This is a genomic window from Mesorhizobium sp. GW821-FHT04C10, from assembly GCF_059420305.1.
In genome coordinates, this window is sequence record NZ_JBWKTL010000001.1 from 6,780,536 (window position 1) to 6,838,206 (window position 57,671).

Genomic DNA, 57,671 nt, shown 5'->3' on the forward strand with positions numbered 1-57,671 from the left:
CATTCGCAACGGCGCCATGGTGTTCAGGAATGTCGGCTTTGTCTATCCGGGCTCCGAAAACGAAGTCCTGACCGGCCTGAATTTCTCGGTAAGGCCAGGCGAGCGGATCGGCATCATCGGCCGGATAGGCTCGGGAAAGACCACCATGGGCCGGCTGATCGGCCGGCTCTTCCTGCCGACATCAGGCGAGCTGCTGCTGGACGGGATCGACATCCGCCAATATCACCCATCGGAGGTTCGCGCCGCGGTCGGGATCGTCGCGCAAGCCAACGATCTGTTTTCGGGCACCATCAAGGAGAACCTCCTGATGGCTTGTCCGGAGGCGACCGACGAGCAGATTGTCGAAGCGGCCAAGGCTGCCGGCGTCGACGATTTCGTCTCCCGTCACCCGCGTGGCTACGACATGAATGTCGGCGAGCGCGGCACCAATCTTTCGGGCGGCCAGAGGCAGACGATGGCGATTGCCCGGCTGTTGCTGACCAAACCCAAAATCGTCTTCCTGGACGAGCCGTCGGGATCGATGGATCTGGCTTCCGAACGACAACTGATCAAGCAGCTCAAAGTGGCTTTCGACCGGAACACGACGCTGATCGTTTCGACGCACCGCTTCAGCATGCTCGAGCTGGCCGACCGGCTTATCGTCATCGAGCAAGGCAGGATCGTCGCCGACGGACCAAAGGACCAAGTGATACAGGCGCTGCAGAAAACGAACGCCTGAAAAACAAACTTATTTAACGTATTCAATGCGTTGGGGCATATGACATGCTTGCAAGGGAAGACCGGCCGCCGCTCTTCGCGTCGGCGTCCTTATTGATCGTGGGGGCACTGTTTGTGTCTTCCGTCGCCTGGGCGTCCTTTGCCGAGGTCGATGAAATCGCACGCGGCGAAGGCAAGGTCATACCGGCATCCAAAACCCAGATCATCCAGGCCAGCGAGCCGGGAGTTGTCCAGGAAATCGCCGTGAAGATCGGACAGGTCGTCAAGAAGAACGATCTGATCATTCGGCTCGACAACTCGCTCAACACGTCCAGCCTTGGCGAGCAACAGGCAAAGGCACGGGCACTTGAGACGCGCATTGCGCGGCTCAAGTTCGAACAGGGCGGCAATATCGAGGGCCAATTTCCCTGCCCTCCCGAAATCCAGAAGGTTGCCCCGGAAATCTGCGACAACGAGCAGAAGCTGCTCGTCGCGCGCCGGGACAATTTCCAGGTCAAGCTGTCCGTTCTCAAATCGCGGCTCGATCAGCGCGAGAATGAATTGGACGAAGCCAACGCCAATCTCGACCGCCTCACCAAGAACCTCGAAGTCAGCGACCGGGAAACGGCGCTGGTCGAATCCATGGTCAAGAAGGGGCTGATGGCGAGGACCGAGCAGATCCGCGTCGAGCGCGAGCAGACCGAACTGCATGGGCAGCTGAACCTCGCCGGTGAAACCATCAAGAAGGCCAAGGCGGCCATCACCGAAGCCCAGCTTCAAGTCAACGAGCTCGGCCTGCAGTTGCAACAGGAGGCGCTGAGCGACCTGACACAGGCGCTGGCCGACCTTTCGGTTGTCGATGAGACCATACGCGGAGCCACCGACAAGGTGGCGCGCACGGACATACGCTCCCCTGTCGACGGGATCGTCAACACGCTTGATGTCAACACGCTTGGTTCGTTCGTGCAGCCCGGCGCGGTCGTGGCCGGCATCGTTCCGACTTCCGAGACGCTGCTGGTCGAAGCGCGGGTTTCACCACGGGATGTTGCCTTCATCCGGCCGGACCAGGACGCGCTGATCAAGATAACCGCTTATGATTTCTCGATCTTCGGCGGCATTGAGGGCAAGGTCTCCAACATCACCGCCGACAGTCTGGTCGACCAGAAGACGGGCGAGCCTTACTATCAGGTACGCGTGGCAACAGAGAGGTCGACGCTGACCCGGGATGGCAAGACCTATTCGATCATCCCCGGCATGATCTGTTCGGTCGACATCAAGACCGGACGCAAAACCATCCTCACCTATCTGCTGAAGCCGATCAACAAGGCCCGAGAGGAGGCAATGAGTGAGCGATAGCGCTACCTCCCCTCTCGCTGGTCGCGAGCGGCTGCTTCCACCCATGGCGACAGAGGATTTCGGGCTGGAATTCCGGGTTGTGGCGCGTGGCGGTACGCGACGCGGCATTCGTCTGGAGCGGGCTTTCTGGACCTCGCTGAAGCAGATGGCCGAAAGCCGCAAATGCACCATCGGCATGCTCATCGACGAGATCGCGGAGAGCCATACCAACACAGGAAACCTGACATCGGCAATTCGTGTGGCCTGCATGCGCGGATTGGCCGACGAAAACCAGACCTTGCGAAGGCTCGCGTCGATCAAGACGATCAGCGCCATTCTGGTCAGTTGCCCGTCACCGGCTTTCGCGCTGTCTTCGTCCAAGAAGATCCTGACCTTCAACGCGCCGTTCCAGCAACTGGTCAGACGTCAATTGCCGGTGGCGCCAAATGAAGATGCGCGCAACGACCTGAAGCTTGCTCTGGACCTCAATGTCGCGGACATATTCGCACGGCTCGACGCCAATGGCGAAACGCCGGTCGCCACCGGTTTCGTCATCGGCGCGGGCGATCGCCGCTACCGTGGGCAGTTGAACGCGGTGCGGGCGCCGGTGCTCGAGCCGGAGCTGCTGATGGCCTTCGTTTTCGGCGGCTGATGCATGTCGCCCGAAAATGTCACGCTCCGGGAAGACGACAGGCGCGAAACCAAAACCTGAAGCGCCTCGCACGGATCCATTTCGACCCGACGCACTTCAGGGCGAAGATGCACCGTATCGAGTACTTTGCCCTTCCCAGAGCGCTTACGGCTGCAGGCCTTCGCCGGGTGCGACCGTCGCAAGGCCGCCTTTGACATCAGCGACTTGGGCCGCGCCGGCCCTGGCGCCGTGGATCCACGCGCGGTCGGTGCTGAACGAGTACAACGGTACATAGTCGGGGAGATCACTGTCGCGCGAGACAACGTTGCTCAGGCTGTCCAGGATGAACACACCGCTGCCGGTGCTGACAGACAGCACGGCATGGAAGAAACCGCGCTTGCGGTCCTGCAGCACGACGAGCGACATGCTCTGCGCCGGGATGCCGGCGCGCAACAGCGCCGCCATCTTGAGAATGGCGAAATCCTCGCAATCACCCGCCCGCCGCTCAAGAACTTCCGAAGGCTTGGCCCAGTAGTCGAGCTTGCCGTAAACCACGCTGTCCTTCTTGTAGGCGATCGCGTGGTTTATGCTTGAGTTGATGAAGGACAGCTTGTCGATGAACCGCTTGTCCTTGGCAACATTGACGATCGCGGTGAAGATGCTGTTCTTGCCGTCGCAAGCGCTGCCGGTGGAACAGTCGACGATCGCCCTGTAGACCGGTGCCCAACGCGCGGAGACCGGGAAATTGTGCATGGACAGCGCAACCGATCCGAACACGCCGGGAATTATCGACGCCGTCTGGATGGGATCGATCCCGACATTGCCCTGCATCGCCGAAGAGCCGTTTTCCCGGTCGATGGCGGCAGGCCCGTAGCTGCCGAAAACCGTGCCGATCCTGTAGGCCGAGGCGGGCTGCCAAGGCTTCGGCCGCAGCAGCGAAATACCACCGAGGGTGGGAGGCGTTTCGACCCTTGCCAGCAGCGAATCCACAGAACCGACGCTGCTCGAGAACGTACTCGCGGACGACGGCTGCGGCAGGCCCGTGATTCCGATTGCCAGCAGCAGCGCCTTGAGCCCGATTGCCCCCAGGGCAGATTTTTCTTTTTTCATAACGCCCACCTTTGACTGTGGACGCTATCAATCCCGTCTCAAATTATTGCAAAGGAAGGTGGATAAGTTTCCTGTACTTGATAAACCCCATTTTGTTTAAAATTTTATGCAAATTTATACTTGTCTTTACCAAGCAACCGAAGACGGCCCGCGCCAGATGGATCGCATGCCAGGCCATGTATATCAGGTTATATGTTTCGAGTTTACCACGCGTAAAAAATACTGAAGCTCGCATATCCGAATATATGAAACAGATTGCAGGATAGTTGCAAAGTAGAGGGGGCCACTGTCTCTATCCGGGAAATGCCGGAGGGGTTTTGGCCATGACGAACAGTAACGATTTGGACACAGTCTCGAATTCCTGGGACGAGCACTCTGAACATAATGGCTTGCCGTCGCAGGCGCAGATTCAGGTCGCGGAAGCGGCCCCGGCGCAAAAGGCAGCTCCGGCAGCCACTGAGCCGGTTCCAGTCGACGTCGGCAACGGAACGCCCGTCAAACCGGAAGCACCCGCGGAGGCCAAGGCCCCGGTGGCAGCGGCCCCGCACGAATATGTGGCCGACACCAGCAATATGGTGAAACTTCCAGCCAACGTTTCGATCGACAACATCAAGGTCGACGGCCACAATCTCGTGCTCGAACAGGCCGACGGTTCAGTGATCGTCATCAAGGACGGCGCCCTCAACGTGCCGACCTTCATCATAGGCGACGTCGAAGTGCCGCGCGTTGCCTTGATCGCGGCGTTGGAAGCAAGCCATGTCGATGTCGCCTTTGGCGCCGACGGGTCGATGTCGGCGGGTTCAGGGGGTTCGACCTCGAGCGCAGGCGGAGACTTCTCGGTTCCCCCAGGCGGTATCGGCGACGGGTTCGGCCTGTCGGCACTGTTGCCGCCGACGGATCTGGCGTTCGGCCAGCCGGACAACCGCGAGCTGTTCCCGTCTCTTCTCAAGCCCGATTCCACACCGTCGATCGGCAACCTGACGCCCGAGGCCGGTGGCGGCGACACCATCGTGTACGAAAAGGGCCTGACCTCGGCTCCCGACACCAGCGAGATCAATACCGGCACGTTCACCATCTCCTCCCCCGACGGTGTCGGCTCGCTGACGATCGCCGGCCAGGTGATTTCGGGTGCCGCGCTTGCCAACAGCGCATCGACGCCGGTCAGCATCACCACGCCGCTCGGCAGTACGCTGACCATCACCGGCTACGATGCCAGCACCGGCCAGGTGAGCTACAGCTACACGCTTGTCCACAGCGAGACCCATCCCGGCGCCGGCATCGATTCCATCTACGACAACATGACCGTGACGGTGACCGACACCGACGGCGACACCTCGGCTCCGGCCACGCTGTCAGTCCAGATCGTCGACGATGTGCCTGTTGCGCACAATGCGGATGCCGGCGCGCTGACCGAGGACGGTGCCACGACCACCGTCGGCGGCAATGTCACGACCGACTACAACAACACGTTCGGCGCCGACGGCCCAGCGGCTTCGGGCTCGGTGAGCTGGGGCACGGTGACGGCAACGCTGGGCGTCAACGCTATCAACCTGACCGACTACGGCACGCTGACACAGAACGCCAACGGCACCTGGAGCTTCGTGCTGGACAACAGCAAGCCCGCGACGCAGGCGCTGGAGAGCGGCGATACCATCAACGTCTCGCTCGGCTACACGCTGACCGATCATGACAGCGACGCCGACACCAAGACCATCACCTTCGAGATCAATGGCGCCCACGACAGCTCGACCGTCACGGTCACGCCGAGCGACGACGCCAATGCCAACGGCGCTTCCAATGTCGTTTACGAACACGGCCTGACCTCGGTTGCCGACACCAGCGAGACCGACGCCGGCACGTTCAAGGTCACGGCCACCGACGGCATCAAGGACGTGACCATCGGCACCGAGACCCACGCTTTGGGTGACTGGGTCGGCAAGACCATCAACACGGGTGAAGGCACGCTGACGATCACCGGCGTGACACCGGCGGGAGGCGGCACGGACGCCACCTTCGCCTACAGCTATACGCTCAATGCCGCGCAGACCCACCCCGCCGGCAACGGCAACAACACGCTGCCCGACAGCGTTGCGGTCGCCGTCGACGGCATCGGCGGCACCCATGGCGACGGCACCATCAGCATCGTCATCGTCGACGACGTGCCTGCTGCGCACAATGCGAATGCCGGCGCGCTGACCGAGGACGGTGCCACGACCACCGTCGGCGGCAATGTCACGACCGACTACAACAACACGTTCGGCGCCGACGGCCCAGCGGCTTCGGGCTCGGTGAGCTGGGGCACGGTGACGGCAACGCTGGGCGTCAACGCTATCAACCTGACCGACTACGGCACGCTGACACAGAACGCCAACGGCACCTGGAGCTTCGTGCTGGACAACAGCAAGCCCGCGACGCAGGCGCTGGAGAGCGGCGATACCATCAACGTCTCGCTCGGCTACACGCTGACCGATCATGACAGCGACGCCGACACCAAGACCATCACCTTCGAGATCAATGGCGCCCACGACAGCTCGACCGTCACGGTCACGCCGAGCGACGACGCCAATGCCAACGGCGCTTCCAATGTCGTTTACGAACACGGCCTGACCTCGGTTGCCGACACCAGCGAGACCGACGCCGGCACGTTCAAGGTCACGGCCACCGACGGCATCAAGGACGTGACCATCGGCACCGAGACCCACGCTTTGGGTGACTGGGTCGGCAAGACCATCAACACGGGTGAAGGCACGCTGACGATCACCGGCGTGACGCCGGCGGGAGGCGGCACGGACGCCACCTTCGCCTACAGCTACACGCTCAATGCCGCGCAGACCCACCCCGCCGGCAACGGCAACAACACGCTGCCCGACAGCGTTGCGGTCGCCGTCGACGGCATCGGCGGCACCCATGGCGACGGCACCATCAGCATCGTCATCGTCGACGACGTGCCTGCTGCGCACAATGCGAATGCCGGCGCGCTGACCGAGGACGGTGCCACGACCACCGTCGGCGGCAATGTCACGACCGACTACAACAACACGTTCGGCGCCGACGGCCCAGCGGCTTCGGGCTCGGTGAGCTGGGGCACGGTGACGGCAACGCTGGGCGTCAACACTATCAACCTGACCGACTACGGCACGCTGACGCAGAACGCCAACGGCACCTGGAGCTTCGTGCTGGACAACAGCAAGCCCGCGACGCAGGCGCTGGAGAGCGGCGATACCATCAACGTCTCGCTCGGCTATACGCTGACCGATCACGACAGCGACGCCGACACCAAGACCATCACCTTCGAGATCAATGGCGCCCACGACAGCTCGACCGTCACGGTCACGCCGAGCGACGACGCCAATGCCAACGGCGCTTCCAATGTCGTTTACGAACACGGCCTGACCTCGGTTGCCGACACCAGCGAGACCGACGCCGGCACGTTCAAGGTCACGGCCACCGACGGCATCAAGGACGTGACCATCGGCACCGAGACCCACGCTTTGGGTGACTGGGTCGGCAAGACCATCAACACGGGTGAAGGCACGCTGACGATCACCGGCGTGACACCGGCGGGAGGCGGCACGGACGCCACCTTCGCCTACAGCTATACGCTCAATGCCGCGCAGACCCACCCCGCCGGCAACGGCAACAACACGCTGCCCGACAGCGTTGCGGTCGCCGTCGACGGCATCGGCGGCACCCATGGCGACGGCACCATCAGCATCGTCATCGTCGACGATGTGCCTGCTGCGCACAATGCGAATGCCGGCGCGCTGACCGAGGACGGTGCCACGACCACCGTCGGCGGCAATGTCACGACCGACTACAACAACACGTTCGGCGCCGACGGCCCAGCGGCTTCGGGCTCGGTGAGCTGGGGCACGGTGACGGCAACGCTGGGCGTCAACGCTATCAACCTGACCGACTACGGCACGCTGACACAGAACGCCAACGGCACCTGGAGCTTCGTGCTGGACAACAGCAAGCCCGCGACGCAGGCGCTGGAGAGCGGCGATACCATCAACGTCTCGCTCGGCTACACGCTGACCGATCATGACAGCGACGCCGACACCAAGACCATCACCTTCGAGATCAATGGCGCCAATGACACACCCACGATCACCGGGGACACCACGGGTGTGGTCGTCGAGGCCGGCAATGCCGATCCCGGCACTGCGATCGCCGGCACGACCTCGACCGATCCGGGCGCGCTGACGGCCGGCACGCCGACAGTGACCGGCACGCTGACCTCGCACGACCCCGACACCGGCGCCACGGCCACCTGGAGCGGCAATGCCGCCGGCACCTATGGCAGCTTCGCCGTCAACCCGACCACCGGCGTGTGGACCTACACGCTGGACAACAGCAAGCCCGCAACCAACGCGCTGGCCGAAGGTGCCAGCGCAACCGAGACCTTCACCGTGACGGTGACGGACGACAAGGGCGCGACCTCCACCCAGGACGTGACCGTCACCATCACCGGCGCCAACGACAGCCCCGTCATCAGCTATGCGGCGGGCAATGCGGCCGGCGGCGTGACCGAAGACGGCACGCTGACCACCAGCGGCCAGCTGGCCTCGGCGGATCCCGACACCGGTCACACGGCCGCCTGGAGCGTCAGCCCCAACAGTCCGCAGGGCACCGGCACGGCTTACGGCAGCTTCAGCGTCAACAGCAGCGGCCAGTGGACCTACACCCTCAACAACGGCAGCGCCGCCGTGCAGGGGCTGGCGCAAGGCCAGACCGTGACCGAGACCTACACAGTGCGCGTCACCGACGACAAGGGCGCCTGGGATGACCAACAGGTCACCATCGTCATCAACGGCGCCAATGACACACCCACGATCACCGGGGACACCACGGGTGTGGTCGTCGAGGCCGGCAATGCCGATCCCGGCACTGCGATCGCCGGCACGACCTCGACCGATCCGGGCGCGCTGACGGCCGGCACGCCGACAGTGACCGGCACGCTGACCTCGCACGACCCCGACACCGGCGCCACGGCCACCTGGAGCGGCAATGCCGCCGGCACCTATGGCAGCTTCGCCGTCAACCCGACCACCGGCGTGTGGACCTACACGCTGGACAACAGCAAGCCCGCAACCAACGCGCTGGCCGAAGGTGCCAGCGCAACCGAGACCTTCACCGTGACGGTGACGGACGACAAGGGCGCGACCTCGACCCAGGACGTGACCGTCACCATCACCGGCGCCAACGACAGCCCCGTCATCAGCTATGCGGCGGGCAATGCGGCCGGCGGCGTGACCGAAGACGGCACGCTGACCACCAGCGGCCAGCTGGCCTCGGCGGATCCCGACACCGGTCACACGGCCGCCTGGAGCGTCAGCCCCAACAGTCCGCAGGGCACCGGCACGGCTTACGGCAGCTTCAGCGTCAACAGCAGCGGCCAGTGGACCTACACCCTCAACAACGGCAGCGCCGCCGTGCAGGGGCTGGCGCAAGGCCAGACCGTGACCGAGACCTACACAGTGCGCGTCACCGACGACAAGGGCGCCTGGGACGACCAACAGGTCACCGTCGTCATCAACGGCACCAATGACACACCCACGATCACCGGGGACACCACGGGTGTGGTCGTCGAGGCCGGCAATGCCGATCCCGGCACTGCGATCGCCGGCACGACCTCGACCGATCCGGGCGCGCTGACGGCCGGCACGCCGACAGTGACCGGCACGCTGACCTCGCACGACCCCGACACCGGCGCCACGGCCACCTGGAGCGGCAATGCCGCCGGCACCTATGGCAGCTTCGCCGTCAACCCGACCACCGGCGTGTGGACCTACACGCTGGACAACAGCAAGCCCGCAACCAACGCGCTGGCCGAAGGTGCCAGCGCAACCGAGACCTTCACCGTGACGGTGACGGACGACAAGGGCGCGACCTCCACCCAGGACGTGACCGTCATCATCACCGGCGCCAACGACAGCCCCGTCATCAGCTATGCGGCGGGCAATGCGGCCGGCGGCGTGACCGAAGACGGCACGCTGACCACCAGCGGCCAGCTGGCCTCGGCGGATCCCGACACCGGTCACACGGCCGCCTGGAGCGTCAGCCCCAACAGTCCGCAGGGCACCGGCACGGCTTACGGCAGCTTCAGCGTCAACAGCAGCGGCCAGTGGACCTACACCCTCAACAACGGCAGCGCCGCCGTGCAGGGGCTGGCGCAAGGCCAGACCGTGACCGAGACCTACACGGTGCGCGTCACCGACGACAAGGGCGCCTGGGACGACCAACAGGTCACCGTCGTCATCAACGGCACCAATGACACACCCACGATCACCGGGGACACCACGGGTGTGGTCGTCGAGGCCGGCAATGCCGATCCCGGCACTGCGATCGCCGGCACGACCTCGACCGATCCGGGCGCGCTGACGGCCGGCACGCCGACAGTGACCGGCACGCTGACCTCGCACGACCCCGACACCGGCGCCACGGCCACCTGGAGCGGCAATGCCGCCGGCACCTATGGCAGCTTCGCCGTCAACCCGACCACCGGCGTGTGGACCTACACGCTGGACAACAGCAAGCCCGCAACCAACGCGCTGGCCGAAGGTGCCAGCGCAACCGAGACCTTCACCGTGACGGTGACGGACGACAAGGGCGCGACCTCCACCCAGGACGTGACCGTCACCATCACCGGCGCCAACGACAGCCCCGTCATCAGCTATGCGGCGGGCAATGCGGCCGGCGGCGTGACCGAAGACGGCACGCTGACCACCAGCGGCCAGCTGGCCTCGGCGGATCCCGACACCGGTCACACGGCCGCCTGGAGCGTCAGCCCCAACAGTCCGCAGGGCACCGGCACGGCTTACGGCAGCTTCAGCGTCAACAGCAGCGGCCAGTGGACCTACACCCTCAACAACGGCAGCGCCGCCGTGCAGGGGCTGGCGCAAGGCCAGACCGTGACCGAGACCTACACGGTGCGCGTCACCGACGACAAGGGCGCCTGGGACGACCAACAGGTCACCGTCGTCATCAACGGCACCAATGACACACCCACGATCACCGGGGACACCACGGGTGTGGTCGTCGAGGCCGGCAATGCCGATCCCGGCACTGCGATCGCCGGCACGACCTCGACCGATCCGGGCGCGCTGACGGCCGGCACGCCGACAGTGACCGGCACGCTGACCTCGCACGACCCCGACACCGGCGCCACGGCCACCTGGAGCGGCAATGCCGCCGGCACCTATGGCAGCTTCGCCGTCAACCCGACCACCGGCGTGTGGACCTACACGCTGGACAACAGCAAGCCCGCAACCAACGCGCTGGCCGAAGGTGCCAGCGCAACCGAGACCTTCACCGTGACGGTGACGGACGACAAGGGCGCGACCTCCACCCAGGACGTGACCGTCATCATCACCGGCGCCAACGACAGCCCCGTCATCAGCTATGCGGCGGGCAATGCGGCCGGCGGCGTGACCGAAGACGGCACGCTGACCACCAGCGGCCAGCTGGCCTCGGCGGATCCCGACACCGGTCACACGGCCGCCTGGAGCGTCAGCCCCAACAGTCCGCAGGGCACCGGCACGGCTTATGGCAGCTTCAGCGTCAACAGCAGCGGCCAGTGGACCTACACCCTCAACAACGGCAGCGCCGCCGTGCAGGGGCTGGCGCAAGGCCAGACCGTGACCGAGACCTACACGGTGCGCGTCACCGACGACAAGGGCGCCTGGGACGACCAACAGGTCACCGTCGTCATCAACGGCGCCAATGACACACCCACGATCACGGTTGATACCGGCAATCCTGGTGGCGCCAACGACATGGTGTACGAAGCCGGCCTGCCCGCGGGCTCCAAGGTCGGTCCAACTACCATCGATGTCGACGGCACATTCAAGGTTTCAGATCCGGACGGCCTGAGCGATGTTGCCTCTGTCACCGTCAAGGGCACGACTATCCTCATCGCCAACCTGGGCAACAACAATGTAATCAACGGTGATCACGGCACACTCACGATCACGAGTTACAATGCGGCAACCGGGGTTGCGACCTATGTTTATCACCTGACCTCTGCAACCACCGATGTGCCCAATGTGACGGAAACCGACGTCTTCGGCCTAACGGTTACCGACAAGACCGGCGCCAATGCCCCGGCAGCGATCACCATTGAGATCGTCGACGACGTTCCGACTTTAGGCCCCGTGCAGAATCAGCAAACCAACGACGACCCTTCGCAGACGCCTGCGGTCGGCACGCTCCATTTTGTCGCCGGTGCCGATGGCGTCGGATCAGCCATGACGATCACGGCCGATACAACTGGTCTGACCTCGGCAGGACATCACCTTGTGACGGCGCAGGTCGGCAATGTCTTGACAGCCTATGCCGACAATGACGCCAGTGGCACCGTCAACGCAGGCGATACGGCGGTTTTCACCCTTACCGTCAATCCCACCGCCGGCACGTCAGGGCAGTATGTGTTCGACTTGCTCGCGCCGCTCGATGGCACGGTGACCAAGCTTTCGAACGCGTCGGACGGCGCGATCGGCAGCGGTCCAACGACCAACAAATACGTGGAGAATCCCACGACCCACCAGTTGGTCACCATGGTGACTGGTTGGGCGCCAACTGATGCCAACGGCACCTTTACCTCCGCACATGAAGCGGCCTGGTTGGCCGGCGGCGATCCGTCATTGACACAACGAAACGATGTCAACGGTTCGAATCAGGGCTGGGGTCTCGGCGGCAATAACTTCCTCCCGGGACAGTTCATGCGCTTCGACTTCGGAGCACTCAACGACTACGATGGCGCTGGTTCCTACGGGGCACCGTCGCCGCCCAGCGCCCTGGCCAACGCCACCTATGCCACGTTCTCATATAGCAAGGCACTCGGCTCAAGCGACAAGATCGAGTATGTTGCTCATTACGTCGGTGGAGGCACGGAAGCCTTCATTTCCGGGGCTGGTGCCACGTCGCAGACCATCAGTTCGTCGGACGGCAAACAGATCGCATGGATCGACGTGTATGACGTCTCCACGCCCGGAGGCTTTAAGCTCAACCTAAGCGCTCTCGGAGTGGTCTCCACCAGCGTCGACCATACCATCCCGTTTGGCCTGCAACTCGCTGACGGCGATGGGGATACGACAGCCACCGCGAATTTCTCAGTGCATGTGAAAGATGGACTGGCGCCTTTCGCTGTCGCCGCTCCGATCGTGCTCGATCTCAACCACGACGGGATCCACACCACCGATCTGACGCACTCCACCGTTTCATACGACTATAACGGCGATGGCGTCGCTTCGAAAACCGCATGGGTCGACCAGCATGACGGCATCCTGGCGATCGATCTCAACGGCGACGGCAAGGTGAGCAATGCGTCGGAGTTTGTGTTCACCAAGCAAGCCCCTGGTGCCACGACCGACCTTGCCGCACTCGAGCAGCTTTACGACACGAACCATGACGGCAAGCTGACCGCCGCCGATCACGACTTTGCGCAATTTGGTGTCTGGCAGGATGCCAACGGCAACGGCGTGTCGGATCCAGGCGAGTTCAAGTCTCTGGCCGCCTTGGGCATCGTCGAGATCGGTCTCGAGAGCAACAATCAGCACTCGGTTTCGGCGGACGGCTCGGTCTCGACCTATGGCGAAGCCACCTTCATCACCGCCGATGGCCAGACAGGTGCGGTTGGCGACATCGGCTTCGGCAATTTCGATAGTGCAGGCTCCGCAGGCACGTCGACCATGGTCGGCACTTCAGGCGCTGACACTTTCAAGATCGACAATCTGAACATCAAGGACCTGATCTCGGACTATCATAGCGGCGAAGGGGACAAGATCGACCTGAGCGCGTTGTTCGACAAGGCGCCAGTCGGCAACATCGCCGACTATGTGCATTACAACAATGCGACCGGTGCCGTGAGCGTCGACACCAGCGGCTCGGGCAACACTGCCAACTTCGTCGATGTCGCCGTTCTGCAGAACGCGCCAGCCGCCGGCACGATCAACATCCTCTACGACGACACGCAGCATCAGCAGCACACGGCCACGATTTAGCACTTATGCGTGGCCGTGCTCCCGTGCTATATATTAGCGAAACGTAAAATTGCAGTTTGGAGAGGGACTTACATGAAGCGTTGTGGAAGATTGCTGGCTACGGCCGCCGCGCTGCTGCTGGCTGGATCGACGGGCTTCGCCGCCGACATCATCGAGGGACCTGTGGGCGACTATTGCCGCACCGTCAGCACGTCCAACCTGGTGCTGACCGACAATATCGTCGATCTCAAGCAACAGGTGGTGAAGCTGATGGACGAGTCGGTCGCCGTCGCCAACAGTTCGGAATGGATCAATTCATCCCGGCCGGCATTCGTGTGGGCATCGGAAGCCAAGGTCGCCTGCGGCATGGCCTATGGCTATCTGAAGACGAACTACAAGGACGAAGACACACTCAACAAATGCGAGTGCTTCCACGATCGCATGGTCGAGTACATGCACTGACAGGATAGGCCGCGCCTGTTGGCCATCATGACAGCCGAGCGATCGATCCTGGGGGCGGTCGCCGGCATAATCCCCCTGACCAGCATCGCCAGTTTGCCGCGCAGTCCAACGGAACTTGCCGCGGACGGTGTACACCACCGCACGAAGTATCGCGCCGGACACAATGAGCCGGTTCCCGGGTGATCCGCGTCCGCCGCCGCAGGCGCGATCGAACCATCCTCAAGGCGCTGAGGGCCCGCCTCCTTGAAGAGCACGGCAACACGGCACGGCAGATCCGCCGCAACATGAATTGAAGACCAGACCGGGGAAATACCCGGCGGCAGACACAGGGTGGAGCAATCATGGAAGCAGGCCGGCAGGTCCGCAACCCGCAAGTTTTGGCGATCGCCCTGGCGCTCGCCACGATAGTGTCGGGCTGCCAGTCGAAAGGCGGCGTTTCCGACGTGCTCGATCCGGCCGCGGTTGCCGCGCCTGCCGGCCAGAATGGCGCCGCCGGCGCCGGTCCGGCCCAGGCGAGCCAGTCGCTCGGCACCGGTTCGACCAAAGTCACGATGTTGCTGCCCTTGTCGGCGTCCGGGACGTCAGGGGAGACCGGCAGGAAGATGCGTGACGCCGCCAAGCTGGCGATGACCGATATCGGCAATGGATTGCTGACGCTGACGATCGAGGACACCAAGGGCGACAGCGCACAGGCCAGCAAGCAGGCCGTGCAGGCCATAACGACGGGATCGAAAGTGGTCATCGGTCCGACCGAACTGCCGGCGGCCCAGCATATTGCCACGCTGTCCGGATCAAAGCGGCCGCCGGTCCTGGCGCTTGCCGATAATTTCGCGGGCGGCGCCGGGGTTTATGCCGTGCGCCTCAGCGAAGCCGACAGCGCCGCGGCGGGCGCGGCTGGGCTCGCCGCGAAAGGCCGCAAGAAGTTCGTATTGCTGGTCGCGGAAGGCTCAAACGCCGGCGCCGTGGAGAAGCGGGTGGCGAACGGCCTTAGCATCTATGGCGCAACGCTCGCGGTCACTCTGCCTTATTCGCCCGGCGACGGCGGCGCGAAGGCGATCGACCAGATGGGCTCGCTCGTCGACGCTCCCGACGCGGTCATCGTTGCCAGCGGCGACGGCAGCCCCTCGCCCGTCCTTGCCGCTCTCAAATCAAAAGGCATTCCGGGAAAGGCAATCTCTGTCGTCGGAACGGACCGCTGGCTGGAACATCCCATGGATCCGTTGTTCGAGGGTGCATACATCGCCACGCTCGATTCAAGCGAAACCGGACCGATCGCCGACCGCTTCAGGACGACATACAACTACCCGGCCGACGTCAATGTGGCCTATGCCTATGATATGGTTGCCCTGACAGCTGGGATAGCGAGCGCGGTCGGACCTGACGGCTTCAGCAAACAGGTGCTCGAAAACCCGAACGGATTTCGCGGATCGACAGGTCTGTTCCGTTTTCGCGCCGACGGATCCAGCCAAAGATCGATGCCATTCTATCGGATAGACAAGGGTGTGCTCAAACTGGTTGCCAAATCGACGTCGGGTTTCTGACCGGCTGCCGGCGGGACCTTGCTCGAACGCCGCGATGGCCTGATGGGCCGGCATGCCCGCCTGATGATCGCGGTCGGGGGCCTTGAACTGCTGGTCGGAATTGTCCTGATCATGCGCGCCGGAGCCTTGCTTTCCCTCGACCGGCCCGGCCCTGCGCCGTCGCTGGACAATTCCGGCAAGCAAGCGGCCCCGGCGGACACGGCCATTATCGACGGATCAAGGCGAGAACCGGCACGGCGGATTGCCGAGAGCCTTATCGCCCCGCCGCCGGTTGACGCCTCGGAAATCGAGCGGGTCGAAGCCCGGCCGCCGCTCGGTGAACTCGGCCTCGCCGTCCGCCCAAGGACGCCAATGCCGCAGGACTGGCGCGAAACCCTGCTCTACCATCCAATTGCAACGTCGTCGGCGACTTTCGAATCGATGGGGCGGAAGGTGGTCATCAGCGGGGCTCTGGACATCGACGTGGCCCAGACCTGCTCGTTTCGCGACGAAGCCTGGCCCTGTGGGCTGCGCGCCCGCGCGGCCTTCAATGCCTGGCTGCGGGGGCGCGCGCTGACCTGTGTTCTGCCGCCGGAACCCGAGCGCTTTGCCATCGCCGCGCCGTGCCGGCTGGGCAAGCAGGATGTCGGCGCCTGGCTCGTCGCCAATGGTTGGGCCATGGCACTGCCCAGTGGCATCTATGGCAAGGCGGAAGCAATCGCCAGGGATGCCGAGATGGGTATCTTCGGGCCGCCGCGATAGGCTGGAGGGACAGGCTCGGTTGCCGAAGTCGCGCGAAGACCAAGGATGGATCGTTCAAATTGTACGGTTCGGCGAAACCGAAATTACGGCAGGCAGGCCTTATACCAGCTGATCTGACAGGAGATTGGCCAATGACGAGACCAATGGCGACCACCACTGCCCAGCCCTGGAAGCGCGTCGCGTGGTTGACGGTCCTGGGAACAGCCGGGAGCCTCGGCCTTTCCCTTGGACTGAACTACATGCTCCTGTTCAGCGACACGCTGACGCCGTTCGCCCGCAGCATGATCACCGCGGGACTGCTGCCGGTGATCATCGGCCTGCCGCTTTTCGCGCTGATCGGCTGGAACCGGGTCGAAATCCACCGCTACCGGCAGGAGCTCAACAAGTCCGGAACGTATGACAGGCTGACGGGCTGCCTGAACGGGCCGGTCTTCACGTCGATGATTGAACGACGGGCCGCCAGGCGATCGGGGCCAGGACCACGCTCGGGCGCCTTCCTGATCATCCACCCGGAACACCTTCGGTCCATCAACATCCGCTTTGGCCTCGAATGGGGCGACGAGGCCTTGCGGCTCATCGTCTCGACCATACAGTCGTCGGTGCGCGAGGAGGATCTGGTCGGACGCATCGGGGCCTCGATGTTCGGGGTTTTCCTCTCGGGCGCGACGGAAGCAGAGGCCAGGGAAGTCGGCGAACGTATCCGGACGCGTGTCGCACAGGTCTATTTCGCGCCAAAAGGCACCGAGGATGTCCTCACCATAAAGGTCGGCGGTGTGATGTTGGAGAACGAGATGGAGTTCTCGGACATGTTCCGGTCCGCCGAACAACACCTGTCCGACGCGCAGGATGACGCCGGGTTCGAACTGACGCATCTGCACAGCTGACAACAGCCGGGGCGCCGAAGCAGGCCAACTCAAGAAACAAGGAAAACTGGTGCAGCGGGAATAGAGGAAGCGGCCTTTCTGCTCATTGGCGCGCCGGGGGTGATCCTGTCAGGCGAGCCCATGCTCCTACCTCGTAGCGGCCGACGACGACGCTTCCGTTGGTGGTGGCCTCCTCGCGTATCCGCTCCTGCAGGCTTTCGGGTTGAAGGTCCAAGGCATTGATAACGCCGGTCTGTTCCATAACCGGTGCCATGGTGACGGCGAGATCGGAAATGAGGTCGATGCCGCTTAGTCCATCGGAGCCGCCACCAGCCAGGGCGCTGACCGCCATCGTCGGCGCAGGCAGGCCGGCCTCGATGAAGGCCGCATGAAGTCTCAGGCCCATGTAGGGATTGGTGCCCACCTTGTGGAACGTCTCCACGATGTATCGGAAACAACGGTCGTAAGTCGGCGCCGGCGGAAAAGAACCCGCCCCTGTCCAGTCCACCTCGTGGAAGACGATGACGCCGCCGGGTCTGAGGTGCCTGGTGACGCCTCTCAGCATATCGACGGGATCCGGGGAGAACATCAGCACATACCGGCCGACGATCGCATCGAATGGAACGTCAAACGTCAATTTCGCCGGATCGCCTTCGACAAAGCCGACATTGCTTAGCAGATGCTCTTTCGCTCGTGCGGTCGCGGCGGCAACCGCCGTCGGCGATCGGTCGGTTCCGACGACCTCCCCGGCCGGTCCAACCAAATCCGCGGCAAGAAAAGTGACGTCGCCGGCGCCGCTGCGGACATCCAGCACCCGCATGCCCTGACTTACCCCGGCGCGTTGCAAATAACTTCGTGTGAACGGCTCGACCAGCGCAGCTTGGGTCGCCAACCGTCGCAACTCCCGATCGGTGTGGCCGAGTTCATACTCGTAGCGGCGTTTTGTGTCGGTCGGCTGGGATCCCATGGCGCGCACCCTCGATCGCCTCCGGCATCCTAGACTATTCCGCAAAACACTCCATCAATCTCCAGTTGTTCCCAGGCGCGCGCTTTTCAAACAATCCGACGGTCGCACCAATGCTAGAAAGGCCAGCACCTGCGCCGGTCTCTTCATGACTCCGCATCAAGAACTCGGAAGGCCAGCCCTCGACAGCATTTCAAGGAATCTCGAGTGATGATGATCCTTCACGTAGCGTGGCACAAAGCCGGGGCAGACATTGCCCAGGTTGAGATGAGGAAGCTGTGACAGGCAGTGATGGATGGCCCGCGACGCTTCTTCGTTGTTTCCGGTGGCCGAAGCGCTCGCGGCCCAATAAAGGGCGCCGCGAACGAAGCCCGGCTTTGTCCTGACCACCTTGCGGGCGACCTCAAGCGCCCGCCGGTCATCTCCGCCGGCAAACAGCGCCACAACCAGGCCGTGGTGACGCCAGAAATCGATGACGTCATGCGTTCCGAGCCGGATTGCCTCATTGGCCTCACGCACTGCTTCACTGACCTGTCCGCGCAACGCAAAAAGCATCGAAATGTCGCCGTGGCCAGACGGGTAGCTTGGGTTGAGACTGATCGCGTGTTGGCATTCGGCGATCGCCTCATCGATACGGCCGGAACTTTCAAGAGCGAATGACAGGATGCAGCGGGCAATTTCGTCGTCAGGCACCGCCAGTACCGACGCTTTCGCAAGCTCAATCGCACGCTCGATCTGCGCCTGCTCCCGAGGCAGCGCGCCGAACGCCACGCTCATGGAGATTGCGATCGAAAGCGTTCGCTGTGCACGGGCATTGTCGGGGCCTACCGAAAGGGCCTTCTCGGCGAGCTCTATCCCGACCAACAACGAGTCCCGGGTCATCTCAAAATACTTCATGAGAGCTTCGTTCACCAACCTGCGCACTTCGGGGGGACCCGGCGGGCTTTTGTCGCGAACCTTCCAGTTCGTCAGTTGCAGTTCGAGGATCACGGCCAGCACAACCGACTGTGCGATCCTGTCCTGGAATTCGAGCGCGTTCTCGGAGTGGCCGTCGAATTTCTGAGCCCAGACATTCTGGCCGCTGCCGGCGTCGGCAAGCTGGACGTTCACCCTCAATTCGTCGCCGGATCGCTGAATGCTGCCATTGAGCATGTAACGCGCTCGAAACAAGGCCGGCGTTTTGAGTTCATCGCCGTTCTTCTCCAAAGACGGGAGCCCGGAGAGCACGACATAGTCGGCAACCTCGGAGAGGGCCGTGGTAATGTCCTGGACGAGCCCCTTGGCGAAAAAGTCATCGCCTCGCTTTCCCGTCAGATTGACGAAGTCGGCAACGCTGATGGATGGGCGCCCGGGGCGCTGGCTGGCTGGAGCAGCGTTGGCCGACTGCGGATTTGTCGTGTCAGCGGCAGACAGCAGGGATTGCCATAGCGCCCGCGTCTCCGGGCTCGCTTCGACGCCGAACTCCTTCTTCAGCATGCTCCTGCAAGCCTCGTATGTCCTTATCGCCCTGTCGCGCTGGCCGCACGCGGCAAGCAATTCCATCTTGAGCCGATAGGACTCCTCCCGCGTCGGCTCCATGCCCAGAATTCGATCGGCCAGGGCTAGCCCGGCCTCTGTGTCCACGAGGCGGGCAAGTTTTTCAAAGGACTCAAGCGCACGGCCCAGCAGCCTGTCGCGTTCCGACGCCGCCCAGTCATCGAAAGCGTTGCTCCCCAGATAGACGCCATCGAGAAACGGTCCGGTATAGTGCGCCAGAGCCGTCTCGAGGTCCGGCGCGGAGCGGGCGGAGAGCCCGGATTCAAATTCCTCGACATCAACTCGGACCGCGTCCGGCCTGAGGCCTATCAACTCCCTCCGGGAATGGATGATATCCACGCCCGCCCGCGACAGATCCCGGCGTAGAACGCTGAGGGTCTGCCGCAAGCTGTTGCGCGAGTGTTCGCTGTCGCTATCGCTCCATAGCAGATCAGCCAGCTTCTCCCTTGTCGCCGTCATGCCTGGACACCGGGCCAGATAGGCAATGATCGCGGGGCCCCGCTTCCCGGTCAGCCAGAGCGGACCGACAGTTTCCTTCTCAATTCGAAAGCCGCCGAAGAGTGAGATTTTACTTGCGGCGACGCTGTCCCCACTTTGCATGTTCTTAACAGCTTCCCAGCCTAACGAAATTCTAACTCAAAACTAACGCTTCGCAACCGGTGGAACCACGCGTTCAAGCGCTACCGTGACGGCAGATCAATTAAGACATCGCTCAAGTAGGGGCAACTGAACGAAACGCCGGTTGTGGGGGACGGAACCGGCCGCCCTGAAATGGTTGGAGCCATCGCAAGCCCGCGACAGGCTACTCCAAGGGGGGCGGTGGATGTCCGAGCTTAAGGCCAATTTGCTGCTGCTGTTTGCCGCTGCCCTATGGGGCTTGGGCAACGTCGCACAAAAGACGGTGCTTGTTCATCTTGACGCGCTGAGTGCCGTCGGCTTGCGCTGCCTGATCGGGGGGTTGCTTGTGCTGCCCTTTGTCTTGACCGAAAGGCGACTGCCCGCGGGGCCGGGCCATTTTTCCAGTCTGGTCAGGGTGGGCGCGCTGTTTGCCGTCTCCATCACGCTTCAGCAGCTTTGCTATCTCGGCGCCACGGTCACAAATGCAAGCTTCCTGGTGAGCACGGCAACCGTGATGACGCCACTTGCCGCCTGGCTGCTCATCGGTGAACGCCCGACCGCGAGCCTCACGGTCGCCGCCGGGTTGACCGTGGCCGGCGCCCTGCTTCTGTCCGGCGGGATCGGCAGTCTCGGCGGCGGCGATCTCACCGCCATCCTGTCGGCCGCCTGCTATGCGCTGTGGATGGTCGAGCTCGGCCGGTACATGCAAGCCCATGCGCGGCCGTTCACCAGCGCGGCGACACAGTTCCTGGGCGCCGCCGCCTTCGCCCTGCCGCTCGGGGCAATGCAAGGCAACCTGTCGCTGGCCGCGGCATTTGCAGCCGGACCGGAACTGGCGGTCCTCGGCGTGTTCTCCACCGCGATCGCTTTCGGCATACAGATTGCCGCCCAGCGCTTCACCCCCGCCAGTCATGCCGCCGTGATCGTCAGTGCCGAAAGCGTCTTCGGGGCTTTAGGCGCGGCGATCTTCCTCGGCGAGCGGAACTCTCCCGCGGGCGCACTGGGTGCCGCGATCATTCTCGGTGCGATCCTGTCCGTCGCGATGTCGAGCCGAGCGCCGCGTGCACGCGCGGCCTTGCTGGCCGGTCCAATTCACAGCTTCGACACGGCCCTCGCCGGCGCGACCGCAGCCTGGACGGGCGATCGTCCCGCCGCCACTTCAAATCCCATGGAGGAATGTGATGAAACTTGCCGGTGATGCGAACGCATTCCCGACCCGACCGCTCCTCGGCACGGGGCCGATCGCCCTATCGACGGCGATTGGACTTGTCGCGAGGTCGCGGTGGTGACCGCGCGGGCAATGCTTCTTCCGCTCGCCCATCTGGTATCGGCGCTTCGTGCCCGCCTGAAGGGACCCGGCGGCTACTACAACAGCGGCAACGCACTCGGCCTCATCGTCGGTTTTGCGATCCAGATTGCCGCCGCGCCGGTCGGCTTCTACGAGGGAAGCGCTGTCACCGCGGCGGTGATGGACTACTTCGCCGGCAGCCATGGCACTGTTGCGCTGACCTTGGCGACCCTGGTCTTCTTCTGCGGCGGCGAGGCCTATCACCGAGCCTGGGCAAGGCCGGATGCTCCCGATCCCGCCCTGAACCGTCTGGGCGACTTCCTGTCGGGCATAGGCGCCATCGGGCTTGGCGTTGCCCTGTTGCTGCTCGGCGAGCCGCTGCTCGCGGGGACCTCCGGCCTGCTGCATGCGCTGGGCAAATTCGGCAGCACCTTCCACAGGCCGGGCACGCCGGTTCCCATGTGGCCGGCCGGCTGGCCAGATCCGTTCCGCAGCGCGGTGCTCGCCAGCCGGTTGCCGGCGATGCTGGCGACAACCGTCGCCCTTGGCTGGGCGCTGCTGGAGGTCTGGTCGGGCGGGCCCTTCACGGCGCTCGCCATGCCACTGACTTTGCTCGGCTGTTACCTTTTGTGGACCAAAGCCGACCTGCTGCTGTTCGGCGTGGGGACCAAGGCCCCACGCCAAATTTCCACATGTTGAAAATGACCGCCTTGAAAGCAAGCGGTTGTCGGGATGGAGAATAACATGGTCGAAAGCATGCATCAGGACGCAGGCGCCTTGTCCGCGGCGGCCTCCTTTCGCGAGCAGGCGGGACGACCGGCCAATGGGCCGGCAAAACGGGCCAGCTCATATTTGAGACTGGCGGGAATCCTTGCCGCTTCGGTGTTTTGGGCGCCACAAGCCCGTGCCGCCAATGTTGATGTTGCTGTCGTGTTCGCGGTCGATTTCTCGTCCTCGATTGATCCGGAGATTGCCGACATGCAGCGCGAGGGGCATGCCGCGGCGCTCACCTCGCCCGAGATTATCGCGGCCATCACCCGAAATTATGTTGGCTGCATCAGCGTGGCCTACTTTGAATGGTCAAGCCCCGGGCACACACGCATCGTGCTGCCGTGGACAAGCATCTGCGGGCTGGAAGATGCCAAGGCGGCGGCTTCGGTGATCAGCAAGAGAGGCGATACCGGCCATATTCGCAGGGGGCGAAGCGGCACATCCGTTTCCTCGGCCATCGACGTCGGAACGCTTCTGCTCGATCAGTTTCCTGGAAAGGCGGCCAAGAAAGTGATCGACATCTCTTCCAACGGTGAGAACAACGATGGCCTTCCCGTCCAGCCCAGCAGGCTCAACGCCATCGCCAAGGGATACACGATCAATGCGATCGCCATCCCAGCAGAAGATGAGAATCCCGACCAACCATTGGCATCCTATTTCGCCCAATCGGTGATTGGCGGCTCGCAAGCCTTCGTCATGACACCGAAGGGCCCAAGCGACTATGCCACGGCCCTGCGCCGGAAGCTGGTGACGGAAGTAAGCATGGACGTCGACCCACGAATTCCCGGCATCAGGTAGCAAACGCCACTATGGCGCGCTGATCGAAAAGGACGAGGCCGAGCACGCTGTTCGGGTTTTGCCCGAAATGGGCGCAGGAAGCGGGCCCCCCCAAGGACGCCATGCCTTGACAGAAAGACAAAATGTCAGTCGACTAAGGTTGGGGGCGGGCTTGATGCCGGCTTGAAAACGAGTCTTCGTCATGAAGCTGGTCTTTGTCGAAGCTATCGGCAGCAAGGTATCAAGTGTCGGTTTTGGCTGCGCTTCGCTTGGTTCTCGCATCGGAGTTCGCAAGGGGCTCGAGACGCTCGAGCGCGCGTACGAGGCGGGGATAACGTGGTACGACGTAGCGCCTTCCTATGGCGACGGGATGGCGGAATCGATCTGGGGCGAATTTGCATCCAGGAAGCGCGATAGCGTCTGCGTCTGCACCAAGGTTGGCATGCGTCCGCCCAAGACCTCCACAACCATGCGCGTGCTGAAGCCGTTGTCACGGATTGCCATTGCGACGGTTCCGGCGCTCAAGCGCTATGCATCAAGAGTGCGCCCCACGCCATTCAAAGTGCCGCTGTCTGCGGAGTTGATAAGATCAAGCGTCGAGGAGAGCCTGCGGCGTCTTCGCACGGATTACGTCGATGTCCTTGCGCTGCATCGTCCGACCGCCGAGGAACTTGTTCGCGAGGATATCATCCGGACCGTGGAGCGCGTGGTTCAGGACGGGAAGGCCCGGGCCATTTCGGTCGCAGGAGACCTCGAGGCTGGCATGACGGCTCTCGATGAAGCGCTGCCCTATCGATTCGTTCAGATTGCCAATACCCCGCTGGAGCCCAACCTCGGGAAGTTGAAGGAGCGCGCTCGCGGGCACAAAACGTTTGTGACGCATGGGTCCTTTTCAGGCCTCGATCGCATCGTCGAGACGTTAAATGCGCAAAAGGAAATACTGGCCGCTCTTGGCGACCTCGGATACCGCGGCAGTCCGACTGACGTTGCTGTCGCATTTCTCGCCGATTACGCATTCGCAACCAATTCAGCAGGCGTCACCCTGGTCTCCATGTTCAAGAAGGAGCACCTCGATTTCAATCTGCTGCGGTTGAAGAACCATCCAACACCCGAGCGGCTAGATGCCATCGCCGCCGCGCTCGCCATGGGCGTGAAAGACTGATCAACTTCCAGCCTGCCGGGGTCCAATGAGGCGCAAAGCGGCCATTGCGAATCGCGGCTGCGCGTCGAGCACAAGCACATCTTCGGCGTTTGAACCCACGCCATCCTGACAGGCTCACCGATCGATTCCTTACAAATTCGTAAGGAAAGGTTCATGCAAACGGAGGAAGTCGGCTAACAAAAAATGGTGCGAGTTCACGTATGTAGCAGCTTGCTGGTTGCTTCGAGAACGTGTTCGAGTTTCGCCCCTAGGTCGTTGTTCCGAGGCCGGTCGAGGGTGACTTGGCTTGGAACATATCACCGGAGCCGGATCGCGTGATTGTCGAGTTATTTGGCCCTGCCGGGTCGGGCAAAACAACATTTGCACATGCACTTCAGCGCCGTCTGCAAGCTCAGGGCTACGTTGCCAAAGTCGTGCTTTCCTATCAACCCGGTGTCCATTCCACACCACTTGACCCTGGCGGACTTTGGTACGCTTTCCAGCGTGTTGTCAGGGCGATACTGCGAACGGCAGCCTTTGTCTTCCGTCCCTTGAACAACGCGGATGAACTCAGGCTGACAGTCAAGCTGGTCCGAATTTTAACGCCGAGAAATCCGATTTGGTTGATAAGGTTCAGCCGCTACATCCTTGCCCTATCAGTGGCTTGGCAGTATTCGGTCGGCGATCGGGAAATTGTGATTTTCGATCAGGGTTTCATTCAGGCTGTCTGCTCTCTTAGCCTGTTTAGCGGAGTTGCGGACACGGCGTCACTGGCGACGGTCCTGGACCTGATACCCACTTCGGATCTTGCGATAAGTGTGGACGCCGCCGAACCCTTGTTGTCGAAACGGCTGAAGGACCGGCTATTTCATCAGAGCTATATGGAGCGGCTGTTCGAGGCAGATTCCAAAACCAACTTGCAATCGATACCGATCATCCGCCGGGTAAAAAGCCTCCTTCTCGGCAAAGAGAGATCAACATTAAGCATCGACATGTCGGACGAACGCAGCCTCCAGGAGGCTATATTTCGCGTCGAAAGAGAAATTGCCGAAATGCGTAGCTAGGATCGTTTCAGGTCAACCGAGCGGCCACCACTGAAGATGGCTTGGTCAGGTTCGCAGTCTGATGAATGCCCCAACCAGCCGCGCACCTGGGACGCGGATACCCCACAGCCGCCCACGCCGAGCTGCTGCGAAGATGATCCGAACTCCGAAACCGGAAAATGCCCCGAAGCTCCAGGAGCGGGGCACCGTCCCAGGCCAATGCCGGTGTTCCCTCACCGCTTGAGGCCCATGCATGGGCCGCCGGAGCCGAGTCAGGTCGACGTGGCGGTATTTTGGGCGTGACGACAACGGCCCGGCACTGGAGCAATTCCAGGAAAGGTGTAATCGGTTTTCCCGGGAAAAGCGCGTAACGCTTTCCCGTGGGAATTGCGTTGAAACAAAGAGATAGAGCGTTTTACTGTTTCCGTGAAACGGTGAAAATGCTCTAGCCAGCTAAATTCGCGAGGTCTCCCCCTCGGCCAGCGCCACTTCGACCAGATAGTGGCCTCTCTTCGTCACGCGCGAAGGATAAAGATCGGCCATTCCCTGGTCATGGGGAATGAGGACGCGGCGGATATCTCGCTTCACCGTTTTCATGATCTCGTCGGTCACCATGAGCAACTTGGTGTTGGAGCCATAGGACAACCCGTTAGGGACATAGAACGGGTCTTGCGGATTGCCACCGTGCAGATTGTCGTGCCGATAGATCAGATCGCCGGTGTAGACGTAGTTGTCTTCGCTGGCAGTCCGGCCATCATTGCGGATGACGATGTATTGCGAGTGGGCGGTGTGGGTGTCCGGGGCGACACGAAGGTCGATATTCGGCAGGATGTCGTCGGCGTCGCCGTCTACGCCGATCATGCGGCCCTTGCGGGCAAGCTCAATGGCTTCCATCATGTCATTGGGATCGGTCGCCCCCATCAGCCAACGGAACTTCCGGTCCATGGCCATGATCTTGACCCATGCGGCAAGTTCCTCGGACTGGATCAGGAACGTGGCGTTGGGGAATAGGGAAAGCCCGCCCATATGGTCGAAATGGGCATGCGTGAGGATGACGTAGTCGATATCCTCCGGCTTGACGCCGACTTCCGCAAGAACATCCCGCGGGTGGGCCCATTTCTGGACGTTGAACTTGTCAACGAACGCCTTGCCATGGGACTCGGCGTTGAGGCCGCAATCAAGCAGAATGGTTTTCCCGTGTCCCTTCAGCAGCGTATACGCGTAGGGCAGAACCTGCGTGCCCGCATTGTGGCGACCGAAAATCAGCGAACCTGTCGCCGCATCCGGCACCTCTGCGAAATTAAGCATCCAGATTGAATACTCGGCCATTCACTCCTCCATTGGTCCTGAGCAGATTGCCGTGCAAGGCACAGCACGACTGTTGAAAATCGACGGTCTCGAAACCGGGCATCGCCCGCGAGGCGGCCTCGATGTCCTTCCAGGCCGAGCGCAGCGGCGGCAGCGGGTCCACTGCCGAAACCAATCCGGAAAGCCTGGCATCCAGCGCGCTCAGCGCCGTGCCCAGCTTCTCCAGCGCCGCCGTGAGATGATGATGGAAATGCGCCGCCAGATCCGGCGCCTTCAGCCGGGCGTGATCCGCCCTCGCCTCGGCCAGCCTTTCTCGCACCACTTCGCGGCTCTCCACATCGAGCACATGGCGCGATTTCAGCATCTCCGCCGACATCAACAGCCCGGCTAGCCTTGTCGACACCTCATGCAAGGCGTCGAACAACGGTTGTGCCGCCAGCACATAGGCGCGGATGGCCTCGTCGCTCCTGCTCTGTATCCTCATGGCGTAGCCGTTCGGCCGAGTATCATATCGGCCGCCTTCTCGGCGATCATCAGCGTGGTCGCGTTGGTGTTGGCGGACGGCATGGATGGCATGATAGACGCGTCGCAGACGCGCAGCCCCTCGATGCCATGGACTCTGAGTTGGTGGTCCACCACGCTGTCGGGACGATCCTTCGGTCCCATCCGCGCCGTCCCCATCATGTGATAAACAGTAGTGCCCTTCTGCCGCGCGAAGGCGAGCAGGTCCTCGTCGCTTTCGATCTCCGCCTTCGGCGACGTCTCGGCCTCGACAAAGCGGGCCAGCGGCGGCGCACGGAACAGTCGGCGCGCGATGCGCATGCCCCCGAGAAGAACCTGCTTGTCGCGATCATCAGTGAGATAGTTCGGCTGGATCGACGGTGCCTCGAACACATCCGCGCTCTTGACCCGCACATAGCCCAGGCTTTCCGGCCTTTCCTGCCAGACCCCCAGCGTCAGCCCCGGATGCTTGTCGAGCAACCCGACAACCCCCTCACGGAAGCTGGCAGGCGCGCAGGCAAATTCCAGGTCAGGACGATCGACCGACGGGTTCGAACGGCAGAAGATGTGAACCAGCGAAGGGCTGATGGCCAACGGGCTCGGCAGCCCGACAAGCCAGCGAATGACCTGCACCGCCAGGGCCGGTCCCTGCACCTTGGTGTTGATAGTCGGCGCGCCCCGGATTCTCGACACCATGCGCACAGCATAATGGTCGCGCAGGTTGGCACCGATGCCGGGAATGTCGCGCAGGACGTCGATGCCCGCCTGCCTGAGCACATCGGCCGGACCGAGGCCGGAGAGTTGCAAGAGCTTCGGCGTATTGATCGCCCCGGCGGTCAGGATTACCTCGCGGCGGGCGCTGACGGTGCGCGCGGTTCCGCCCTGCCCTCCCTGGATATAGCGCACGCTCCGGGCGATGCCGTTCTCGACGACGATCGAGGTGCAATGCGCGGAAGTTCGTATGGACACTGTCGGGCGTTGCTTGGCCTTCGCGAGAAAGGCGCGGGCCGCGCTGATGCGCTTGCCGCGGTAGATCGTGCGCTGGAAGAACCCGGCCCCTTCCTGCTTTTCGCCATTGTGATCGGGGTTACGGGGTATACCGATGGCCTCGGCGGCGTCGATCAACGCGTCGCTGACCGGATTGTGCCAATCGAGATCGGTGATCGGCAGTTCTCCGGTCGTGCCGCGATACTTCGGATCGGATGCGCCAATCCGCTTCTCGGAACGCCGGAAGTAGGGCAGGACTTCCCGGTAAGTCCAGCCAGGATTCCCTGCCGCCGCCCAGTTGTCATAGTCCGTCGCCTGGCCGCGAACATAGTTCAGCCCGTTGATCGAGCTGGAGCCTCCCAGCACACGGCCTTGCGGTAGCGAGAACGAGCGATTGTCGACGCCCGGCCCCGGTTCCGACTGGAAGTTCCAGGTGAGCGTCTTCGAATAGATGTTCTTGATGTAGCCAGCCGGTATGTGGATCAGCGGATTGATGTCGGCGGGTCCGGCCTCCAGCGTGCAGACGGAGTGGCCGGCGGCACTGAGCCGCTCGGTAAGGACGCAGCCCGCGGTTCCCGCGCCGACAACCACATAATCGAAAACCTCGTTCTCCCGTGACGGCATTACGGAGCCCTCCCCACGGGAGCCGCGCAGCGCACGGAGCCGGATTGCGATGGTGAACTGGCAGGGCTCATTGCATCCCTCCGAGGCAGACATATTTTAGCGACAGGAAATCATCGAGCCCGTATTTGGAACCTTCGCGCCCGAAGCCGGATTGCTTCACGCCACCGAATGGCGCCACTTCAGTCGAAATGAGGCCGGTGTTCACTCCGACCATGCCGTATTCAAGCGCCTCGGCCACTTTCCAGACCTGCCGCAGGTCACTGGCGTAGAAATAGGACGCAAGTCCGAATTCCGTGTCGTTCGCCAGTTCGATCACCTCATCCACAGTGTCGAAGCGGAACACGGGGGCCAGCGGAGCGAAAGTCTCCTGGCGAGCGACCTTCATGTCCCGCGTCACGCCTTTGACCACGGTGGGCTGGACGAATGTCTTTCCAAGCGCATGTGGCTGTCCGCCGGTGACCAGAACCGCGCCCTTCGAAATGGCATCGTCCAGATGGCTCCGGAGCTTGTTCACCGCCATCTCGTTGATCAGCGGACCGAGTTGAGTCCCCTTCTCGAAGCCGTCGCCGACCTTGAGGGCCGCGACCGCGCGGCCGAGCTTCTCGACGAAGGCGTCGTGAATGCCTGATTGCGCGAAGATGCGATTGGCGCAGACGCAGGTCTGGCCGTTGTTGCGGAATTTCGATTGCAGCGCACCCTCGACGGCCGCTTCAAGGTCGGCGTCGTCGAAGACGATGAAGGGTGCATTGCCGCCGAGTTCGAGGCTGAGCTTGAGTATTTTCTGAGCGCCTTGGGCCATGAGCAGGCGACCCACCTCGGTCGAGCCTGTGAACGTCAGCTTGTTGACGAGGGGATTGCTGCAGACCTCCTGGCCGAATTCGCGCGACCGCGATGTGGGCACGACACTAAGAAGGCCCGGCGGCAGACCGGCGCGCTCAGCCAGAACGGTCAGCGCGAGGGCCGAGAGCGGCGTTTCGGCGGCCGGCTTGAAGACCATCGCACAGCCGGCGGCCAACGCCGGTGCGAACTTGCGTGCGACCATGGCGGAGGGGAAATTCCATGGCGTGATGGCCGCGACAACGCCGACAGGCTGCTTCAGCACCACGATACGCTTGTCGCGATGATGGCCCGGAATAGTGTCGCCGTAGATCCGCTTGGCCTCTTCGCCAAACCACTCGATGTAGCCGGCCCCGTAGGCAACCTCTCCCATCGCCTCGGCGAAAGGCTTGCCCATTTCTGCCGTCAGGATCGTGGCCAGATCCTTCTGGTTGGCCATGACCAGGTCGAACCAGCGGCGCAGTATCTCGGCCCGTTCCTTTCCGGTGGCCCGCGCCCACAGCTTCTGCGCCGCGGCTGCGTGGGTTATGGCTTGGCGCACCTCGTCGAGGGACATATCGGCGACCTGTGCCAGGATTTCTGCCGTGGACGGGTTTCGGACGGCGATCGTGTCGCCGCTGGTCGAGTGCACCCATTTGCCGGCAAGAAAGGCCTGCTCGCGGACAAGCGAGGGATCGGCAAGGCGCGAGACAAGGGACGTTGCGATCATCCGGGTGTCCTCAGATCTGGTTGCGGATATGCGGGGCGCGTGCGTAGATCGCCACCATCGGAATGATGAGCATGCCGACGACGGCTTGTTGGGAGGCGAAGCTCAATCCGAGGCCCACGAGGATGGAGGTGAGGACGGTAAGCACCAGCACGCCGAGCACGGTCGCCCCATAGCCTCCCGCACCGCCCAGGAGCGATGTGCCGCCGATCACGACGGCGGCGACCGTGGTGAAGAGGTAGGGATCGCCCACGCCGACGAAGCCGCCGCCCGAGAAGCCGAGCAACAGCATGCCGGCCGATGCCGACGCGGCGGCCGAGATCGCATGCACGGCGATCCACAGATTGCGTTCCGAAATCTGCAAGCGGGCCGCCGCGATGCGACTGCTCCCCAGGGCATAGATGCCCCGACCGAACCAGGTGTTGCCCATGACGAAGATCACCACGGCCGACAGGATCACCCAGATGAAGATCACAGGGGGCGCCGGGATGCCGAAGGTCGTGCCGTTATATGCTGCCAGGTTGCGCAGCCATTCAGGTATCGTGGCAAAGACGGTGCCGGCATAGATGGAGCCGAGCGTCGTGTAGATCTGCGTTGCTCCGACCACGGCGAAGCCCACCGCGAGCGACATAATCAGAGCCTGACCCTGGATGCGGAAACTCATCAGCCCGTTCAAGGAGCCGACCAGGCTTGCGAGGCAAATGATGAAGATGATCGCAAGCCAGGGCGGCATGCCGGAGACCAGGAGGCTGGGCAGGAGAATGTTGGCCGAGCCAATGACGAAGGGAATGGACAGGTCCAGCGCGCCCAGAAGCGCACAGAGTGTCTGCCCGAGCGAGGCGACGCCAAGGAAGGAGGCCAGGAGCAGGATCGAGCGTGCGTTCCGCACCGACACGAAGCCAGGCACCAGCACAGCGCCGAGGACGGCAAGCACTGCGAGCAGCCCCGCGCCGATCAGCAAGGAACGTTGGACGTCGATGCGGCGCCGGGCGGGAGCGATCGAAGAGGGAAGCTTTGCTGTTTTTTCCATCTGCTATCTCAAGAACTGCGGGCGGAAGGGGACGAGAACACGTTCACCAGGAGCGAGCAGGCCAGAATCGCGCCGAACGCCAGCTGGGTGACGAACCCGGAAAGAGAACCGAAGTTGAACGTGCCCAGCAGGTAGGTGATCAGGAACATGTTGAGTGCACCAAGCGCGGCGCCGAGCGCACCGCCGCGACCGCCGGACAGGCTCGCGCCGCCGAGCACGAGCGCGGTGACCGCCTGCAGCGTGTAGGTCGATCCCTGGGTCGGATCCCCCGATGAAATCAGGGCGGTGTAGCTGAGGGCGGCAAAGCCCGCGAACATGCCGCCGATCGCATAGGCGACCAACCGAACGAGATCGACGCGGATACCCGCCGTATAGGCCATGCGTTCGTCTGAGCCCACGAGGCGCAGTTGCCGATGGAAGCCGGTGCGCGTGATCAACCCCCAGATCGCGAAAACGACCAAAACCAGGATGAGGATCGGGGAGACAATCTGTGCGGCGGCTCCCGCGCCCCATGCCATCAACCAGTCGGGCGCGACACCGCCTGACCGGGACATGATCATCAAGTTGACACCGCTCAGAACCAGATAGCCGGACAAGGAAACGATGATCGGCGCAATGCGCACATGGATGACGATGAGCGCCAGCAACACCTGCCAAAGCGCGCCGGCAAGCAGCGCCCAGCCGATGAACAGGACAGGATTGGTGATGCCCCGGGCGGACAGCCAGGCGACCAACGTGACATTGAGGAAACCGATAAGCGGGCCTATCGAAAGGTCGACAGCTCCGCGACCCGCCATCACGATCGGCGTGAGCGCCATCGTCGCGAAGAACAGCGGGGCCGCGACCAGAATGGCGTTCCCGATGCCGGAGGGCGTAAAAAGGTTGGGCGAGCGCATCGCCACAAGGATGAGCAGGACGACGACGAGCAGGACCGGCACCGTCAGGGAACCGAGTTTTCTGAAGGCATTGGACGCTGTCATGGCGCTACCTCATGTGCGGCTTCCAGTTCGATGTGAGCGCCCGGCGGCTGACCGAACATTGCCCCCAGGATTTCGCGTTCCTCAATGGCCTGGCCACTCAGCGACCGGAACAGCGATCCCTTGAAAAAGACGTCCACGCGATGTGAGAAGCCGGGGAATTCCTCGATCTCGGTGGAAAGGTAGACGACCGCGCCGCCGCCTTCGGCAAAGCTCTGGAGATCGCGATAGAGATCGCGCTTGGTGCCAAGGTCCACGCCGCGTGTGGGGTCATTGAGGACAATGACCCTCGGACTGTCGGCGAAGGCCCTGGCGATCAGCACTTTCTGCTGATTGCCTCCCGACAGTGAGGTGATGCGGTTGTTGTATGAGCCTGTCTTTATCGACAGGCGCCGCACCTCCTCGGCGAAAAGCCTGTGCGCGTGGTCCTTGTCGATCTTGCCGAACAGGCCAAGCCGTCGGCGGTAGACCCCGAGCGCGAAATTGTCGAAAATACTCATCTGCGGGAATATGCCTTCGCGCTTGCGGTCACCCGACACCCAGGAGATCCGCAACCGCCAGGCCGCGGCGAGATCAGTCACCGGCTCGACAACGCCGTCAGAATTCCGGCAACTGATGAGACCCGCATGCGGAGCAGCTATCCCGGCGAGCGTGCGCGCGAAGCGCTCCTGGCCCTGACCATCGAGGCCGGCCAGCCCGACAATCATTCCAGGCTCCAGCGAGAAGTCGAAAGGAAGCGACTGCTCGTCGACTTGCAGGCCTTGACCGATGAGTATCGGCGCGGCCGAAGTTCCTTGAACGCGGGAAAGCGCGGCTGGCGCAGCCGAGAGGGTGCGACCGGATTGGGTCATCAGTTCCAGGAGTCGCGCCTCCGTGATTTCCTCGCGGAGCAGGACGCCGACCGTCTTGCCTTCGCGCAGGATGGTGGCGCGGTCGGCGATGTTGACGAGTTCGGCAATTCGATGCGTGACCAACAGGATAGTCTTGCCCGCCGCACGCAGGCGCTCAATCTCGGCGAACAGGCGCTGCGTGGCCCCAAGATCCAGCGCCGCCGAGGATTCGTCGAAAATCAGCACTTCGGGCCGCCGCAGGATCGCGCGGACGATGACGATCCATTGCTTGACGCTCAACGGCAGGCTTCCCGCCGGGGCTCGCATGTCCACGGGATATCCGACGCAGCGGGCCATGATCTCGCCAGCCTCGCTCAGCTTCTCGGCCCGGCTTCTTCCCGTTCCCAGAAAACCTTCCGAACCCACATAGAGGTTATCGAGGACGCTCACCTCGTCGGCGACCAGCACTTCCTGGAAAATTGTGGCGACACCGATGCGACGGGCCTCCAGCGGCGTCGAGACCGAAGTGCCGAGAATCTCGCAGGTGCCTTCATCCAGCATCAGTACGCCGGACATGATCTTCGCCAGCGTGCTCTTGCCGCTGCCATTCTCGCCCACGATGGCGTGCACTTCACCCGCATAGGCTTCGAAATTGCAGCCGGTCAGCGCGCGGGTCTCGCCGAAGCGCTTCGATACGTTGCGCAGACGGATTGAAGTCGTTCCCGTCATGCCTGCTCCAGTTCAGTCTGAAATGGCGCAAGCAGACGGGCCGGCCATCGGCGGCCCGTCGCTTGCGTTGGCCCGGTTGGTTGTTTGGACTCGGTTACTTGGGGTTCGCGAAGAACTCTTTCGCCACATCCTTCGGCCACCAGGTGTCGGCCGTCGGTTGGACCCAGCCGGTGGAGTTCAGGTCGCAGTCTTCTGGCAGCGCCGCCTTAACATCGTCGATCGTGTAGGGCAGAACCGGCCGCAGCATCGACTGGACCTTGGGACCTTCACCGCTCAATGTGCGCAGCATGACATCCCACACCTGATCCATCTCGCGGGCCGGCGGCCAGATGTGGAAGGACTTGGAAATCCAGTCGGGATGTTTGCGCCAGTAGCAGGCCGCGGATGCCTCACCGCCAAGTGTAATCGGCACCATCGGCCGACCCGATTGGAGCATGGCATTGAGGACGCCGTTCTCCTGGGCGGCCTGGGTCAGGATGCCGTCGACCTGCGCCGGATTGACCGCAAGGAACTTCTGCAGCTCGGTCTGCGCTACCTGATCCGTCCACTTGCCGGCAATCTCACCTATGATCTTGATGTCGGGGAAGGCCTCCAACGCCTTCTTGGCTCCCGCGTCGAAAGCGTCCGACGAGGCCGTTCCGGGCACACCGGAAACAAGGACCAGATTGCCCTTGCCACCCATCTCGCCAGCCAGCCAGGTGGCCATGTCAAAGCCACCCTGCATGTGGTTGGCGGCGACGTTGATCGAATACGGCGAGGTCGTGTAGCCCGAATAAGCGAAGACAGGCACGCCCTTGGAGTGAGCATATTCGATTGTCGGATTGAACGCGGTAACGTTCGAGCAGCAGATAACGATGGCATCGACGCCATCATCGACCATCTGGCGCATCTGCTGGATCTGAACAGCGTCCTTGAAGTCGGCTTGCGTCACGACCAAATCGGACACCAGCCCGGCCTTCTTGGCTTCAGGGGCGAGCTTGTTGACAATCTCGTCGAGCGCCGTCGCCTGCCAGGTATTGCCCGCATAGGTCGACGCATATCCGATCTTCCAAGGTGGCGACTTCTTGGCCTTGAAGTCAATCAGCGGCGACGGGCCGATAGGGATCTGCGTGTCGACCATCTTGTAGACGTCGCGGATACTTTCCGGCAGGTCGTCCAGCCCCCCAGCCATGGAGGCGGTGGACATAGTAGCCACGGCCGAAAGAACAGCAGCAAAGGTCTTCATTTTCATTGGTTTCTCCTCTCCATATTTGTCTCTTCACTGCCTGGAATGAATTTCTTCCAGAATTGGCAGCAGATATTCACGAAACTTCGTGTAGTCTTCAGTCACCGGGAAATGGCCGAGGTCCTTCATCGCTGTGAACTTCGAACCCTTGACCAGCCTGGCCAGTTCTTCCGATTCCTTCGGAGACGTGTTCGGGTCGTATTCGCCGGTCAGCATATAAAGCATGCATTTCGACGTATCGATTGCCCGAGCCTCGTCGTCTGACATGTTGTGATCGTAGTAATAATAATACAGATCCCCCGCGAATATTCCGGGGCCGCCGCAGGCGTACTCCCACTGTATTTCCCGAACATTCTTCTCCGGAGAATAGGGCGAGATATTCAGCATCATCGCCGCCCCGATCGACGTGCGGTTGACGTTCGGGTTGTCGAATTCCTTGCGGATGCCGGCCATGCCCACATCGACATATTCGACCGCGGAGCGCAGGGCGCCTTCGACCGCGATCGTCGCGCGATAGCGATCCGGATGATTTGAGGCGAGGTCCACCGCGAGGTGGCCGCCCATCGAACTGCCCATGTAGACGGGCCGATCGAGTCCCAGCGCATCCGAAAGGACGTTCGGGAAGGCCATCATGCGGGCCTTGGTCATGTTGTATTCCTGTTCCCACCAGTTGACGCCGTAAGGCGGCAAGGACTTGCCGTGGTAGGGCAGATCGAAGGCGATGACGCGAAAGCGGCTGGTCACCGCCTCGTCGCACAACAGGTGACGATACTGGCGGCCGTCGGAGCCCGCCGTATGACCGACGATGAAGGGGATGCCCGAGCCAGCCTCTTCATAATAGACGCGGTATTCAATGTCCTCCACCGTCAGGTAGACGTAGTGGCCGGTTATGGGATCGTGCCTTGTCATTCTCATGCCTCCCCGTCGTGCAGTTGGCGCAACAGCGTCGTCATCCGGTTCAGCGCGGGAAGATAGGCGAAGGTCTCGTTCGAGACGTTGATCCGCATGCCGTGCTTGACCGCGGCGGACTGGATGCACTGATAAAATGGGCGGGGCCGACGCTTCAGCAGCTCACCCCACTGTTCGACGGTTCCGCCAACGATGATGGTGGATTCGGCATCCGGCACGGCGCCCCCATCGGTTATGCCCGCCAGGGCGCCGTTGGCGAAACTCAGCGCCCAGGACTCGTCGCCGAAGTCGAGACGGATGACGCCGGTCAGATATCTGGTTTCGCGCTTGAACTCGAAGTCGCCGCGCGCGCGTTCGATGAACGCGTTCCTCTCTATTTTCATAATCTCCTCCGAACCGATCAACCGGTTATCTCGTCCAGCACCTGTTGCGCACTGCGGAAGCTGTCGATCGCGGCGGGCACGCCGCAATAGATGGCTACCTGAAGAAAGATCTCGGTGATTTCCTCGCGCGTCACACCGTTGTTGAGCGCTCCCCTGACATGGGTGCGTAACTCGTGCTGGCGGTTGAGGGCGGAGATCATTCCGAGATTGAGGATCGACCGCTCGCGGCGGCCGAGACCGGGGCGATTCCAGATCTCGTCCCAGCAATATTCGGTCACCAGCTTCTGCATCGGCCAGCTGAAGTCGGTCGCCTTATCCAGCGAGGCGTCCACATAGACGTCTCCCAGCACCTCGCGCCGAGTCTTCAATCCGCGTTCGAAGGCTTCGGTGTGCTCGCGCGCACCTTTCCCTTCGGAGTGGCGTGGGCCGCCGGCTCCGTCTTGCATGCTCAGTCCTCCATTCAGACGTTAGCGGCTATCCCCGTGAGGCGACCTGCCGCGCAAAGAAATCGTAGAAACGCGTGTGATCGACAGAGCCTCCGAGCGCGCTCGCCGCGTTGTCCCAAAGCTGCGCGGTCTGGCGCAGCCCCGGCTGATCGAGGCCGAGCGATACCGAAAGGTTCGCGGCCGCACGGATATCCTTGGCCATCAGGCCCAGGGCAAAACCCGATGCGAAAGTGCCGCTAAGGATGAACTGATTCATCTTCACGTCGGTGGCGTTGTTCTTGCCGCTAGATGCATTCAGCACCTCCACCACCTTGCCCTGGTCGAGACCAAAGGCCTTGCCCAGCAGCACCGCCTCGACGGCGGCAACGACCCCGGCTCCGGAAACGTAGTTGTTTATGGCCTTCATTGCGTGACCGGCGCCTACCGGACCACAATGGAAGAGCCTTGCCGACATGGCCTCGAGCACCGGAACGGCATCGCCGTAGTCCGCATCGGATCCGCCGGCCATGACTGCCAGGGAGCCGTCGATTGCCCGCTTCACGCCGCCCGACACCGGAGCGTCGACGACGCGCAGATGGCCCGCCACGCGCTCGCTCAGCAACCGTGTCTCGTCTGGCGCCGAAGAGCTCATCTCAAGAAGAAGGGAGCCTGCCGGCGCCTGCTTGTAGATATCGTCCTCCAGCAGAACCTGCTGAACGATCTTGCCATTGGGAAGCATGGTGATGATCCGATCGCAGTCACGGATCGCGTCGGCGACATTCGCCGCGGCTTCGCCACCAGCTTCGACAAGCGCGGCGACAGCTTTTTCGGAGAGGTCGAAGCCCGTTACCTTGAAACCGGCCTTCATAAGGTTGACGGCCATGGGAACGCCCATCTGACCCAACCCTATGAATGCGATTTTCACGCCCTCGACCATTATGCTCCTCCACTTCTGTAAGATTATAAGATTGTCTTACAAACTGTCAATCTGGAATTTCTTGCATTGGACCATTTTTCAGACATTCGATGGCGACCTTGGCGGCCTCCTCGATATGCCTGCGGCAAGCACGCTCCGCGCGATCCGGATCCTGGGCGCGGATGGCTCTCGCGATCTCGCGGATTTCGGCAACACTCCGTTCGGGCCGTCCCTGCTGAGCCATCGAGGTGAAGCGAAGGAGGTTGATCCTGTTATGCATCGAAGTGAGCGTCTGCCGCACGAAACTGTTGCCGCTGCCGCTCATGAGCAGATCGTAGATCACGGCTTTCGCGCGGATCATTTCGGCGGAACCGACCTGGTGAGCAGCCTTGGCGAAAACCTCCACGGCCTCGTCGAACGCATCCATGAATTCCGGAGAGGCAGTCTGGGCGCAACACCGCCCCGAAAAGCCTTCCAGAAGTGCTCGCAGGGTATAAAGCTGCTCCGCGTCCTCGATGGTGATGCGATTGACCTCCATCCCCCTATGTGGCACGCCGATCAGCAGTCCCTCTGCTTCCATCTGCCTGACCGCTTCGCGAACCGACGTCCTTCCCACGCCCAGAAGCTGACAGAGTTCCCGCTCGATAAGGCGCTGACCAGGTTGGAACCTGCCGCTGACAATGGCCATTCTCAACATCTCGACGGCCTGCCCGCGAACTGTCGCCTTGTCCTTGTCGATCAGTAAATCCACGTCGCGCATGAACGCTTGAAGCCTTCTCCGGGCAACAGTCTGCCGAGCAGCCGACCGGCTACGCCGGCCCTGCAGTCAGGCAACCCATCACCTGCCGAACTCTGGCTCGTCACCTGCCGAACTCCGGCTCGACAAAGTCGCAATCCGGCATGGTTGGCTGTGAAAATTCACCCAACCATTGGTATCGGAGATCGAAGCCTTCAGGCCATCATTGCAAGATTGTATGACAATCTGTCAATAGCAAAAGGCGGTTTCTACGCCGCCTTGCGAGAAAATGCCGCCTTCGCGGCGTTGGCTATATGGAGATGGCACGCCGCGGCGGCGCGCATGCCGTCGCCGGCCTCGATTGCCGCAGCGATGTCGCGCAACTCGGCAATGCTGTGCTGGATCCTGCCAGGCTTCGCCATCGAGGTCGCCCTGAGAAGGTTGATACGGTTATACAGGGATTCCAGCGTGCGGCGGACATAGATGTTCTTTGCGCCCTCAAGCAGAAGGTCGTAGAATTTCGACTTGCTCTCGATGAGATTGACCGACTGTCCCGAAAGCGCGACGGCGGCGAACTCCTCCACTGCCTCGCTCAGCAGCCGCTTGAACTCTCTTGTGCCGGTTTCCGCGCAGCGTTGTGCTGCGAACCCCTCAAGCAAGGAGCGTAGCTCATAGAGCTGATGCGCCTCCTCTTCGTCGATTGTCGACACGATGGGGCCGCGATGCGGAATAAGGGTGATCAGCCCCTCCGCCTCAAGCTGCCGTAGTGCCTCGCGAAGCGACGGCCGACTCACGCCAAGTCTCTCGCACAATTCGCGTTCCACCAGTTTTTGGCCAGGTTGGAACCCACCGGAGGAAATCGCCGCGCGCAGCTTGTCCTCGACCTGCCCACGCAAGGTTGCACTTCGCTTCGAAACCCGCAGATCGAATTCAGACATCAAGACCAGGCTCCAACACCGCTGTTTCGAATTCCGTCTGTCGAATCTTCCACTGTGGCCCACATGCCAGCACTGTGTACAGCTCCCGGTCAAGTAGTGGCGGGGCGTCGATGCGCAAACCGGTGAGTTCGCTCCAGCGACGGAGTGACCTACAGCTATTTAGACGATCCACAGGACCTACGACATGCGGAAAACATCGTCGCCCTTCCCAATTCGTCGAGGCGCCATCAGTTTCAAGCCCGTCCTACAATCGGGACAAAGCGCCTTTTCGGAGCCCGGCCCCGCCATCCGCAAGGGGTCCAATGTCCTTCGGATCACAGGCCTGGCGAAATAACGCCAGCCCCTTCAAGAAGATTTCGAGCTCGCCCCGCATTGATCTTGCCCGTCTCGCCACATGGCTTGCAACGTCCAAACGGACAGAAAGCGTTCTGCGTCAAGCGCTTCAGCGATTTCAAGGGGATAGGCTGGTGCTGCGAGAGAGGATTGAACTCAGCGCAGATCATCGCCCAAGCCTTGTAAACCAAGGATTCCAGTACCCGCCTGATATGGCCTGTGTACCAGTGTTGTGCCCCGGTGATCTGCCATTGTGGGGGCTCCGTGTCAATGACGGGACGCTTGGATCCGCCATCGTCCCGGAGCCCAGCGACACGGGTTCCTCGACCTCGACGTCCACGTCCACCACCTAGACACGCACGGAGCCACCATCGTGCGGACCGGTGGCGGGCGCTGACAGGCGGGCCAGCCAGGACAGAGCAACGAGCAGCGGTTCGGACGGCACCTCATGACGTTGGGACAGATTCGGTAGCATAGGAGTCGCGGGACAAACCCAAAAACCTGCTATAGGGTTCCGCTACTTGGGGGGACACATGAAGAAGCTGAATATCGAGCTGCAGCATTGCTACGGGATCAAAAAACTCACGGCAACTTTCGATTTTGAAAAGACAAATGCCTTTGCCATCTATGCCCCAAACGGCGCGATGAAGTCGTCGCTCGCGCGGACCTTCCAAGATGTGGCGAAAGGCGTTGCGTCAGGCGATCGCATCTTTACCGCAAGACCGAACCAGCGCTCTATAACGGATGAAACAGGCGCCGACCTTCCAGCGGCGAGCATCCTGGTGGTGCAGCCCTACGACGAGGTCCTGGGGCACAGTGAGAAGACTTCCACACTCCTCGTGAATAGCGAGTTGCGTGTGGAATATGAGAAACTCCACGAAGAGTTGGAATCGGCCAAGGGACTGCTGCTGAAGGCCTTGAAGACGCAGTCCGGCTCCAAGAAGGATCTGGAGAAGGAGGTTTCGGGGACCTTCACAAAAGGCACAGATCAGCTTTATAGAGCCCTGCTCCGGATCGAAGAAGAACTCTCAACACAAAAGGATGCTCAATTTTCTGAAGTTAAGTATGATGTCATATTTGATGATAAAGTTTTATCCTTTCTAGACACGAAAGATGTTAAGACAGTTATTCTTGATTATGTCACTAAATATAATGAACTTTTGTCTGCATCGGTTTATTTTAAGAAAGGCATATTTAACTACTACAACGCCGGAGCTATCGCAAAAAACCTGGCCGATAACGGATTCTTTGACGCCAAGCATTCGATCAACCTGAATTCTGAAGGCCGACGAGAAATCAGCACCCAGAAGGAACTGGAAGAGCTGATAGCCAAGGAAAAGGAAGCTATCAGCTCGGATGCCGCACTTCGGAAGAGGTTCGCCGAAGTCGAAAAACTCATCACCAAAAATGCTAATGTTAGAGATTTCGAGACCTATCTGAGTGAGCACGAAGAGCTGCTGCCACACCTGGAGAACATTGAAAACTTCAGGGAAGAAGTCTGGAAATCTTATTTGAAACGGCACTATGACCTGTACCGGGACGTTGTCGACAAATACAAAGTAGCCGAAAAACGTCGTGGTGAAATTGAGGAACAGGCGGCCAAGGAGAGAACCCAATGGGAAGAGGTTATTGAGATATTCAATGACCGCTTCTTCGTGCCATTCAAACTTGTGCCCCGGAACCGGACGGAAGTCATCCTCGGCCAAGAGCCCATGCTGAGCCTGGGCTTCACATTTGAAGATGGCGCGGAATCGACCCCCGTGGACCGGTCCGCCCTTCTCGCGACGCTCAGCACGGGTGAAAAGAAAGCTCTCTACATCCTCAATATCATTTTTGAGATTCAGGCCCGCCTAAAAGCGGGCGTGGACACACTCATGATTGTTGACGATATCGCAGATTCTTTCGACTACAAGAATAAGTATGCAATCATCCAATATCTGAAGGACGTGTCTGACGGAAACTCTTTCAAACAGATCCTACTTACCCATAATTTCGATTTCTTTCGAACCGTCAAAGGGCGGTTCGTTGGCTATCCCAACTGCCTCATGGTTTCCAAGAATTCGGATGGTATCACGCTGAGCAAGGCTGTCGGCATCGATAACGTCTTTGTAAACGACTGGAAACTTGGCTTCTATAGTGACCCCAAAAAGCGCATTGCCTGCATTCCTTTCATGAGGAACCTGCTGGAATTCACTCGGGGAGAAAGCGACCCAGACTACGTCAAGCTGACGTCGCTGCTGCACTGGAAGAACGACTCCGCCACCATCCTGCAATCCGACCTGTGCGTTATCTACAATGCGCTCTTTGGCGGTACTGAGACACCAGGAGATGGAGGAGACCAAGTGGTAGGCGCCGTGTACCAATTGGCCCAGGACTGCCTCACAGCGGGTGACGGCATGAACTTCGAGAACAAGATCGTTCTGTCGATCGCCATCCGTCTCAAAGCTGAGGAATACATGGCCATCAAGATCAATGACCAAGCCTATGTTGATAGCATCACCTCCACTCAAACGCCTCGGTTGCTTAAGCGGTTTAAGACGGATTTTCCTGGGCACAAATCCATCAAGACGCTTGAGAAGGTGCTGCTCATGACGCCAGAAAACATTCACCTCAACGCCTTCATGTATGAGCCCATCCTCGACATGTCGGACGAACACCTGCGCAAGCTGTTCGGAGAGGTCAACGCTTTGGTGTGACCCAACCAGTGCCCAGCCTGACATGTCCCCTGGAGCCGCCGTCGCGCGGACCGGTGGGCAGACCCAGCCAGATGGAGCAAGGGGCTGGCGCGGGCGCAGCGCAGCGAGCCACGGGCCTCTTGCTCCGTCTGGCTGGGTCTGCCAGGACATAGCAAAAGACGGTGGTTCCGGGGCATGTCCCCAGGTGAGCCAGAGCGAGCTTCAAAAAAATTGAACGCAGTGAATCCTTGCGATCAAGGATTCGCCATTAGGTTGCAAGGATCCGTCTTTTGATGAATCCCCAGCGCCAAGGATTCGAAGCTTGAAGGGTCAAGAAAATGCCAAAAAACCATTCAATAATAGTCATTTGAGCTTCCATTCGGCTTTTGCTACTCGTCTCCCTGTTCACAACTTAAAGGAGATATAACAAATGAACTATCCCGTTTTCATCCCTTGGAAACCGGAACCGGGCGTCTCCGGCTACGCGGCCGGATTTGCCATAGGAAGACGCTTGTTAACCGAGGCAACGGTGACGTTGCCCAACCCAGGTCCGGACGGCCCGAGCAGCTACGATGTGTTAGGAAGCGACGGCTTGACGGTGGTCGAGCATGGCGTTGCCGACACACCAGAGGAAGCAATGGCCGCTGCCGAGCACAGCATGCGGCGGCGGCTCATCCAGGTAGTCTAATACTCGTTACGGCTTTCTGCCGTCCGGGCCGTCGCCGCCCGGCGGGGGTGGAGTATCGCCCCCGCCGACATCAACGTTCGGCCTGCGGGCTTCCGTCCAGTCGAGTGCAGCCCGCAGCATAGCGGTCTCCACTTCCTGATCCGTTGCTCCCGGCCGTGCGGACCATGCGAGCGCCGACCAGTCGCGTCGTTCCAGCACGTGCTCTAACCACTCACGAGCCTCTGGCGGCAGCCGCCTCCGGAGCATGTCGGCAGCTTCGGCATGCGCGCTCGGAACGGGCCGCCGGAGGTCTGTGACGAGCTTGCGGTAGGTCGGGCTTATCCTGTATCGGCCATGCAGGCGCGGACGTGTTTCGGGGCGCGGCGGCAGGAAACCCATCCCACCTTCGCCGCGCTCTCGCGCCTGTTGCTCGGGCGAGACGTCGTCCCGCGCCGGGAGCGGCAGAGGCGCGGGCTGGAATGCAACGACGGGCACGTGCGGGGCGCGGCCGAACAGCGCCAGCACCAGCGCAAGCAGTTTTAGGAAAACCGATGTCGCGGGATCGCCTCGACGCCTGCGTTGATGACGGCGGAGGCGCCTGCGGTCACGGCACGTCCGGCGATGGTCCTTGGGCTTGCGTTCCTGGTACATGTGTCCTCCTTTTTCAGAAACCGGGCCGATAGGCCGATGCTAGGGTCTCCTGCTCCTGCCCCGAATCCTGGGCAGGCGCACTTGTGCTTCGGGGGATGCCGCCGCCACCTTTCGCAGCCCTCAGCCGGGCGCGGAGCTCGTCGCGCGGGTCGGCCGGACGCGCAATACGGGCTAGCAGCGCGGCAGCACGGCGACCTAGCTCCAGTGCCATGCGCAGGATGTCGTCCAAATCGACGCGGGCAAGGCGACGCACGTCCTGCATATCCCGGCCTCGGGGCCGGAGGCGACGTTGCAGGCGCCGGGTCGCCGCTCGGACGGCTGGAGCCCGCGTAGCGCGGGCGAGCGTCAGCGTGGCTAGCGCTTCCTTGCCACTTCCAGGCGATCGGCGAATGCCTCGATCGCCTGGAGTGTCAGTTGCTGGGTCCGCAGAATAGTCTGTAGAAGCTCCGTCACTTCCGCCAGCGGCGATCCCTCGCCAGGCTCCACCGGGTCGAGGAGGGCAAGGAGCGGAGTCAACCGTTCTGCCGTCTCCCGGCCTGCTCGAGCCTGGTCGTAAGTTGCTTTGAGAGCCCGCATAGCGGGTGGTGTCTGGGTCATATATGTCCTCCTTCTGCATTCTCGCCGCGACGACACGACGCTTCTCTCCGGCGAGGCGGTCCAGCGCTCCAAGCGTCTGGCCGCCGCGAATGACAAGCCACACGCCCGGCTTGTCACCAATTGCGACCCCGAGTCCGGCATCAGCCAGCGCGACCCGGAGGGCGGCCGGGCTATCGCTGATCGTCCAAGCCCGCCGGACGGCGTCCCTCACATCCGGAAGGTCTACGCCGGTCCGATCCGCCCTCGCCCGCTGACGGCTCGACATGGCGGATTGCGGTGGCTCAGGAGGAGCCTCGCCTCGAACGCGCCCGGCAACGTCGGGACGATCCTGACGTTCGAGTTCAGCAGCGACGGCAGCCGTGCGACGGCCAAGAGTCAGGCCGTGGCCGAAATCCACCTCCAGGGAACGCGCCGCCGCTTCGAGACGAACATAAGAACGGCTGTCGTCGAGGGCGCGGCCGTTCGGACCGACGTGTGCGACAACGACGTGGTAATGCACGTCTATTGCACCGCCTCTCCGACCCTTTCCTGAATGCTGCCAGACCACATGCGCATGGTCGCTCGCGCCCATGGCGGCGAGCACGCGGGCGACGGCCTCGTCACGCTGCTCGTTCGTGAGAGGCGCGGAGGGCGACAGGGAAATGTGATGGTAGGCGACCGTGGCGCGGGAGCCATCGCGCAGCACCGACATGTAGTCCAGCGCCTCCGGCGCGGTCATCACCGGGGCAGCAACATGGACCACACGCGACTCTTGTCCATCACGTTTGGACAGGTGAGCTAGTAGGTATCGAGTGTCCCGAGCCGTCCGACCGTGCCTGGTGGTCGTCAAAATCACTGGTGCGGCTCCTGCCGGAGAGACATGACGGCGGCGGTCAGAATTGCGAGTTCCCCCCGGACAGCAGCCAGCGCATCTGCGGGAACCCGACCTCCGACATGGGCGTACCTGGCTAACTGGTTGACGACATTGCCGACGCGGCCAAGATCGCCCAGCGCCCGGCCGAGAGCCTGTGCCAGCCCGTCAGGACGGCGGCGCACCTGGACGTCGCGGCCGACCGATCGCATGACCTCGCGCCGGGCGTAGCTGCTCGGCCCGAGCCCGACGGTAGCGGCTGCCGCGTCGAGGGCCGCGCGCTCGGCGGCGGTCAGGCGTAGGGTCGTGGTCGTGGTCGTCATCGCGGCGCGTAGCCCTTGCGGTCGAGCGCTCTCCTCAAGGCATTCACTCCGTCGAGCATCTCGCGAAGCTCTTTCTCGTCGGATACGAGGCGGCGCGCGTCGTCCCAACAAAAGCGCTTGACCATCTGAGCTAGCGCTTCGGCCTGCTCGTCAGGGATGTCCAGAATGATTGCCACCATGTCATCGTTCTCCTGCTGCGCCGCCTTGGCGGCGGTGGGGGTCAACGGGGGAGGTCTTCCTCCCCCTTGTCAGCGTCCGGGCGTAGCACCGGACATTGCTGGCTACCTCCGATGGTGACGCCAGGCCATGCAAGGAACCAGAACCTTTTACATCGTGAGGGGTGACTCTCTGGGCATCGAACTGTTTCGAATGCGGAACGTTCTGGAAAGGGCTTGTTCTAGTCTGCCGACCAGGCAACCCTTGAATCTCAGACACGAAAAAGCGCCGCTGTCATCGGGCGGGAACCCTCGGCGGCGCTTCAATAGGCAAGATGATGATCGAACGGCCTAACGCATCTGTAAAGCCCCCCTGCTGTAGCGGGTGAGCCTCGGGCTGGGATATGTCCCAGCCGGAACTAAGCACCCTCACAATCTACGAACCAAATTTGTTGACGAAGGCCCGAAGACACAGGCTTTTTCGGGTGTCCTCGGCGTCCGGCCTGCGGCCCTCGCAGGAGGAGGTTTCCTCGGGCACGGCTTCGCCCGGCGAGCATTTCTCGAAGCGCTCGCCGTCGGCGGAGTAGCCGACAGGCCACCTTGGACTCCCGTCTCGCATGGCGAGGCGCTGGCACGGCAGTGGGCACGGATCGAGGCAGAACGGGCGGAGTCCGACCGCCTCGCGGCGGAGGAGGCTGCCGAGCTCGACGCGGAGCACCTGTCTCCGGAAAAGCTGGCGGAGCACCTGCCAACGGAGCTTGTGGCCTATCTCCATCGCATGCCGCTCCCACGCCGACGGGAGCGGGAGGAAGCGATCCTGAAAAAGGTCGGCTGGAAGGGCGTGGGCCTGATTGGGCTTGATCCGACAGGGCTCGCAACGCTAGCGGAGAACGAGGCCACACGCTACGCGAAGGCCTTTCCGTGCCGAGACGAAGACGGGAACGCCCTCCACCAGGAGCCCGAGCACCGTAGGCGACGGACGGATTCCTGGTGGCGAAAGCGGCTGCGCCGCGACCAGTCTCGGGCTCTGCTCTATGTGGAGGCGGCTGTTGGCGCCGTGGGCGGCGCCGTCATGCCGGGACGCCCCCTGTACGTGTCGGACTACGCCCTTGGGCTGCATCGGCAGCACGAGGAGCGGACGCGGGAAATCCTGGCGGACCTGTGGCTTGTCCGCCAGGACGACCCCAGCATCAAAATCTCGATGCTCGACGTGGACGACAAATCACGGGCACGGAAGGCGGCGGAGCGCCGCATGCTCATCGACATGTCCCTGCATCGTTGGAAGGCGCTGGGCTGGGCGGTATGTTGGATCACGATCACCCTTCCGGGCGAGTATGTCCCGCATTCCACGAACGAAGGGCGGAGGGCCAGCGAATGGAACCCGGACCTCGGGCCGCTCGAAGCCATGGAAGCGATTCAAGCGGATTTCCATCGCGTCATGTGCCTGCTGCGCGAGCGCGGAATTCGACCACAGGGCTGGTGGAATTCCCAGCCGCAGCAGAGCGGCACGCCGCATCGACATATCGTCCTGGCCGTGCCCACCGTCGCGGACGCGCGGGCGGTCTGCGACGCCTTCCGCGTCGAATTCTCAACGCGGGCTGACGGCGAGGACGGGCCGGACAGAGGTTGCCGCGCGTTCGTTCTTGGCGACACGGTGGCGGCCTACGCGCCTCCCGAGGGCCGCAACGGTTCACCGGAGACGGCCGCGACCGTGGCACGGTACGCCGCGCGGTACTCTACGCGCTACGAAGCCCCGAAGGGCGATGGCGATGACAGGAAGGGCAAAGGTGACGAACAGGCGAGGTTCGAGGCCTGGAAGCGACCCCGGCGGGCACGCGGACACACATGGCTCGGGCTGGATTCCCAGCGGTCGCCCGTCGAGTTGTGGCGGACGCATTGGGTTAACGCCATGCGTTCCGACTACCAGCCCGACGACGCACGAATGGCGCTCGCCATGCGACATATGCGTGGCGCGAAGGCCTTCATCGACATCGCGGTCGAGAGCCGTGCGGCGCTCGATACACAGACCATGCAGCGGGCGCAGGAAGATGCTGCGCGGGAGGCGTGGCATGCTGCGATCGCGGTCGGGATGTGGCCCGACGCGGATCTTGACCCGACTGAATTCGACTGGCTCCACGGTGAAACGGGAAAGCGGCTCGAGTCGATAGACCTAGCCGATCCGCTCCCGCCCGTTCCGCTCCGCGAGAAGCGAGAAACCATGTTCGGCGAGTCACGGACGGTGATCGCTGGCGCGGTCGGCGTCGCGGAGCGATTCAGGCTCTCCGGAAGGCCCCGCCGCGCTGAACTATACGAAGCGGCGGAGTCTGTCGGTGTCGATGTCGAACGGCCGAGGGCGAAGCTGTGTCGGCAGCATGTCCTGGACTCGATCGAAGCAGCGGGATTCCCGGTGGCATGGCGGGAGAAGAAACTCAAGCTCGCACGGCTTCAGGAACTCGCAGAGCGGCTGGGCGTGACGGTGCTCGTCCCAACCGTCGCGCCAAAGGTGGGCGAGGCGATGGGAGCGTTGAAAGCGGCCGGGTTCGGCTTCTCTCGACGGCCTGACGGGTCCCTCGCCGGATTCGACCTTTCCGGCGAGATCCTGCTGAAAAACGAGCATCGGTGGGTCATTGCGGATTCAGAAAAGGCGGCAGAGCTTCTGGAAGCAGCCTCGGCCGGGGAGAGGAGGGAAAATGCCGAGCATCTGGAGAGGGTCAAGGAGTCGGCCGCGCGCTTTGACGCATCCATGAAGCCCTTCAGCGAGGCTTGTGCGGAGCGCGGGATAGTCTTCGGCACGACGATGAGCGAAGAGGAGAAGAAGTTGTTCTACGAGATCTGGAGCGATTTGAATGAAGGCAAAGGGGACCATCTTTCAGATAGTCCCAACGACCCAAGGATAGGCCCTGACGGGCCTCTCCCTGGGTGCGAAGGGCCTCCGGAGTGATGGAAAGCGGACATCAAGGTACAGGAGAATTAGGAGAATGGGGGACTTCCGGAAGGGAGGACGGGAGCCCTTGTCTCAATGCTCTACCGGGGGATTTCCGAGCTCAATATATCGGCCTAGCGTGCGTAGGTATGCGACGATCTCGCGGCGCAAATGATCGCGGGCCCCATAGACACGCTGGATTCGAGCCAGGTCCGGACGAGCAGCCCTGTATTCTGCTTCGGATAGATCAGAGTCCCCGACGACGTACCTGTCGTCTCCGACTGCCCAGATGTTGCACCCTGCCTCGATCACGTCATGAACAAAGGCGGGGATTTCCTCAGCCTTCATAATGGTATTCCTCCTGTCCTGATGCCGACATATGCAACCGACAGTGGACGCGCAATTTGAAATTCAGCGAATTTCAACCGCGAGTGAACCGATGCGTGATCTCGCTCCTACCTGAAGTCAACGTCGAAGTCGCGTCTCTAACAACGTAATGAAGGAAGAGCTGGACTCTGCGGCTACATATCAAACTTGGGATCCCAGTGCATACCCTGTCTACGTTGGCCCTGCGGCGACACAAGCATATGGTCAGGCAAAGGCCAGCGAGTTCGGTGAGACCCAATCTTGTAGGGCACCATGGTTTCAGTGATGGCCCAACTCTCGTCCTTCCGTGTTGTTGCCTCCGGGACGAAGTAGTTCCCGTAGACCCAACGCAGCCGCGAGTTGCGTGTTTGGAAGAAGCGCGCCTCGAACCTGTTAGATAGATGGCGGAAGAAGTCGACCTGCGAACCCGCGTAACTCTCAATGCCGACATGGATCACACCGGGCCGATCTGATGGCAGCTGGCCTTCGGCATCGGCTAGAACGTTTCGGAAGTGCCGGGCCTTATGCCGTATGGCGTCGCGTGAAAGGCTCCACCAGGTGACGACACTCGCGTGATAGACCGCGTCGGCATACTCGGGCCGCTTCACCCAGGGACGCCACTTGGCCGCCATGCTGTGGTTCGCGTCGTGAGCATACTCGCCCGCCAACAGCTCGATCATCCGGCTGCCGCCGTAGTAAACATAATCCTTCTCCAGAATCTTTCGGGCGAGCGGCCAATTGACCGGACGCACGCGTCCGGAGGCTATTTCATCATCCCAGGGAAGCAGCGACTGCCGTTGAATCGCGGATCGCACATGAGCAACAAGGTAATCATCGGGCACGTCGGTGAGCTCGATCTTGTACTTTACCTCGACAACGACGGATTCACCCGTCTCAAGGGATAGCGCGTGGATTGGCTCGGCCAGGTTGGCGCCTCTCATCTTCTCTCTTGCCGCATAGGGTGACGGAACCAGTCGCTTGCACTCGACGGCCCATCGGCTTCCGGGCCTATACACGTTTAGGTCGGGCGTTCGTCCCCGACCCGGAGTTTCCGGGACAAATTCCACCCGATGCCAACCACCGCGTCGATATGCCAATGCGACTATTAACTCAAAGATGCCGCTGTCAGGCTGGCGTCGATCCGCCAGCATCATCCGAGAAGCGCGCTCCTCGGCGTTTTTTACGCTAAGCAGGAGCGGGAGTTCCTTGCCGATCCGGGTCAGGAAGGGCGCTACCCGCATAACGCCCTCTTGAGTCCAGAAGGCGCGATCAGTGGCGTAGGTCTCCGCCTGAAGGATATACCACGCGGCTGCATCCGCAGGGTCGAAGAGGGGGACCTGCACGCCCTCACGCATCTTCTCGCGTGCTGCGACTAGAAATGCCTTCGCAGCATCCAGCCGCCGCTCCATATCACGACGTGGGACGAAGGACTTCAGCCATGTAACGGCCAGCATGAGTTCGTCATCGCGCCAGTCATGACCAGTGTGTGGAGCAGTCCAATCGGGATCAATTTTCATCGTTGAATTCTAGGCGCTCGATCAGGCGATGGATGCAATGCAGGACACATATCAGAGTCCCCTCGTTCAGTGCAGTCCTACGGTGCAAGCCCTTCAACGACATTGCCACTGTAGTGCAGAATGGGCCGCACTGTGGACAAAGCTGTTGTTCTTCGTCTTGGAATGCAGTCGCCAACGGGTCCGGCTTGCCTCAGAAGTCCTCCGACGAAGGGCCGAGAAAGGGCCTGTCACGCTTTTCGCTCAACGGAAAAGCGCCAGCCGGAGTGCCTTTGCGCCGCGCTCAACGAAGGCATGGATACCACCTTTCAATGCCGCAACGATCGCATCCGACTCCGCGATGTCCCGCAAGAAGGATGCCGCGTCCGACCATGCCCCGGCATCTAGTGGCGGGCGGTCCAGAAACGTCTTATGGACCAACTTCACGTGCCCACTGGCGCGACGCTGGGAAAGCTGCTCCAGCGCATCGGTGAGCCATTGCGCGTCAGGCCGGAGGGCCTGCAACTCCTTTGCGGTGACGCGCCTTCCGGATACCGTTGCTTCTTCCGCGTCCTCCAGGACGCCAAGGACTGCCTGAGCTCGGTCGATCACCTGCGGGATTAGCTCGTCCCGAGCGCGGTCGGCGAGTTGACGGAGCGCTTCCGCGCCGACGGGCGTGTCGTCCTCCGCAAAGGCACGGGCGCGCGGCCTTTTCCCTTGCGCCTCGCGCTGGCGCTGCCGATGCTCTTGGATCACACCTTCAACATCAACGACGCGCAGCCGTTCGCCCTCTCTCGCGCGGTCGATGACGTCCTCGTATGCGGCCTCCGGTGCGCTGGCGAGCCGAACAAGCGCCGTCGGCGAGAGCGCAACGTCCAACTCCTCCAGAAGGCGCGGCTGCTGCGCGAAGCGAAGAAAGAGGTTTACGCAGTTCCGCGCCCATTGCTCCGACATGCCCGTTTCCGCGACAAGCCACGGCAGCCAGGTACCGTGAGGCAATTTCGCCCGCGCCGTCACCAGTCGCTCGCCGATGTCCATCATGCCTGCGGCGGTTTCCATGAGCCGCGACCGGATCTCGCGAGCAGAGTCTTGCAACTCCTTCCGAACGGCTTCCGGAACCGCACCGTAATCGAACCCTGCGACGGCCCGCCCGCGATCCGCCGTTCTCACCTTCGCCAATGATGCAGCCATCGCTTCTCACTCCTGCCCTCTGGACGGTGTAGCAGCAGCGCCTTACCGGAATCCAAACTCACAATGATTGTGGATTTCACCTGCTCGTAGAGCGACCGTAGTATCACTCGGACTTTCATGTTGATGCTTCGGATGGCCTGTCCGGCCACTACCCCGGGCGGAAGGGTGGGGCGGCCATGCCCCGTTCATCTCCCGCCTCACCTTCGTGTTCCTGCCGTACCGAATGTGCCCGCCAAGCAAGAGAGCAGCGTATAAAGCGGCGGCGTCGGCACGTCCTACAGGAGGACTATGCCGGGACGATGCCAGAGCAAATTCGCGGCCAGCACGCTCGGTTAATAGGTGCGCCGCAGGAGCGTCAGCATAGCGCCGCCAACGGCGGGACGCGGGACCGACGGACCCCGACGAGCGGTCAATCTGAAGGAAGGCGGGCATTGCTATCAGGACAGATTCGGGTGCTTTTTCGGCCTCTACGCAATAAAATTTCGCGTCCTAAAGGCCATACAGCGACGTTTTCGGCTCGCCGTGGGTATTGGGTCGCGGAAATTCAGCGCCCCTGAGGGACGCGCAGTTATTCACCGGGAAGGTAGATCGCCGCGCTAGGCGACGATCCGACGGTGACGCCAAGCATCTACAGCGTATTCCGACAAGGGCTTGGTCGCCCGGAAGGAGCGGTCACGCTCGACTAGCAGGCCGCGCGGCCCGCGTAGCGCCTGGATTTCGGCGAGCGAGGCATAGCCGAGTTCCGGCGTGCCCTGCCCAACGTCGCACAAGCCGAACAGGGTATCTTGGTCTGGAGCGAGTTCGGTGAAAAGCCAGGTCGCCAGCGCGTCGGGGGCGAAAAATTTGACGACGGGAAAATGGTCCCGCTCTCGTTGGGATGACATGTCGGCATTGCGCCTCAGATGGGTGCGGAGTTCGTGAGTGAGGAGCATGTCACTGTCTCTCCTTTTCGGTGCGGGTCCGCAGGACGATGCGGCCAGAAAGCGGCACGGCGGAGAGGATGACGTTGAAGCCTTGTTCGTCGCCGTGAGCCCAGGCGCAGCCGATCTTCGTCCAATACGCGTTCGGGCCTTCGTTCTCGACGGTGAAAACGCCGTGGGAGGGAGCGCTTTTCGGTACTGCGGTTTCTTTCGATTTTGCCATTTTGGCCTCCTTGTCAGCCGCCTTATTGCGGCCGTTCTGGAAGCCCCCACGACGGGCTAGCGAGCTAGCTGGATGACCATTGGGAACGCTTGCGCCTGTCCATAAGCGTTGCGAGGCGACCGTCGTAGGAAGGCAGGAGGAACGGCGCCGGGAGCGGTCTGGAGGGAGGCGATGGCGACGGAAAGAAGATACACGGATGATTTCTGGCTGCCCAGGAGCGGAGCAGGTCGAAGAGGGAGATAGGCAACAACACGGTCAAGCTTGGCACCCTTCTCACGCTGACCTGGGACATGGTGTGGTCAAGCCTAATCCCCCACCGGTCCGTTCGGACCGGCTCCGCCCTCCCCCAAGGGAGGGCTCACGCCGCCTCGCCGGGCGACGGGGGTACATTCCTATCGCGCAAGCGCGCCAGGAATGCCAAAGTGACTCGATGGCAGACCGCTTCACGCCAGAGCAGCGTTCCGCGCTTATGTCGCGAATCCGCGGCAAGAACACATCGCCCGAAATAAAGGTGCGTCGGCTGGCACACGCACTTGGCTTTCGGTTCCGGCTCCATCGTCAGGACTTGCCAGGAAGCCCGGACCTCGTGTTCCCAAGGCTCCGCAAAGTGATCCTCGTACATGGGTGCTTCTGGCACAGGCACGGTTGCGCGCTCGCCTCAGAGCCCAAGAGCCGGATCGCGTACTGGGAGAATAAGTTTGCCCGGAATGTCGAGCGGGACAGGCAGAACCAAGCCGCGCTGACAGAGGAGGGTTGGCAGGTGATGGTTGTCTGGGAGTGCGACACAAGACCGAAAGACCTCGGCGAGCTTGCGGGTCGGCTGTCGCGCTTCCTCAGCGCCTAGTTCGGCCTCCAACGTAATTTCGGCTATCCTGTTGGGAGGCATCACCGCCAATAACGTCCTCAAGGATCACATCAAGGAAGCCCTCTCCGGCGGCATCAGCCCTCTCCCGAAAAGTGGCCACAATGCCCGTCGCCATTTCCTGGATGTGATAGCCCGTCTCCTTCGCCACCTCAGTGAAGGCATTCTGGTAGACCCGTAGCAGGAGTTCCGGACCGGTCACGCTGCGGGTGAGCTCCTTGAACGCTGCCTGCCCCACGAGCACCACCGTATCCGGAGAAGCCCGGATAACGCCATTCATGGAACGGTGGCCGCGCAGAGTATTTCCCACGAGCGCATCGTAAAAGGTGTCCGCATTGTAGTACTCGGCCAAGCGTCTCAGCTGGTCGCCGAGACGCTTGGCGTCGCCGCCCTTGGCCGAACCTGTCTTGCTCTTGACCTGATGCACCCGAAGCCTTTCGCCAGCGGCGCGCGGCGGCTGCACAACATCAGCGCCCGGAAACGGGTTAGTGAAAGGGTCCAGAATTTCCTGATTAAAACCTCTTGGTTCAGGTGCGCGGATGTTGCCGCGCATGTCGCCGATGACATCCTCATGAAGGTGTCCCATCAACCCCTCGATGATCATGAGCGCCTTGTGCGCGACCGTTGCCTCGATCGCTCCAACCAGTTCCCCCTGATACAAAAGCGACTGGGTAGCGGCGAGTATGTAGGGGTCCAGGACATCCCCTGCATTTCGCCCCCGCTCGATGTCCGAGGCTTTCTTGGGAAAGTCCTTGACGATCGCAGCTACCTTCGTCGCCACGCGGCCCACGGCCCGATCCGGATCAGCGAACGATCTGACAAGCTGCGTCCGCTGGGCGAGGTTCACGGAATGCAGGTCAGCGGACGTGCCAACGACGCCAGATTTCTGAAGGATGGCCTCGTAGTACTCGACAAGTTCGGAATGGCTCTTCTCAGCGAGATCGGCGGCCGGAGAGTCCTTGAGCTCTTCTGACAAGGTGATCTGCAACCGAAGGTCGTCAGCGACCTTGGATACGAACTCCATCGCATTCGAGAACGCCCGATCGAAGCTGTTTGCCTGCGCGTCCGCAAGCTGCTTTCTGACCTCGTCGTTGATTCGCTGGATAGGGTGCTTGTCGGTAAGAAAATCAACCTTTGCGCCAGACAAGCTAAGCCCTTTCGTAGAGAGGTTTTTTCTTGTTGCTTGCGGCTTGCCGCAGGCGGTGCACGGCCCTTTCCAGAAGCACGTCCATATTGTCCTGCGGACCGGCATCGGCGGCCGCCCGATGCATCTTGATCGACTTCCCGATCGCAGTGCCCAGCGCAGTCGGGACAGCATTGCCGATCTGCATGTACCTGACGTTCATAGAACCGGAGAATTCCCAATTCTCAGGGAAGCCCTGAAGCGCAGCACATTCGTTCACGGAAAGTGGCCGCGTGTCGGACGGATGGCAAAGCGCGCTACCTTTCCGGTTCGCCCGGCCTGTGATTGTGGGCGATGGTCGATCCCAAGCTAGCCGCCGGAAGAATCCAGTTTTCCCGCCACCAGATTCATATGCCCCACCCAGAGCGGCACGCTTCAATTGCTCTGGAAGTGCGCGCCAATTCTTCCCCTCCGGCACGAGATCGAAGAAACGCTTTACCTCGTGCGTATACTGCGAACCCTCTCCAGGGTCCTCCTGCAAGTGCCCGATGGCGTCCCGAACAGTTCGAAAGGGCTGTTTTGCCGAGAGGCCGAACACTGGAATCGGCATCTCCGGTGGGGGGAAATCCCTTGAGCCGATCATGACGAAACGAAGCCGATGTTGCGGTGCGCCGTAGTCGGCTGCATCAACCACGCCAAAGGTGATGTAATATTTAAGGCTCCGGACATCGCTTAGAAGCTGTCGGATCGCTGATCCGGAAAGTTCATCCTCGGCAAGCGGAGCATTCTCACCATCGCCAAGCTTCCACGAGGAATCGTATGTCTTAAGGCTCCAGTGCTTTCCCGGCCGCTCCGAGATTGGGCGATGGCGGACTGCCGCCGTCGTCAGGTTCGCCACGTTCTCCAAGACGAAATACCGTGGCCGAACCTCCGAGATGAGCCGGAGGTAAGCGTAGATGAGATTCCCGCGAGGATCGCTAAGGGCTGCTCGCTTCCCTCCGGATGAAAAACTTTGGCAGGGCGGGCCGCCGACCATAAGGTCGACGTCTCCATCGAATCCGACAAAGCTTCTGATCTTGGCGGCCGTCAGATCCGTGATTGAGCACTCGGCCAATGGCAACGACGGCCTGTTAAGCCGGATTGTCTCGCAGAAGCGCGGATCGATTTCATTGGCGAACGTGGTGTGGATGCCCGCCTTCTCAAGGCCGATGTCCAGCCCCATAGCACCGGAAAAGAAGGACCAGACCTGTGGTCCGGATGGCGATCTCATGGGAACTCCACTTCTGTGAAAGACGCTAGTCGGCTGCGAATCCTTCTTTGAAGGAACGGAATCCTACCCTTGGATTCACCGGATATCAAACTCCCATTGATGATTGGGTAGTTCCGCCGGAAACATCGTCGAGCGACCCGTTGACAGCGATTTCCGGAATCTTCGAAATCTCCCTCAGAAGAGCTTTGGCCTTGTGATCTCCATAGGTCTCGTCTGCCCCTACTGGCGCGTGTCCTTGCATGTACCGAAGGGCATCGGGCCGGACATCGAAATCCCGGCCCAGCGTCTTGAAGCGGTGGCGCCAGGCGTGCGTTGGTTGAATGCTTCGGTCGGTTATTCCTACGTCCGTTCTGATCCATTTGGCGATGTGCTTGCCGACCTGCTCCCAGGGCGGCGTCTTTCCGCCCCGGCTGTATCGCGGATCATAGAACAGCGGACCGGCTCTGGCTTTGCCAATGAACTCGACGAACCCCTCCTTGATCACAACAGGATGAATAGCCACCCAACGGGCTTCGTCGTCCTTGGTTGTTCCCGCTTCCGGCGTGACCCAGACAAGCCAAACACCATCCCGCTGTCTCACGTCCTCTTTTCGGAGCTGGGCAATCTCGCCCACGCGCGCGCCCGTGTAGGCGCAAAGCCATGGTACCCACCTCCGTGCGGTCCTGTGGTGTGCACTGAGCCGGTCCGGTTGCGATCCGAGCGAAGCGGACAGGATTCGCATGGCCTCGTCGTCCGTGAAGCCCTGCTCGCGGAGACGTGGCTTTTTCCTAACCTTGAGTTTGATGCCCAGGACAGGATTCATGGCCATTCTGCCGTTCGAGACCGCCCATCCGCAGGTTGCCTTGAGGCAGGCCAGATTCACGTCCCGGACGGACCTTGCGTCCAGTCCTCGCTGGAGCAGTCTGTCTTTCCAGTCAACAACCCATTCGCGCGTGACGCCAGCGATGTCCGGAACCTCGGATTCAACCTCTGCCATGATCGGTCGCCAGCGCTTGACAGTTCCTGGCTTTATCTCGCCCTCTGCCGCGAAGTCGTCGAACACCCTCAGCGTCGCGCGCTTTCCGACGTCAGGTTTGGCCGGTCCGAACTCCTTGGGAAACCTGTCGCCGTCAGGATCACGGCGATAGTCGCCGCGCGCCATCCGCTCCAGCTGGTTGCGCGCTTGAAGGATCGCCCTGTCCACGGCCGCACCCAGCTTGACCCGGCTTTCGGTATCCAGAAGGAGCCCTTTCTTGGACAACCATGCGTCAATCTTCGCAGCATTCCGGCCGATGCGAAGACGCGCGAGCAGCGCCTCCGTCGCCTCAGGGTTCATGCCCATGGGAAAGACCTTGATATCCCCCGAGCCGAGGAAATACTCATCTATCAGCAGTCCTCCCACGCGGTCGGGAATCTGGTCCGGATCCTCACTATGTGCTTGCAGCATCGAGCCGTAAATCTGCCCGGCAATGAACTCGGTTTGCCGATGCGAGAGGGATTGCACTCCGG

The 57,671-nt window shown here is 61.8% G+C and carries 46 protein-coding genes and 3 pseudogenes (2 of these 49 running past the window's edge); 19 read left to right on the forward strand and 30 right to left on the reverse strand.

Features of this window, described 5'->3' with window-relative positions; all coding sequences use genetic code 11:
• The 3 genes in view from AC07UC_RS32410 to AC07UC_RS32420 are tightly spaced (at most 44 nt apart) and all read left to right on the forward strand, a layout consistent with a single transcriptional unit that may run on beyond the window.
• Positions 1-718 carry the 3' end of a type I secretion system permease/ATPase gene (locus AC07UC_RS32410; protein ID WP_494908721.1) on the forward strand. The gene continues 1,415 nt to the left of window position 1, outside the view, so only the last 718 of its 2,133 coding nucleotides appear in the window; the start codon falls outside the window, past its left edge; its stop codon occupies positions 716-718.
• Positions 719-762: 44 nt separating this feature from the next.
• Positions 763-2,052: an HlyD family type I secretion periplasmic adaptor subunit gene (locus tag AC07UC_RS32415; RefSeq protein WP_140774779.1), complete on the forward strand. Its 1,290-nt coding sequence runs from the start codon at positions 763-765 to the stop codon at positions 2,050-2,052.
• Entirely contained in the window at positions 2,042-2,683 is a 642-nt protein-coding gene (locus AC07UC_RS32420) for a ribbon-helix-helix domain-containing protein (RefSeq protein WP_494908722.1), read from the forward strand. The genes AC07UC_RS32415 and AC07UC_RS32420 overlap by 11 nt, the downstream gene beginning before the upstream one ends.
• Before the next feature lie 144 nt (positions 2,684-2,827).
• Here the strand turns inward: AC07UC_RS32420 and AC07UC_RS32425 are convergent, their stop codons facing one another.
• Complete coding sequence (locus AC07UC_RS32425; RefSeq protein WP_494908723.1) at positions 2,828-3,772, reverse strand: transglutaminase-like cysteine peptidase; 945 nt, start codon at positions 3,770-3,772, stop codon at positions 2,828-2,830.
• Positions 3,773-4,095: 323 nt separating this feature from the next.
• Here AC07UC_RS32425 and AC07UC_RS32430 point away from each other — a divergent pair, with 323 nt between their 5' ends.
• The 5 genes from AC07UC_RS32430 (at position 4,096) to AC07UC_RS32450 (ending at position 17,383) form a co-directional block, all read left to right on the forward strand.
• Entirely contained in the window at positions 4,096-13,776 is a 9,681-nt protein-coding gene (locus tag AC07UC_RS32430; RefSeq protein WP_494908724.1) for a VCBS domain-containing protein, read from the forward strand.
• A gap of 72 nt (positions 13,777-13,848) precedes the next feature.
• Positions 13,849-14,217, forward strand: a complete 369-nt coding sequence (locus AC07UC_RS32435) for a hypothetical protein (protein WP_140775254.1) — start codon at positions 13,849-13,851, stop codon at positions 14,215-14,217.
• A 341-nt stretch (positions 14,218-14,558) separates the two neighbouring features.
• Positions 14,559-15,758 carry a type 1 periplasmic-binding domain-containing protein gene (locus AC07UC_RS32440; RefSeq protein ID WP_494908725.1) on the forward strand — a complete coding sequence of 400 codons (1,200 nt, stop codon included), beginning with the start codon at positions 14,559-14,561 and terminating at the stop codon, positions 15,756-15,758.
• Between the two features lie 18 nt (positions 15,759-15,776).
• Positions 15,777-16,499, forward strand: a complete 723-nt coding sequence (locus AC07UC_RS32445; protein WP_494908726.1) for a thermonuclease family protein — start codon at positions 15,777-15,779, stop codon at positions 16,497-16,499.
• A gap of 131 nt (positions 16,500-16,630) precedes the next feature.
• Positions 16,631-17,383, forward strand: a complete 753-nt coding sequence (locus AC07UC_RS32450; RefSeq protein WP_494908728.1) for a GGDEF domain-containing protein — start codon at positions 16,631-16,633, stop codon at positions 17,381-17,383.
• A gap of 82 nt (positions 17,384-17,465) precedes the next feature.
• On the opposite strand, the gene AC07UC_RS32455 is transcribed toward AC07UC_RS32450, so the two are convergent.
• Together AC07UC_RS32455 and AC07UC_RS32460 are read right to left on the reverse strand one after the other, a co-directional pair.
• A complete protein-coding gene (locus AC07UC_RS32455) occupies positions 17,466-18,329 on the reverse strand; it encodes a methyltransferase domain-containing protein (RefSeq protein WP_494908729.1) in 864 nt (287 codons plus the stop codon).
• A 156-nt stretch (positions 18,330-18,485) separates the two neighbouring features.
• Positions 18,486-20,462: a BTAD domain-containing putative transcriptional regulator gene (locus AC07UC_RS32460; protein WP_140775257.1), complete on the reverse strand. Its 1,977-nt coding sequence runs from the start codon at positions 20,460-20,462 to the stop codon at positions 18,486-18,488.
• Between the two features lie 223 nt (positions 20,463-20,685).
• Between AC07UC_RS32460 and AC07UC_RS32465 the strand changes: the two genes are divergently transcribed.
• The 5 genes from AC07UC_RS32465 (at position 20,686) to AC07UC_RS32485 (ending at position 25,521) form a co-directional block, all read left to right on the forward strand.
• Positions 20,686-21,678 (forward strand): DMT family transporter, encoded by a 993-nt coding sequence (locus AC07UC_RS32465; RefSeq protein ID WP_494908730.1) that lies wholly within the window; start codon positions 20,686-20,688, stop codon positions 21,676-21,678.
• 102 nt (positions 21,679-21,780) lie between these two features.
• A complete protein-coding gene (locus AC07UC_RS32470; protein ID WP_494908731.1) occupies positions 21,781-22,467 on the forward strand; it encodes a hypothetical protein in 687 nt (228 codons plus the stop codon).
• 45 nt (positions 22,468-22,512) lie between these two features.
• Complete coding sequence (locus AC07UC_RS32475; protein WP_140775259.1) at positions 22,513-23,337, forward strand: DUF1194 domain-containing protein; 825 nt, start codon at positions 22,513-22,515, stop codon at positions 23,335-23,337.
• Positions 23,338-23,518: 181 nt separating this feature from the next.
• Positions 23,519-24,478, forward strand: a complete 960-nt coding sequence (locus tag AC07UC_RS32480) for an aldo/keto reductase (protein WP_494908732.1) — start codon at positions 23,519-23,521, stop codon at positions 24,476-24,478.
• Positions 24,479-24,759: 281 nt separating this feature from the next.
• Complete coding sequence (locus tag AC07UC_RS32485) at positions 24,760-25,521, forward strand: hypothetical protein (protein ID WP_140775261.1); 762 nt, start codon at positions 24,760-24,762, stop codon at positions 25,519-25,521.
• Positions 25,522-25,953: 432 nt separating this feature from the next.
• On the opposite strand, the gene AC07UC_RS32490 is transcribed toward AC07UC_RS32485, so the two are convergent.
• The 14 genes from AC07UC_RS32490 to AC07UC_RS32555 form a co-directional block, all read right to left on the reverse strand.
• A complete protein-coding gene (locus AC07UC_RS32490; RefSeq protein WP_494908733.1) occupies positions 25,954-26,829 on the reverse strand; it encodes an N-acyl homoserine lactonase family protein in 876 nt (291 codons plus the stop codon).
• Complete coding sequence (locus AC07UC_RS32495; RefSeq protein ID WP_494908734.1) at positions 26,801-27,292, reverse strand: hypothetical protein; 492 nt, start codon at positions 27,290-27,292, stop codon at positions 26,801-26,803. Before AC07UC_RS32495 ends, AC07UC_RS32490 begins: the two co-directional genes overlap by 29 nt.
• Positions 27,289-28,920, reverse strand: a complete 1,632-nt coding sequence (locus tag AC07UC_RS32500) for a GMC family oxidoreductase (RefSeq protein WP_494908735.1) — start codon at positions 28,918-28,920, stop codon at positions 27,289-27,291. Before AC07UC_RS32500 ends, AC07UC_RS32495 begins: the two co-directional genes overlap by 4 nt.
• A 67-nt stretch (positions 28,921-28,987) precedes the next feature.
• Positions 28,988-30,466 carry an NAD-dependent succinate-semialdehyde dehydrogenase gene (locus tag AC07UC_RS32505; protein WP_494908736.1) on the reverse strand — a complete coding sequence of 493 codons (1,479 nt, stop codon included), beginning with the start codon at positions 30,464-30,466 and terminating at the stop codon, positions 28,988-28,990.
• A 10-nt stretch (positions 30,467-30,476) separates the two neighbouring features.
• Positions 30,477-31,493, reverse strand: coding sequence for an ABC transporter permease (locus AC07UC_RS32510; protein WP_494908737.1), 1,017 nt, complete (start codon positions 31,491-31,493; stop codon positions 30,477-30,479).
• 8 nt (positions 31,494-31,501) lie between these two features.
• Positions 31,502-32,473 (reverse strand): ABC transporter permease, encoded by a 972-nt coding sequence (locus AC07UC_RS32515; RefSeq protein ID WP_494908738.1) that lies wholly within the window; start codon positions 32,471-32,473, stop codon positions 31,502-31,504.
• Positions 32,470-34,029: a sugar ABC transporter ATP-binding protein gene (locus AC07UC_RS32520; protein ID WP_494908739.1), complete on the reverse strand. Its 1,560-nt coding sequence runs from the start codon at positions 34,027-34,029 to the stop codon at positions 32,470-32,472. Before AC07UC_RS32520 ends, AC07UC_RS32515 begins: the two co-directional genes overlap by 4 nt.
• A gap of 94 nt (positions 34,030-34,123) precedes the next feature.
• Complete coding sequence (locus tag AC07UC_RS32525) at positions 34,124-35,260, reverse strand: ABC transporter substrate-binding protein (RefSeq protein WP_494908740.1); 1,137 nt, start codon at positions 35,258-35,260, stop codon at positions 34,124-34,126.
• A gap of 27 nt (positions 35,261-35,287) precedes the next feature.
• Positions 35,288-36,163 carry an alpha/beta fold hydrolase gene (locus AC07UC_RS32530; protein ID WP_494908741.1) on the reverse strand — a complete coding sequence of 292 codons (876 nt, stop codon included), beginning with the start codon at positions 36,161-36,163 and terminating at the stop codon, positions 35,288-35,290.
• Positions 36,164-36,165: 2 nt separating this feature from the next.
• Entirely contained in the window at positions 36,166-36,567 is a 402-nt protein-coding gene (locus tag AC07UC_RS32535; RefSeq protein WP_483121857.1) for a hypothetical protein, read from the reverse strand.
• On the reverse strand, positions 36,564-36,992 hold the full coding sequence (locus AC07UC_RS32540) for a carboxymuconolactone decarboxylase family protein (protein WP_494908742.1): 429 nt from the start codon (positions 36,990-36,992) through the stop codon (positions 36,564-36,566). The genes AC07UC_RS32535 and AC07UC_RS32540 overlap by 4 nt, the downstream gene beginning before the upstream one ends.
• A gap of 28 nt (positions 36,993-37,020) precedes the next feature.
• Positions 37,021-37,908, reverse strand: coding sequence for an NAD(P)-dependent oxidoreductase (locus tag AC07UC_RS32545; protein WP_494908743.1), 888 nt, complete (start codon positions 37,906-37,908; stop codon positions 37,021-37,023).
• Positions 37,909-37,954: 46 nt separating this feature from the next.
• The gene (locus AC07UC_RS32550) at positions 37,955-38,647 is read right to left on the reverse strand and encodes a GntR family transcriptional regulator (protein ID WP_494908744.1); all 693 of its coding nucleotides are present in this window, start codon (positions 38,645-38,647) and stop codon (positions 37,955-37,957) included.
• 245 nt (positions 38,648-38,892) lie between these two features.
• On the reverse strand, positions 38,893-39,561 hold the full coding sequence (locus AC07UC_RS32555) for a GntR family transcriptional regulator (protein WP_483121849.1): 669 nt from the start codon (positions 39,559-39,561) through the stop codon (positions 38,893-38,895).
• A gap of 866 nt (positions 39,562-40,427) precedes the next feature.
• Here AC07UC_RS32555 and AC07UC_RS32560 point away from each other — a divergent pair.
• Complete coding sequence (locus AC07UC_RS32560) at positions 40,428-42,590, forward strand: phage infection protein (protein WP_494908745.1); 2,163 nt, start codon at positions 40,428-40,430, stop codon at positions 42,588-42,590.
• Between the two features lie 409 nt (positions 42,591-42,999).
• The gene (locus AC07UC_RS32565) at positions 43,000-43,257 is read left to right on the forward strand and encodes a hypothetical protein (protein ID WP_494908746.1); all 258 of its coding nucleotides are present in this window, start codon (positions 43,000-43,002) and stop codon (positions 43,255-43,257) included.
• A gap of 6 nt (positions 43,258-43,263) precedes the next feature.
• Here AC07UC_RS32565 and AC07UC_RS32570 read toward each other — a convergent pair whose 3' ends face one another.
• Positions 43,264-43,887 carry a hypothetical protein gene (locus tag AC07UC_RS32570; protein WP_494908747.1) on the reverse strand — a complete coding sequence of 208 codons (624 nt, stop codon included), beginning with the start codon at positions 43,885-43,887 and terminating at the stop codon, positions 43,264-43,266.
• Between the two features lie 354 nt (positions 43,888-44,241).
• Positions 44,242-44,403 carry a hypothetical protein gene (locus AC07UC_RS32575; RefSeq protein WP_494909039.1) on the reverse strand — a complete coding sequence of 54 codons (162 nt, stop codon included), beginning with the start codon at positions 44,401-44,403 and terminating at the stop codon, positions 44,242-44,244.
• 46 nt (positions 44,404-44,449) lie between these two features.
• Between AC07UC_RS32575 and AC07UC_RS32580 the strand changes: the two genes are divergently transcribed.
• Positions 44,450-45,016, forward strand: a complete 567-nt coding sequence (locus tag AC07UC_RS32580) for a hypothetical protein (RefSeq protein ID WP_494909040.1) — start codon at positions 44,450-44,452, stop codon at positions 45,014-45,016.
• Here the strand turns inward: AC07UC_RS32580 and AC07UC_RS32585 are convergent.
• The 3 genes and pseudogenes from AC07UC_RS32585 to AC07UC_RS32595 all read right to left on the reverse strand — a co-directional run.
• A pseudogene (locus tag AC07UC_RS32585) lies at positions 44,930-45,202 on the reverse strand (relaxase/mobilization nuclease domain-containing protein); the annotation flags it as partial. The gene AC07UC_RS32580 and the pseudogene AC07UC_RS32585 overlap by 87 nt on opposite strands.
• A gap of 113 nt (positions 45,203-45,315) precedes the next feature.
• Positions 45,316-45,657, reverse strand: a complete 342-nt coding sequence (locus AC07UC_RS32590; RefSeq protein WP_494908748.1) for a plasmid mobilization protein — start codon at positions 45,655-45,657, stop codon at positions 45,316-45,318.
• The gene (locus AC07UC_RS32595) at positions 45,654-45,881 is read right to left on the reverse strand and encodes a DUF7706 family protein (protein ID WP_494908749.1); all 228 of its coding nucleotides are present in this window, start codon (positions 45,879-45,881) and stop codon (positions 45,654-45,656) included. The genes AC07UC_RS32590 and AC07UC_RS32595 overlap by 4 nt, the downstream gene beginning before the upstream one ends.
• 709 nt (positions 45,882-46,590) lie before the next feature.
• Between AC07UC_RS32595 and AC07UC_RS32600 the strand changes: the two are divergent.
• Positions 46,591-47,406: pseudogene (locus AC07UC_RS32600) on the forward strand (replication endonuclease); the annotation flags it as partial.
• A 348-nt stretch (positions 47,407-47,754) separates the two neighbouring features.
• Positions 47,755-48,075, forward strand: a pseudogene (locus AC07UC_RS32605) (hypothetical protein); the annotation flags it as partial.
• A 753-nt stretch (positions 48,076-48,828) separates the two neighbouring features.
• On the opposite strand, the gene AC07UC_RS32610 reads toward AC07UC_RS32605, so the two are convergent.
• The 5 genes from AC07UC_RS32610 to AC07UC_RS32630 form a co-directional block, all read right to left on the reverse strand.
• The gene (locus tag AC07UC_RS32610; RefSeq protein WP_494908750.1) at positions 48,829-49,083 is read right to left on the reverse strand and encodes a Y4lK-related protein; all 255 of its coding nucleotides are present in this window, start codon (positions 49,081-49,083) and stop codon (positions 48,829-48,831) included.
• Between the two features lie 173 nt (positions 49,084-49,256).
• Positions 49,257-50,618: a hypothetical protein gene (locus tag AC07UC_RS32615; protein ID WP_494908751.1), complete on the reverse strand. Its 1,362-nt coding sequence runs from the start codon at positions 50,616-50,618 to the stop codon at positions 49,257-49,259.
• A 240-nt stretch (positions 50,619-50,858) separates the two neighbouring features.
• Positions 50,859-51,785: a DUF3102 domain-containing protein gene (locus AC07UC_RS32620; protein WP_494908752.1), complete on the reverse strand. Its 927-nt coding sequence runs from the start codon at positions 51,783-51,785 to the stop codon at positions 50,859-50,861.
• A 596-nt stretch (positions 51,786-52,381) separates the two neighbouring features.
• Positions 52,382-52,717, reverse strand: coding sequence for a DUF2958 domain-containing protein (locus tag AC07UC_RS32625; protein WP_494908753.1), 336 nt, complete (start codon positions 52,715-52,717; stop codon positions 52,382-52,384).
• Position 52,718: 1 nt separating this feature from the next.
• Positions 52,719-52,928, reverse strand: a complete 210-nt coding sequence (locus AC07UC_RS32630; protein ID WP_494908754.1) for a hypothetical protein — start codon at positions 52,926-52,928, stop codon at positions 52,719-52,721.
• 430 nt (positions 52,929-53,358) lie between these two features.
• Between AC07UC_RS32630 and AC07UC_RS32635 the strand changes: the two genes are divergently transcribed.
• The gene (locus tag AC07UC_RS32635) at positions 53,359-53,772 is read left to right on the forward strand and encodes a very short patch repair endonuclease (protein WP_494908755.1); all 414 of its coding nucleotides are present in this window, start codon (positions 53,359-53,361) and stop codon (positions 53,770-53,772) included.
• Here the strand turns inward: AC07UC_RS32635 and AC07UC_RS32640 are convergent.
• The 3 genes from AC07UC_RS32640 to AC07UC_RS32650 form a co-directional block, all read right to left on the reverse strand.
• Positions 53,762-54,937 carry a hypothetical protein gene (locus AC07UC_RS32640; RefSeq protein WP_494908756.1) on the reverse strand — a complete coding sequence of 392 codons (1,176 nt, stop codon included), beginning with the start codon at positions 54,935-54,937 and terminating at the stop codon, positions 53,762-53,764. The genes AC07UC_RS32635 and AC07UC_RS32640 overlap by 11 nt on opposite strands.
• 1 nt (position 54,938) lies before the next feature.
• Positions 54,939-56,183, reverse strand: coding sequence for a DNA cytosine methyltransferase (locus AC07UC_RS32645; protein WP_494908757.1), 1,245 nt, complete (start codon positions 56,181-56,183; stop codon positions 54,939-54,941).
• Positions 56,184-56,268: 85 nt separating this feature from the next.
• A protein-coding gene (locus tag AC07UC_RS32650) for a DUF6538 domain-containing protein (protein ID WP_494908758.1) crosses the window boundary here: on the reverse strand, positions 56,269-57,671 show its 3' portion. The gene runs 196 nt beyond the window's last position; only the last 1,403 of its 1,599 coding nucleotides appear in the window; its start codon lies beyond the right edge, outside the window; its stop codon occupies positions 56,269-56,271.

Excerpts from the sequence above, each read along its gene's own strand:
- AC07UC_RS32415 (WP_140774779.1), top strand. The coding sequence starts at position 763 with ATGCTTGCAAGGGAAGACCGGCCGCCGCTCTTCGCGTCGGCGTCCTTA.
- AC07UC_RS32425 (WP_494908723.1), bottom strand. The coding sequence starts at position 3,772 with ATGAAAAAAGAAAAATCTGCCCTGGGGGCAATCGGGCTCAAGGCGCTG.
- AC07UC_RS32430 (WP_494908724.1), top strand. The coding sequence starts at position 4,096 with ATGACGAACAGTAACGATTTGGACACAGTCTCGAATTCCTGGGACGAG.
- AC07UC_RS32435 (WP_140775254.1), top strand. The coding sequence starts at position 13,849 with ATGAAGCGTTGTGGAAGATTGCTGGCTACGGCCGCCGCGCTGCTGCTG.
- AC07UC_RS32440 (WP_494908725.1), top strand. The coding sequence starts at position 14,559 with ATGGAAGCAGGCCGGCAGGTCCGCAACCCGCAAGTTTTGGCGATCGCC.
- AC07UC_RS32450 (WP_494908728.1), top strand. The coding sequence starts at position 16,631 with ATGACGAGACCAATGGCGACCACCACTGCCCAGCCCTGGAAGCGCGTC.
- AC07UC_RS32455 (WP_494908729.1), bottom strand. The coding sequence starts at position 18,329 with ATGGGATCCCAGCCGACCGACACAAAACGCCGCTACGAGTATGAACTC.
- AC07UC_RS32460 (WP_140775257.1), bottom strand. The coding sequence starts at position 20,462 with ATGCAAAGTGGGGACAGCGTCGCCGCAAGTAAAATCTCACTCTTCGGC.
- AC07UC_RS32465 (WP_494908730.1), top strand. The coding sequence starts at position 20,686 with ATGTCCGAGCTTAAGGCCAATTTGCTGCTGCTGTTTGCCGCTGCCCTA.
- AC07UC_RS32470 (WP_494908731.1), top strand. The coding sequence starts at position 21,781 with ATGCTTCTTCCGCTCGCCCATCTGGTATCGGCGCTTCGTGCCCGCCTG.
- AC07UC_RS32475 (WP_140775259.1), top strand. The coding sequence starts at position 22,513 with ATGGTCGAAAGCATGCATCAGGACGCAGGCGCCTTGTCCGCGGCGGCC.
- AC07UC_RS32480 (WP_494908732.1), top strand. The coding sequence starts at position 23,519 with ATGAAGCTGGTCTTTGTCGAAGCTATCGGCAGCAAGGTATCAAGTGTC.
- AC07UC_RS32490 (WP_494908733.1), bottom strand. The coding sequence starts at position 26,829 with ATGGCCGAGTATTCAATCTGGATGCTTAATTTCGCAGAGGTGCCGGAT.
- AC07UC_RS32495 (WP_494908734.1), bottom strand. The coding sequence starts at position 27,292 with ATGAGGATACAGAGCAGGAGCGACGAGGCCATCCGCGCCTATGTGCTG.
- AC07UC_RS32500 (WP_494908735.1), bottom strand. The coding sequence starts at position 28,920 with ATGCCGTCACGGGAGAACGAGGTTTTCGATTATGTGGTTGTCGGCGCG.
- AC07UC_RS32505 (WP_494908736.1), bottom strand. The coding sequence starts at position 30,466 with ATGATCGCAACGTCCCTTGTCTCGCGCCTTGCCGATCCCTCGCTTGTC.
- AC07UC_RS32510 (WP_494908737.1), bottom strand. The coding sequence starts at position 31,493 with ATGGAAAAAACAGCAAAGCTTCCCTCTTCGATCGCTCCCGCCCGGCGC.
- AC07UC_RS32515 (WP_494908738.1), bottom strand. The coding sequence starts at position 32,473 with ATGACAGCGTCCAATGCCTTCAGAAAACTCGGTTCCCTGACGGTGCCG.
- AC07UC_RS32520 (WP_494908739.1), bottom strand. The coding sequence starts at position 34,029 with ATGACGGGAACGACTTCAATCCGTCTGCGCAACGTATCGAAGCGCTTC.
- AC07UC_RS32525 (WP_494908740.1), bottom strand. The coding sequence starts at position 35,260 with ATGAAAATGAAGACCTTTGCTGCTGTTCTTTCGGCCGTGGCTACTATG.
- AC07UC_RS32530 (WP_494908741.1), bottom strand. The coding sequence starts at position 36,163 with ATGACAAGGCACGATCCCATAACCGGCCACTACGTCTACCTGACGGTG.
- AC07UC_RS32540 (WP_494908742.1), bottom strand. The coding sequence starts at position 36,992 with ATGCAAGACGGAGCCGGCGGCCCACGCCACTCCGAAGGGAAAGGTGCG.
- AC07UC_RS32545 (WP_494908743.1), bottom strand. The coding sequence starts at position 37,908 with ATGGTCGAGGGCGTGAAAATCGCATTCATAGGGTTGGGTCAGATGGGC.
- AC07UC_RS32550 (WP_494908744.1), bottom strand. The coding sequence starts at position 38,647 with ATGCGCGACGTGGATTTACTGATCGACAAGGACAAGGCGACAGTTCGC.
- AC07UC_RS32555 (WP_483121849.1), bottom strand. The coding sequence starts at position 39,561 with ATGTCTGAATTCGATCTGCGGGTTTCGAAGCGAAGTGCAACCTTGCGT.
- AC07UC_RS32560 (WP_494908745.1), top strand. The coding sequence starts at position 40,428 with ATGAAGAAGCTGAATATCGAGCTGCAGCATTGCTACGGGATCAAAAAA.
- AC07UC_RS32565 (WP_494908746.1), top strand. The coding sequence starts at position 43,000 with ATGAACTATCCCGTTTTCATCCCTTGGAAACCGGAACCGGGCGTCTCC.
- AC07UC_RS32570 (WP_494908747.1), bottom strand. The coding sequence starts at position 43,887 with ATGTACCAGGAACGCAAGCCCAAGGACCATCGCCGGACGTGCCGTGAC.
- AC07UC_RS32590 (WP_494908748.1), bottom strand. The coding sequence starts at position 45,657 with ATGACGACCACGACCACGACCCTACGCCTGACCGCCGCCGAGCGCGCG.
- AC07UC_RS32610 (WP_494908750.1), bottom strand. The coding sequence starts at position 49,083 with ATGAAGGCTGAGGAAATCCCCGCCTTTGTTCATGACGTGATCGAGGCA.
- AC07UC_RS32615 (WP_494908751.1), bottom strand. The coding sequence starts at position 50,618 with ATGAAAATTGATCCCGATTGGACTGCTCCACACACTGGTCATGACTGG.
- AC07UC_RS32620 (WP_494908752.1), bottom strand. The coding sequence starts at position 51,785 with ATGGCTGCATCATTGGCGAAGGTGAGAACGGCGGATCGCGGGCGGGCC.
- AC07UC_RS32625 (WP_494908753.1), bottom strand. The coding sequence starts at position 52,717 with ATGCTCCTCACTCACGAACTCCGCACCCATCTGAGGCGCAATGCCGAC.
- AC07UC_RS32630 (WP_494908754.1), bottom strand. The coding sequence starts at position 52,928 with ATGGCAAAATCGAAAGAAACCGCAGTACCGAAAAGCGCTCCCTCCCAC.
- AC07UC_RS32635 (WP_494908755.1), top strand. The coding sequence starts at position 53,359 with ATGGCAGACCGCTTCACGCCAGAGCAGCGTTCCGCGCTTATGTCGCGA.
- AC07UC_RS32645 (WP_494908757.1), bottom strand. The coding sequence starts at position 56,183 with ATGAGATCGCCATCCGGACCACAGGTCTGGTCCTTCTTTTCCGGTGCT.